This is a genomic window from Salinicoccus hispanicus, from assembly GCF_009831115.1.
In the GTDB taxonomy this organism is placed as follows: domain Bacteria; phylum Bacillota; class Bacilli; order Staphylococcales; family Salinicoccaceae; genus Salinicoccus; species Salinicoccus hispanicus.
In genome coordinates this window covers 227232-284902 of record NZ_WUUK01000004.1, presented here as the reverse complement: position 1 = coordinate 284902, position 57671 = coordinate 227232, and the positions used below count along the sequence as shown (strand labels likewise).

The following is a 57671-nucleotide window of genomic DNA, read 5'->3' as shown; positions in this document are numbered from 1 at the left end:
ACCCTGGTCCCAGCCAAACGGATTACGGTGGGTCAGTCCACGAGAGCCCGGCACGCCAAATTCAGCTACAAGAATGGGCAGACGGTGCTCCTTGACCATTTCATTGAGATAGCCCGCATAATTGTTCTTTTCTCCTCTGTGATCCGTATAGTCCAAATACTTCTCATCATTATTCAGGAAGTCCGGATAGTATGGATAGATGTGATATGAAGCATACTGGCCGATCGCTTCCATCTCACCTTTTGTATAGATGACATTCGGATCGACGCTCACAAGGTCTTCCATATCCGAGGAGTCGGATGGATGGTCCAGAATATCCGTTGTCACCCAGTTTGTAAAGCTCATCGGACGCAGTGAACCATATGTTTCATTTTCATAATTTGAGATGTAATCCATCTTCTGTGCCAGCCAATGTTCAAATGGAGAAGCACTTTCAGTACGATAGAAGCTACCATCATACTGGCCGATATCTTCATGTTTCTCATTGGTTCCGACGACAAATGGTGGGTACCACTCGACACCCATGACCCAGCCGATAACGTAGCCTGATACATCTTTTGTATAATTGCCGGAAGCCTTGCCAGGCTCAGCTTCAACAGTACCGCCTCCATGAATTGCGTCCATTACATTCAGCATATCCTGGTCGAACTCTTCATTCAGAGCCTCATCAAATGCATCGAGTCCATCGTGCATCTTGCCTTCATCAGCCCATAGACCATGCATAAGATAGATATTTTCTTCATTTCTATTGTTATAACGGGCAAGTGCTTTATAGAAACCTGGCGGGTGCAGAGTATATACACGCACCGTATTTGCGTTCATCTCACCAATCTGTTCAAACCAGCGATAGTACTCATCTTCTGTAATCGCTGCTTCGCCCGGGAAAGTGCCAGGTTTGGCCATCCCCATATTGACGCCTTTGATGGTCATCTGTTCCCAGCCATCCGGTGTCTTCACTTCAAACTGGTCTCCAGCGATCCGGGCAGGCTGTATTTCATGCGCCTCTCTTTCCTGGCTGTTGCCGAAGACGAAGTATATTCCAACTCCGATTGCGACGATCAAAATACCGATAATGATGTACTTCTTCATTTTTATGTTTTCCCTCTTCCCAGTCCTTGACGTTCCATCTTGCCCCAGTCATGTCTTTTGCGCATGAAATTATATATTCCCTCTATTCTCCAAAACAGTGTCAGCGGACGATACCAGAATGTTTCTGAAAGTGCCAGAAGCACCATTACCAGAATAGTGCGGGGGCGCGTGTAGTTTTTCGTTGTCCATGACTCGAGCAGTAGTGAAAAGGACGAAAAGATGGATCCGTAGAGGATCAGAGCAAGCATCAGCATGAGCGCCATCTCTACATAGAGGTTTCCGAGGAAGAAGGCAGCAATAATATAGATATATCCGCCAAGCTCTATCATTGCACCGAGTGCCTCGAACAGCCAGAAGTAAGGGAAGGCAAAAAGGCCGATTCTGCCGTACTTCGGATTCAGTGTCATATGCTTGTGCCGCCACAGGCTCTCTATAAGCCCCTGACTCCACCTTCTTCGTTGGCGTCTCAGCACCCTGAGGGAAGTCGGCGCTTCAGTCCAGCATACAGGCTCCGGTACGAACTCGATACGCTCATCCGATTTTATTCTGCGCAGATATTCATGGACTTTGACGACCAGCTCCATATCTTCACCGATGACACCTGGGGTATAGCCGCCTGCCGCAATGACAGTACGCTTTGAAAATACACTGAAAGCACCCGATATGATCAGTACCATGTTGAAGCGGCTCAGGAAGATGCGTCCGAGCATGAATGCCCTCAAGTATTCGATGATCTGCATCATGACGACCGGTCGGCGTGTCAGCTGCCGTTCGACGAGTGATCCGAAATGTATATCATTGCCGTTCGCAATCCGGACATTGCCGCCTGCGGCGACAACTTTACCGTCGGATGCAATGATGGGACGCATGACTTTAAGCAGTGAATTCTCATCCAGTATGGAGTCTCCGTCAATTGAACAGAAATAAGGGTACCTGGCAAGATTGATACCGGTATTCAGTGCATCCGCCTTACCACCATTCTCTTTCATGATCATGAAGACTTTCGGATGAAGCTTCGACTGGTACACCTTATTTACCTTTTTTGTCTCAATATGCTGGACGATTTCAGGGTAGACCCGCTTCATGCTGAAAGCTTCGATGACCGTCTCGGCAGTACTATCTTTCGAGCCATCATCGATGACGATGATTTCCGATTCCGGATACCTCAGATTGATAAGGGAGTGCAGGCTCTCTACAATGCCTGCCTCTTCGTTATAGGCAGGTACGAGAATTGAGACCGGCTTGGTGAAGAGGTTGGTTCTAAGGTCGTCATCAAGCATCTCATCATCAAGCAGTTTTCTTTTTGACAGGGCCTGGTAGGCAAAAGCCATCATCAGAATATAGAAGACCGTGATACTCAGCACGTATATGAGAATGATCCATCCAAGTACAAGTCCGATACTTTGCCAATCCATCACTTCTCACCTTCCTTCTGTACTGTCAGCGTCTCCCGCTGCACTGGAACGGCCCATTCAGCCATCGGTTTCTTGAATCTCGACAAGGAACGAGCCGCTTCCCTTCTCACCATTTCATGATGATCATCCAGCCTGTCCTTCAGTTGAGGAATGGATTTTTCACCGATCAGTGGCGCGAGGCGGGTGACGAGCATCCTTTCCTCCCATACATCGGAATTGTAGAACCTGTCATAGCGGCAGGATTCCTGTACCAGGCCGATTGTCTGGATGGCTTTCAGTGCACGTATCCGTACTTCCGGAGTACGATTGCCAAGCAGCGATTCCAACCACTCGATGGAAGTTCCGGATGGCATGAGTGCTATTCTGCCAATCAGAGCATATTTCCCGGGCAATGTTATCTCTTCGAAGCGATTCATCAGCTTTTCAGCTTTTTTGTCACTCAGCCGGTTGAAAATTTTCTTATTCTCATATTCTGATAAATCCCTCCGCATAAAATAAATATATGAGAAGCGTTCCATATCAAATATGGACAGGTAGGTGAGGAAGAGAAAGTATTCATACTTGCTCAGTCGCAGTATCTCCTCATTAGCGAATATTTTTTCAAAACCAGGCAGCTTGAATTCTATCAGTTTACTCAGTGTATTGACCCTATAAGCCCATCTGCCACTCTTGAGCTGCTTTTTATAGTAGCTTCCAAAATGCTCTGTCCCAAACTGGATGATTCGTCTGTCGATATCCTTTGAAGATCCACTCTGCGTAAAAGCAAAGAAAATCTTTTCAATCGCTTCTATATCCGACCTCTTTGATTTCGGAAGTACGTCACCTCCCAGACCTTTGGTCAAATATTCATACCAGCCATCAAAATGGTTTTCAATATAGTGAGCCACTGCTTCCCTTCTTCTGATCCTGCGCTGTGATTGAGCGATGAAAACCAGAACAAGTACTACAAGGATGACAAGCAAAGCAAGAATACACCAGAGAACAAATCCAAGGCTTATATTTATACCCATAGATTTTCTCCCCGATTGATCAGCCGATTGATTCTGGCCTGGAAAACTCTCAGGTTGAATGGCTTTATGAAGTAGCTGTCCACACCCATATTCAATGCATACACCATTTCTTCTTCAGTATTTGAACGTGTCATAAAATAGATGACACCCTCGATATCCAATCTACGTATATGCTGCACAAGTTCAATGCCATTCTTTTTGGGGAGGATGTCATTGATTATATAAACACACCTCGATTCCCCATAGCTATAGCGTTCCATGAAGTCATAACCGTCCGAATATCCATGGACACCCAGCTTCTCAGCGTCATTTCCATCTTCTAATGTCCGGATCAGAATACGACGAAATACTGCATCTGGCTCTACTACATGAACTTCCACACGCTCGCTCATTTCCACACTTCCTCACTTTATGTTTCTTTTATTATACTTACAATCAATGTAATAAACATTTTTTAATTCAATATTAAATAATATATTCCAATCAGACATTAGTAGGAATTTTCTTCATTGCTTCGAATTAAAGATAATAGCGTACAGTATTATGTTATAGTAGAAACTGGTAATCAAGTTACATTATCTCACAAAAGACATAGATAAGTATACTCCTTTCCCTGGATCTTCAAGCAATATGGTGCTATTATACTAACAATTACTGGAGGAAAATTATGTTTCTGGATATGATCGTACTGCTCTCTATGCTGGTAGCATTCCTGTATCTGTATTTTCAGATCAAATGGAAGATGGAACCGCTGCTTCAGAGCGGACTTTATGAAATGGTGTTCGCGGGGATGATGGGCGGTTTCATCTCCATCCTACTCAACTACTATGCTGTAAGTACCCCGCACGATGGCTATTTCAGTCTCAGCATGGTCGCACTGGTACTGGTGCTCATGTTCAGCAGCGCAAGAGCATTTCTACTGAGCTCAACCATGTTCTTCGCATGGGTCATATTTTCGCCATGGGCCATTTCAACCGTATCGCCGTCAGTTCTGCTGACTGTCATGGCCAGTGTTTTCATCACCTACAGGATCTTGAAGAGATTGTCCGACCATGTGCTGGGGATTACCCTGATACTTGTTGTCGTTATATTGTATTACTTGTCGCTTCTCGCAAATACAGGAAGTATCCTTATAGCCGCGGAAATTGCATTCTACTATTTCCTCCTGGCCTCCATGAGTCTGGTACTGAGCATATCACTGATAGACTACATGACCCGCTCCCATCGCCTTTTCAGACAGTATGAAGAGGAAGCATCTGTGGACGGTCTGACCGGACTATACAACAGAAGAACCTTTGATAATAAGGTCGATGCGCTGAATCCTGGAAAAAGTGCTTCCCTGATGATTCTGGATATTGATTTCTTCAAGTCCTTCAATGATCGTTTCGGGCACCCTGAAGGTGATAGAATGCTCAAGGCCGTCAGCCGAAAAATGCAGTCGGTCGTCGGTAAAGCAGGCATCCTCTCCCGTAACGGCGGAGAAGAATTCGCCATCATCCTGGAAGGCAAGACACGAGACGAAGCTTTCGAAATCGCCGAACACCTCCGCACAACTATCGAACACAGCCGCTATATCATGCATACGGGAGAGTTTATCGGCATCACCATCTCCATCGGACTTGCATCCTATCCAGAACAGGTGGACAGGATCGGAAAACTGTATAAGACAGCCGATGAACATCTTTATATCGCAAAGAAGCTTGGGCGCAACCAGGTATGCTGCGAAAAACAGAAGGATCTCGTGATTACAGGTACTCTCAAAACATAAAAAACACCCGGAAAGTTAGAGTTTAAACTCCAACTTTCCGGGTGCAGTACAAATGAGCCGCTTTATTCTGTAATGACCTGTTTGATCAGTTCTATCCTATTTTGGGTCTCACCGATCTTGTAGTTGCCGACGATCTTCTGTTCCACATCTCTGACGTCTTCTTTGTTGCTGTGGATGACAGCAATGGTGTCGCCTTCTTCTACCCGGTCACCAACCTTTTTCTGCAGAACAAGACCGACTGCGAGGTCGATTTCATCTTCCTTCGTCTGACGTCCTGCGCCGAGCATGGCAGATGCAATGCCGATTTCTTCGGCAGCAATTTCTTCTACGTAGCCGCTTTTATCTGCTTTCACTTCAAACTGATATTCTGCCTGTGGCAGCCTGGATACATCATCGACGACGGATGAATCACCGCCTTGGTTTTTAAGGAAACTCTTGAACTTCTCAAGTGCCCGGCCATCATCAATGACTGCCTGAAGCTTCTCCTTAGCATCATCCAATGTTTCTGCCGCACCACCGAGCACTGCCATCTGGGCACCGAGCTCCAGGCACAGTGCTGTCAAATCTTCCGGCCCTTCGCCTTTCAGCGTATCGATTGCCTCTTTGACTTCGAGTGCATTCCCAATCGCACGGCCAAGTGGTTCTGCCATACTGGAGATGATGGCCATCGTATTACGGCCAACGTTATTGCCGATGGCAACCATCGCTTTTGCGAGCGCAATGGCATCTTCTTCATTTTTCATGAATGCACCGTCACCAGTTTTGACATCGAGTACGATGGCGTCTGCACCTGCTGCGATCTTCTTGCTCATGATCGAACTCGCAATAAGCGGAATGGAGTTGACTGTCGCCGTAACATCACGCAAAGCATAGAGCTTCTTGTCTGCCGGAGTCAGATTGCCGGACTGGCCGATGACCGCAACTTTATTCTGATTCACCAGATCTGTAAATTCCTGTTCGCTGATCTCAACATGAAAGCCTTCGACCGCTTCCAGTTTATCGATTGTGCCGCCTGTATGACCAAGGCCCCGACCACTCATCTTGGCGACCGGTACATCAAGCGCTGCAACCAGTGGTGCCAGTACAAGTGTTGTTGTATCGCCGACGCCGCCGGTGGAATGCTTATCGACCTTTACACCTTCAATTGCCGAGAGATCGATTTCGTCCCCTGACTTGACCATGGCCATTGTCAGGTTCGCGCGCTCCTCCTCGGTCATGTCGTTGAAAAAGATTGCCATAAGCAGACTGGAAACCTGATAGTCAGGAATGTCTCCTTCCGTATACCCTGTGATGAAATAATCGATTTCTTCCTTGGATAATTCCCCACCATCACGCTTTTTAGCAATGATATCTACCATACGCATGAATATCTTCCTTTCCGTTACATATTTCTGTTGCCGACAGAGTGCCTGTTTCTTGCTTCCATATAGAAATCGACCAGTCTCTGGGAAGTTGCATCCCAGGAATAGCCCATCGCCGTCTCGCGGGCGTTCTGCCGGATCGCTTCAAGCTTTTCCTCATCCTCAAGCACGGATACTGCTTCGAGCATGCTTTCCAAGTTTTCGTTTTCATAAAGCATACCGTTTACACCATGTTCCACCTGCTCGTTTGTCGGCCCACTTTTTGCGCCGATCAGTGGTAGACCGGATGCCATCGATTCAAGGATGACGAGGCCGAGCGTCTCGGATACTGATGGAAAGATGAATGCATCTCCTGAAGCGAATGCTTTGGATAGCTCCTCTCCATGAAGAAAGCCGGTGAATATTGTATTGGTGCCTTTGAAACGCTTTTCAATATCTGCGCGCGCCGGCCCATCACCGATGATTGCCAGACTGATATCCGGACGCTGCTCGAGCAATGGCAGAAGTTTTGGTATCTCTTTCTCCACTGCAATACGACCGATGAACACAAGCAGCTTGTTGGAAGGTTTTCCTCCTGTCAGACGTTCCCGCATTTCTTCATCCCTATAATCCGGATGACGATGGACGACATCCACACCTCGTGGAATGACATCGAGTCTTTTGATGCCCTCGGCGTCCAGTTCGTCACGGATTGTATTTGATGTGACCAGGTTGAGATCCGCGTTTTTATGATTGCGTTTAATGTACCACCATAGCAATGGTTTTGCCGGCTTGTAGACCTTATAGTAGTCCAGATACTTCGGCAGATGCGTATGATAGGAAGATACAAGTGGAATGTCCAGCTTCTGTGCCGCTTTTACTGCACTTGTTGCCAGAAGGATCGGGTTGACTGCATGGACAACATCCGGCTGAAATTTTTTCAGTTCATGATACACTTTGCGGGACGGGAACCCCCACTTTCTATACCTGTAAAAAGGGAAAGTGATCGGCTTTATGCCGACCACCTTCGCTCCTTTATAGTCATATACACCAAGATCTGGGGCAATGACCAGGACTTCATGGCCTTCCCGTATAAAATAGTCTATTGCATTTGTCAATCTGGTCACGATGCCATCTGTAGATGGCAGGAATGTCTCTGTGACAATCGCTATCTTCATACGGATTACCTCTCTTTATTTCCAAGTCACTTTTGGAAGGACGTTTTCTACAATGATGCGGTCTTTATGTTCCAGAGCTTCGTTAAGCATTTCCTTGAGTACATCCTGAGTCAGCAGATGCGGCTCAAGACCAAGGTCGATCAGGTTTGTATTGACTGCATTATAATAGTGGTCTTCATTTTCAATACGTGGATTTTCAATGCTCGTGATATTCGCTTCAATATCAAGTTCTGCAGCAGCCTGCTTCGTCTTTTCAGCAAGATCCTGTACTGAGAAAGATTCGGTGAACTGGTTGAATACTCTGAATTCTCCCTGATCCGCTGGATTTTCAGCAGCAATTTCCACACAGCGTACTGTGTCTTTGATGTTCAGGAACGCACGTGTCTGTCCGCCTGAACCATATACTGTCATATCATGACCGATTGCCGACTGGATGACGAAGCGGTTGAGCGCCGTACCGAATACACCGTCATAGTCCAGACGGTTTGCCAGCACAGGATCTTTCTTCGTTTCTTCAGTATTCAGACCATAGACGACACCCTGATTGAGGTCTGTTGCACGGATGCCCCAGATTTTGCAGGCAAACATGATGTTATGTGTATCATGCACTTTTGTAAGATGATAGAAGGATCCAGGCTGCTTCGGGAAGGGCAGTGTGTCCTTTCTTCCTTTATGTTCGATTTCGATATAGCCTTCTTCAATGTCAATATTCGGCTGACCATATTCACCCATTGTACCCAGTTTGATCAGATGGCAATCCGGTTCGAACTCCTTGATTGCATAAAGTACATTCAGGTTGCCAAGTACGTTGTTCTGCTGTGTATATACCGCATGTTCACGGTCGATCATGGAGTATGGTGCTGAACGCTGTTCGGCAAAATGCACGAATGCTTCAGGACGCTCGTTCTTGAAGACAAGGCTCAGGAAATCGTAGTGGTTCAGATCCCCTTCATAGACTTTGATTTCTTTGCCAGTGAGTTCTCTCCATTTGTCTACACGTTCCTGTAGAGAGGCGATTGGTGTAACTGAATTGGAATGCAATTCGTCATCAATCTTACGTCTTACCAAGTTATCAACAATAGTCACTTCGTGACCTTTCTCGGAAAGATATAGGGCTGTCGGCCATCCACAGAAGCCGTCCCCTCCTGCTACAATAATTCTCATATGAAAATCCTCCGCTTCAAGTGTTATTTGCAATATTCACAGTATACGGCTAGTATACAATAACCATTATAGAGATAAATATATGCAGGAACAAACTTTTATCGGCATATTGTTGAAATTACACAAATTAAAAAGCAGCCGGACAGTTTTAATGTCCGGCTGCCTGCTCTCATGCAGTTTCAGGCATACGTTTCTCTTTTCTTCTTTTGTAGAGCTGGAACAGCACTATAAGGATGAACAGTCCAACGGCAATACCATCAGTCAGAAAATCACTCTGGATGAATAGAAGTGCTGTCGCCGCTGCTGCCACCCTTTCCATGACGTTGTAGTTGGTGAACATGTAGTTCTGGATGAACGAAGCGAATGTTGCCATGCCGATGGCAGCAGTAATGACCGCCCATGTCATTTCAAATGCCGTCGCATCTGTAATCAGTAATATGGTCGGGTTGATCGCAAACATGAATGGCAGAAGCAGTGCTGCAGAATCATACTTGAAACCTTGCACACCAGTCCGGATCGGTCCGGCATTCGCAATACCGGCTGTGGCATAGGCCGGCAGATTGATCGGTGGTGTATCATCAGCCAGCACACCGTAGTAGAGCACGAAGAGATGGGCGACAATAACCGGCAGCCCGAGATCCGTCAGCACCGGTGCAATGACTGCGGCAAGCACTACATAAGTTGCTGTCGTCGGTAACCCGAGTCCAAGCAGTAGACATGCAAATACCGTCAGCACCAATGCGATATAAATTTGTGTATTATCTGTAATCATGAAGTTTGGAAGCCATCCCTCTATCGTATCCGAAAAGTCGATGACGATCCTTGTGAACTTTGTGGAAAGGCCACTCGTCGTAATGACGCCGATCAGTATCCCGGCCGTGGCACAGGCGACAATGATACTCAGGGCATTTCTCGAAGCTGTATCAAATCCTTCAAACAGCTCTTTGAATCCATATTCCGATGTTACCTTTTCCTGCTTCATCGAACGTTGGAAAAGTCCGAAGAGCAAGGCCACAACCACACCACCAAGTACCATTGTGAAAATCGAGTCCCTCCATCTGATGGTTTCGGTATTGAACACTCTTGTACCGAAGATTGCATTCAATCCTTCGAGCCCCTGGTTGACGTAGCCGATCAAGTACTGCATTGAAAACGTAATGGCGAGCAGTATTGCTGCATAGAGAATCGTTCTTCCAAGACGTTCCTTGAAGCGGTATGTGAACAAGGCAATAACGATCATTGCGATGATCGTATAGAATGCAGATGCATTGACTGATGCGCGTTCTATTACGAGATAGTAGAGCAGAATGAGTATCGGAACCAGCATATACCCTTGCCTCAGCAACAGTTTACGTGCCGATGACATCTCCGAACGCTCCATACCAGAAATATTACGTTTACTTGCTTCGAAGTGGACCATGAATAGAATGCCTACGTAGGCAAGCAATGCAGGAATAAAGGCACTTTTAATAATTTCATAATACGGAATACCTGTAAACTCCACCATGATGAATGCAGCTGCACCCATGACCGGCGGCAGGAATTGTCCACTTGAGGAGGCTGCTACTTCGACGCCGCCCGCAACGTGTGGCGGAAAACCGACTTTCTTCATCAGAGGAATCGTAAATGTTCCTGTCGTTACTGCATTCGCAGTCGAACTCCCGGAGATACTCCCCATCATACCACTGGCAACAACACTCGCTTTGGCCGGGCCGCCCTTGAACTTTCCGAACCCCCGTATCGCCAGATCGATGAACATCTTACCGGCCCCTGTTGATTCCAGTATTGCCCCAAACAGTATGAATATGAAGACAAATTGCGCTGAAGCATAAATCGGTGTACCAAAAATACCATTGCTCCGATAAACAATTTCATAGATGAAACGTGAGAAGTCTCCGCGATTATGATAAAACTGTCCCGGCATGAATTCCCCTAGGAAAAAATAGGTCACAAAAACGCCTGCTATAATAACCAGCGGCCATCCTACTACACGCCGTGTCGCTTCAATGACAATCACTATGAACAGGGCGCCGATGATCAGATCGATCTCAGTCGGCCTTGCAGATAAAATTGCCTCGGCCGTCTGTCGTCTGATCAGATAGACACCCATTCCAAATGAAATGACTGCAAGCAGCAGATCGTACCATGGGATTGTCTTCTGGTTCATTCCTTTCTTAATCGGAAAAACAAGAAATACCAATACAATACCAAGTATCAAATGGAGGATCAGAAATGTTCGGGAACCGATACCCGGCAGCCCAAAGCCTGCTACATACAAGTGGAACATGGCGAGCGCAATGGCCACAATGCTAACCATCAATGCCATCTTTCTGCCCAGAATCCGATCACTACCCTCCAGTTCCTGTATCATCCTCTTTCGATCTTTATCTTCCATCATATTCACCTCCCAAAGTAATTTCGGATTACTTTGATTTCCAAATTTCTGCCCTTATATGGTGCTTCCGAAATGGTGATCCTATCATCACCCAACTCGATGTGATGCGGAAATACCGAAGAAGGTCTGATCCTGAGCACACCGCCATGCACACGCCGGTTGATATTTCTAATGATGAACTTTCCGTCCTCCATTTCGACTTCATCCCCTTCGTATGGCATGCCTGCTCCAAACGATTCCGTATGACTTTCCATCGTGTAGACATCTGTCCCTCTTACTTCAAAAACTTCCTTTACAGGAGAACGTTCCACTGAATGTATATATGTCACTGCAAACCGTTCTCCTTCTTCCACAGCAGCAGAGTACAGCACTGCATCTGTCTCCATGTCCGAAACTACTATATACTCAGGTCTTAATATGTAAAGCAGTATGACAGCAGCAATAATAACTCCCATAAGGGCCAAAAAGACATTGCGTCGTTGCAATGTCTTTTTGATATCCCTATCCTCCATTGAATTACTGTTCTTCATAATACTGCTGTACGCCTGGGTGAAGATCGATGGACATGCCATCTTCTGCTGTATCTACAGTCAATTCTTCTCCACGTACGTGAGCATTCGCCAGATCATCAAGGTTCTCAAAGATGGCCCGGGTGATTTCATACATCTGGTCTTCTGGAATATCATTCGAAGCGATGAGCATCGCCTGAACGGCTACAGTTGTCGCTGTGCTGTCGAAGTTCTCATATGCATCAGCTGGAATTTCCTGCTGAGTGTAGTACGTATATTCTTCCATCAGACCATCGATTGCCTCCTGGTCAAAACTTACAAGACTGACATCTGCACTTGCACTGAGTTCCTGGATAGCACCTGTAGGTGTTCCTGCCGTAACAAATGCAGCGTCCACGTTACCATCCTGCAGGTTTGTTGAAGCATCTGCGAAATCGAGGAATTGTGCATCGAGATCTTCCACACTTATGCCATGCGCTTCAAGAATCTGTGTCGCATTGGCCTCGGTACCTGAACCGACATCGCCTACAGCAACACGTCGGCCTTCAAGGTCGGATACGGATTCTATACCCGAGTCTGCCAATGTTACAAGCTGGATCGTCTCAGGATAGATTGTAAATACGCCACTGTAGTTATCAAGCGGCTCATCAAACATGTTTGTGCCTTCTGCACCATAATAAGCAATGTCGTTTTGAACAAGTGCAAGCTGCGCTTCCCCATTGTTCAACTGCTCAGCGTTTGAAACCGAAGCACCGGATGATACACCTGTTGCGGAAACATCTTCCAACTCGGAATCGATGATATCCGCCATTGCTACGCCAAGTGGGAAGTATACCCCTGCTTCTCCACCAGTCAATACAGTAATGTTTTCAACCCAATCTTCTCCGGAAGCACTATCTCCGGACGTTTCACCTTCTTCAGTCGACTCTTCTCCAGTCGTTGCTTCTTCGGTTGTTTCCTCGTCACTACCGCCTCCGCCGCATGCTGCAAGTACAAATGACAACGTAAGCATCAAAACAAATAACCATGAGAATTTTTTCATACGTCCTGTCCCCTTTGTAAATATTTTCTTTACTTAGTTTTAATTGTATCATAAAAATAATACATTTAAACAGAATATTCTAAATTAAATAAAGCGTTTAAAAAATACCCCTGATCAGGGGTATTTTAATCATTTGGACGCCGTCGTCCATTCTTTGCTGTTGCGGTATCTCTTTATATGGGCATATATATTATCCCCTGCGTAGTCTTCATTCGTATATACGGTAATATCAAAATACTTGCCACGGGCGGAAAATGCTTCGTCACGGTACACATCCCTCAGATGTTCGAAAAGGTTTTTCATTCCTTCCATCTTAAGGCTCGGATACTCTCTGAGCACCCTTTTCTGAAGCTGTCCATTCTGCTCTGTGACTTCCTGGACGACAATCACGAATGTTTCATCCTCTTTGATCACGTGATCGAAAATGTTCGTCTGACCATAGTCCCGCATGCTGTCACCCCTTTTTTATAGTTCAGATCTCAATTCCCAAAGCTCTTTGAAGAAGTAATCATCGATTACCCGTCTTAAATAGTCCACTCCAGAACTTCCACCGGTACCTTTTTTGAAGCCGATGATGCGTTCAACTGTCTTCATATGTCTGAATCGCCACTGACTGTACAGGTCTTCCACATCCACAAGTTTCTCAAGCATCTCATACAATTCGAAATACTGATCCGTATTCAAGTATATCTGCTTGAATGCTTCCTTGACGGATGCGTTCGGTACATAGGTTTCTGTCACTTCACGCTGCAGCACAGCATCATCGATTTCAAACCCCGCCCTGACGACTGCACGAATGGCTTCATCATAGATGCTTGGTTTCATGAGCTGGGACTTGAGCTGCTCATGCACTACGGTATCCTTCTCATATATTTTAAGTGCATGCGTCGTCTTGTACCCGAGACTGAATTCCATCATGCGGTTCTGGTAGGACTGGAATCCTGAAGCATTACCGAGGCTGTCACGGAACTTCAAGTAGTCGCTCGGTGTCATAGTGGACAGTACATCCCAGGCTGAAATGATCTGCCTCTGGATATTGGTCACCCGCGCCAGTTTCTTGAATGCCATCCGGAAATCATCTATCTTTATATCTTCAATCGCCGAATTGATTTCGTGGATGATCAACTTCATCCACAGCTCGGAAACTTGATGAATGATGATGAACAGTGTTTCGTCATGCTCGTCCGTCAATGTATTCTGGGAAAACAGTATACGGTCGAGACTGAGGTATTCACCATATGTCATGTCTTTCAAAAAATCCGTCTTCACATTCTCCCCATCAAGTGTATGGTCCTGATAATCACTCATTTTCAAATCCTCCTTTGAAGCGTAGTGCAGCACGCACAGGCGAGCCATCCCCACCTCTGATTTTCAGAGGCATGGCAATAAAGTCGTAATAGCCGGGGACGATATCATCCAATACTGTATTTTCTATGATCATGATATCCCGTTCATACAGCAGATGATGGATATCGAGCGTCTTCGAATCAATCGGGTCGACGGATGTTACATCGATACCAAAGAGCTTGATTCCGTGCAGAGCAATATGTTCGACCGCCCTTTTCTCGAGTACAGGAATACGGTCTGGAAAGATGGTGCGCTCAGTCCGGTCTTTTGTTCTTATGAGCAGTATCGTCCCTTTGATATGAAAAGCTTCCAGGGCTTCCAGTGTAATGATTTCTTCAGCCGACACTTCAATTACTGTGGCCTCACCGATATATCGGTTGATATCGAGCGCCTCCACTGTAGCTCCAGAGTCATCAAAATGAAAGGGTGCGTCGATATGCGTACCGATATGCGTACTTGTTTCAATCCTGCCTATATTGACTGATCCGCTCTGCTCTTTTGATACTGTGCGCTCGTATGTGAACGGCGTATCCTCAGGCCAATGGGCAATGGCATCATCGAGTGTCTGCGTAATATCCTTCCACATCAGGCGATCACTCCCCGCTGGTTATCAAACTGCTCATATAGCCGTTCGTCCATGATTTCCTTCAGAATCATCACGGTATGGTATACGTCCTCGAACGAATTATACAATGCAACCGGTGCGATTCTGACGTAGCTTGGTGCACGGAAATCGGGAATGACACCTTTAGATTTCAAGGCCGCATTGATACCGGCGGCTTTCGGATGACCGATCAGTATGTGCCCACCGCGATGTTCATGCGCCCTCGGTGTAACAATCTCCACTTCATGTCCTTCGAGTTCCGCTTCGATCATGTTCATCATGAAATCCGTGAGTTCGAGTGATTTCATACGTATGTTCGTCATGCCGACCTCCTGAAACATTGTCAAAGAACCAAGCAGCGGCGCCATGGAAAAGATGTGTGGGGTGCCCACCTGATACTGGCTGATGTCATGAGCCTGGTCGAATGTGTGCACCATATCGAACTGGGTCTGCTTATTATTGCCGAACCAGCCCTTCAGACTCACTCCAAGATCATGATGCTTTTCATGGACGTAAAGTCCGCCCACGGAGCCCGGTCCGCCGTTCAGATGCTTATATGTACACCACATCGCAAAATCCACATCCCATTCCTTGAGGCTGTGCGGCACTGAACCGATGGAATGGCACAGGTCAAAACCGATCAGAATGCCTTTTTCATGGGCCTTTTCGGTCAACTTCTTCATTTCCATCACCTGTCCACTGCGGTAGAGCACAGAGGGCAGCAGTATCATCGCAACATCCTCCTCCATCCGATCGATGATCGCATCAGTCGAGAGGGTATGTCCCTCAGCCGATGGGACTTTGACCATACCATCCGGATAGCCGTAGTCATCAAGAATCGATTGCACTGCATAGATATCCGACGGAAAATTAAGATCGTCGACCATAATCTTGTACCTCTCATCTGTCGGCTGATAGAGTGTCCGGACGGTCTGATGGATGTTCATGGTCGTCGAGTTCGTTGCAAGCACTTCATGAGCGCCTGCGCCCACGAGATGCGCCATCATCTCTCCGAGTTTCTCACTCATATAGAACCATGGGCGGTCACCACGCGTCCATCCATCTATGCCGTGCTGTCTCCAGTCTTCCATGACATCAAGCAGACTCTGCTCTGCAGGTCTGCTCATAAGTCCGAGTGAATTTCCATCCATATAATGGACGGCTTCTCCCAGGTAGAATTCTTCTTTATACTTGGCGAGCGTATCCTTTTCATCCTTCTCCTGTGCAAGTTCGAACCATTCGTTCATTTTACTGCCTCCTCATCTGTCCTATGTCCTTTTTCTTTCATTATACAATGATTCTAACACAAGAAAAGCCTCATCAGTGCCTGCCGACTGCGTCTTTGCTACAATGAAACTATAAGTCTTGTTAATAAGGAGAGAAAATTCATGCAGAAAATCCAAGGGAAATATGCTGTAATCACTGGAGGTACAAAGGGCATCGGACTCGCTACTGCCCATGCGCTGGCAGAAGAAGGCGTCAACGTTGCAGTCATCGGACGGAACGCCGATACACTGAAGGGTGCGGTAGAAGAACTTCAGAAGCACGATGTAGAAGTCATCGGGCTGAATGGCGACGTGTCGAATAAAGAAGATGTCGATCGCATGCTCAGTGAAGTGAACGATCCATTCGACCGCATCGATATCCTGATCAATAATGCAGGTATCATGAACTCCACTTCTTTTCTGGACAGTTCCGAAGAAGACTTGCGAAAAATGATGGATGTCAACGTATTCGGCATCTATCACATGATGCATGGTGTACTTCCGTTAATGCAGACTCAAGGCCAGGGAGACGTCATCAATATCTCATCCATGTCCGGATTGAAAAGCGGACAGAACAGTTCCCTCTATTCTGCGACGAAGTTTGCAGTCATCGGTATGACGGAGGGTGTCATGCAGGAAATGCGCCGGCACAACATCAGAGTGTCATATCTGACACCATCAGCGGTACTGACGGATCTGATTGGTGAGACTGGTCTTAAAAAGGAGACGATGACGCATGCAGAGGATATTGCGGACATCATCGTCAGCCAGCTTAAACTGAATCCAAGAACATTCATCAAGACAAGCCAGATGTGGGCGACCAACCCGATAAAAGAAGACAAATAAAAGTTATATCATGGGGGCGATACTATGGCAGGACCAGCACTAAGACAACTTCATGCTCACCGCGCGATTCATGACGCAAGCCTGGGAGGTGCAGAGGACCACGTTACGGATATGAAAACTCTATTGAATAAACAGGAACATGAGGCACTTGCTCTCGAGATGCAGTCATTCATCGAATATGTGGAACAGCGCATTCTTGCACATGCCGAAAGTGAAGAAGAGGAGGACGGACTGTATCAGGAAACAGTCAGTAAAAACCCCGCACTCCATGACAAAGTGCAGCAGCTGACGCGCGATCACGACCTGATGCGCATTATGATTGAACGTATGAAGATCGAGCTTTCCAATGAAGCCGTCGATTTCCAGAAGCTCATCGACTACTCGGTCTCCATCATCATAGTGGATGAAATCCACTCCAGGGACGAAGAGCAGTTTCTGCTTGGTGATTAGAAGAATGGCCTGGCCGCAAATGCGGCCAGGCCATTTATATGACTTTGAAGTATTTTATTGCTGTCTGGCCACGTGCCAGATATCCGTTGCATATTCTTCCACTGTACGGTCAGAAGAAAACTTGCCTGCATTGGCCATATTGATGAATCCTTTTCTATAGAAGGCTTTCTGGTCCTTGAAGTCTCCGGCTATCTGATCCTGTACCCGGCGATAACTTTCAAAGTCCTCCAGCACAAAATACTGATCTTCCTGTGTCAGGTTGTTGTATAGATTACGGAACATGCCGGTGTTGTTATCATGGAATGTACCATCAACCAATGATTCGACAACCTGTTCAAGTCCTTCGGTCTGCTTCATCGCATCGACTGGATTGTAGTTTTTCCGTTTTTCTACGACTTCGTCCACTTCCATACCAAAAATATAGTTGTTCTCTCTGCCCGCTTCTTCCACAATCTCCACGTTGGCACCGTCCATCGTACCTACTGTGACAGCACCGTTGAGCATGAACTTCATATTTCCTGTACCCGATGCCTCTTTGCCTGCGGTGGAGATCTGTTCAGACACATCTGCTGCCGGGAACAATCTTTCAGCATATGAAACACCATAGTTTTCAACAAATACCACTTTGATGATGCCATTCACTTCGGGATCGGTGTTCACACGGTTTGCCAGTTCATTGATATACTTGATGATTGCTTTGGCAATGTAATATCCAGGTGCTGCCTTCGCTCCGAAGATGAACGTCCGTTTTGTCCATTCCCCTTCAGGGTCGGCCTTCATACGGTTGTATAGATCACCGATATAGAATGCCATCATCAGCTGGCGCTTATATTCATGCAGTCTCTTGATCTGAATATCGAAAATGGAGTCCGGATCGATATTCACTTCTTCATGGAACTGGATGTATTCTGCCAGTTCCTTTTTCTTTTCGTGTTTGATATCGATGAAGCGATCAAGCACCTGATCATCATCCTGATTTGCTTCCAGTGCTTTCAGCTGGCTGAGCTCTGTAACCCATTCCTTCGACCCGAGCAGCTCTGTGATCATTTCACTCAGCTGGGGATTGGATTGGAGCAGCCACCTTCTCTGTGTGATGCCATTCGTCTTATTGACGATCCGGTCCGGGAACAGTTTGTGCCATGAACTGATGACATCGGTTTTGAGCAGATCCGTATGAATCGCAGCCACGCCATTTACTGCACGCGTTGCATAGATGGACATGAATGCCATATGAATGCCATTATTCTGGATGATCAGGAAATTATTCCATTCATCCTTGTCAATTTGCCATTCTTTCAGTTCTGAGATAAGACGGGAATTGATTTCTTCAACATACGGATACAGGTTAGGCAGCACTGACTTGAAGAGCCCCTTATCCCAGACTTCCAGCGCTTCTGCGAGCAGTGTATGGTTTGTATAGGCCATGGATTTCTGTGTAATATCAAAAGCCTTCTCGAACTCCACACCCTCTTTTTCAAGCAGTCGGATAAGTTCAGGAATGGCCAGGGCCGGATGAGTGTCATTCAGCTGGATGGAATGGAGCTTCGAAAAGTCATCAAAATTCTTATGCCCTTCCGCCTTGTACTTGATCATCAGATCCTGAAGGGACGCTGAAGTGAAGAAATACTGCTGCTTGAGTCTGAGTTTTTTGCCTTCTGTTGTCGAATCATTCGGATAGAGTATTCGCGAAATTGTCTCTGCTTCGTCCTGGGCTTTTACCGAATCGATATATTTACCCTCATCAAATGCCCTGAAATCGAATTTGTCGATTGCTTCGGCTTTCCATAGACGAAGCGTATTGATGGTGTCGCCACCGTAACCTACGATCGGCATATCATACGGTACAGCTTCCACCTTGTCAGCATCACTGAACTCGACGATTCTGGTATCATTATTATTCTTGATCAACCAGGGGTTGCCATGCTCAAGCCAAGGGTCGGCGGATTCGACCTGGAAGCCGTTGACGAAATTCTGCTTGAAAATGCCATATTGATAAAGTATGCCATATCCGGATAGTGGGTAGTCGAGTGTTGCGCCGGAATCAAGGAAGCATGCGGCAAGGCGACCGAGCCCGCCATTACCAAGACCAGCATCATCCTCTGCATCTTCGAGTGCGTTATAATCCACACCCATCTCTTCAAGCGTTCTTTTGACTTCATCATCTATGCCGAGATTGACCAGATTATTACTGAGTGCACGACCCATCAGAAATTCAGCTGATAGGTAGTATGCCTGCTTCTTCTTGTTGAACTTCCTTTTGGATTCGATCCATTTCGGTACAACATACTCCATTACAGCATTGCCGACTACTTTGAATTGTTCCTTTTCGTTCAATGCGTAAAAGGACTGGCCGTGGCTTTCGTAAGCTTTCCCTTCAATTCTTTCTTTGAGTTGTAACGATGTCATAATGACCTCCCGTAGCGTTTGTTCAGATTTTTAAGATATGATTTATGCTCTTTTCTGAGTGATTCTTCTGTCATGCGCCATTCCCAGTTTCCTCCGATGGTCGATGGCCAGTTGAAGCGGGCCGAGTCATCGAGGCCCAGAAGATCCTGGATAGGAATGATTGCCAGGTTGGAAGATGACGCGAATACCCCTCTGATGCAGCCATTGACATAGCCTTCATCTTCAGTAAGGTTCAAGTAGTCTTTTGCTGTCTCTACAACTGCGGGATCCGCAGTATCAAGCCATCCCTGCATCGTCTGTGTATCATGGTTGCCAGTATACGCAATGGAGTGTCTTGTATAGTTGTGCGGCATATATTCGGAATCCTCGTCACCGAAACCGAACTGCATCACTTTCATGCCGGGATAGCCTGTGGCTTCAATCAGGTCGTAGACCTCCTCCGTCAGGAAGCCAAGGTCTTCCGCCAGAATCTCCTTATCTCCGAGCTTTTCCTTTATTGCCTTGAATAATGGAAGACCCGGCCCCTTGATCCATTTTCCATTTTCTGCTGTTTCATCTTCTGCTGGTATTTCCCAGTAGGCTTCAAAACCTCTGAAATGATCGATACGGACTGCGTCGAACAGTTCAAAACTTTCTTCAACACGTCTGATCCACCAATGATAGCCTTCCTGCTTCATGTTTTCCCAGTTATAGATCGGGTTCCCCCAAAGCTGGCCACTGTCGCTCATCATGTCGGGCGGTACGCCGGCAACAACTTCGGGATTCAGATTTTTATCCAGTTTGTACAGATCCGGACGTGACCAGACGTCCGCACTGTCTGCCGCAACATAAATTGGAATATCACCAATGATTCGAATGCCCTTTTTGTTAGCATACACTTTGAGATCATGCCAATGTTCGAAAAACAAGTATTGGGTAAAGACCCAGAAGTGTATATTCTTTTTATGATCTCGGCGGAATTCCTGCAATACTTCCGCGTCCCGGAGCCGATAGGTTTCAGGCCATGCAGTCCAGGCAATATTACCATATGCATTCTTGATGGCCATGAAACACGCAAAATCAGGCAGCCAGTCTTCATGGGATGCCATGAAACGCTCGAGTTCATCCTCAAGCTCCGGATAGGCACGCTGGAACGCTTTATGCAGCAAGGACATCTTCCCTTCATAGAGTTTCGCATAATCTACACTTTCATCATCTTCACCAAGATCCGTCTGAACAATTTCCGACTTTTTCAGCCATCCCTTCTCCAGCAGTCGATCGAAGTCGATGAAATAGGGGTTGCCAGCAAAAGCAGAGAAACTCTGATAGGGAGAATCCCCGAAACTCGTAATGCCGAGCGGAAGTATCTGCCAGTATTTTGTGCCTGTAGCAGAGAGGAAGTCTACAAATTGGTACGCATGCTCCCCAAAATCTCCAATGCCGTATTTTCCAGGCAATGATGAGACGTGCATCAATAGACCGCTGGCGCGCTTTTTCATGATACCCCTCCTTATGAAAATGTTCGCATTTATTCAACTCGATTATATCATAGATGACGACGGCCACCTTTCAACTGAAGGTAAGGCTGGGCCATCATCTCTCGAAGCCATGATTCGATTGCCATTCGCCCATATTTTTCGTTTCCAAAACGAAATTCAAGCTGTTCAACTGTCTAATATGAATATAGGTCAGGAAAATCATCAATTCTTGATAAATGACCCGGGGCGTTCTAACAGTGATTTGGATTCATGCCGGTATCTTCTATTGAAGAAAGCCGATCCCCTTCTCTTTTTCCCCTCAATATGAAATTAAACAATTAAATACGAAATTCAACATTATCAGTTGCAGGATAATATAGCGTCTTATTTTTAGGTTTGACTAAATATTTTTATTAGGGTAACCTAAATAAAAAGGAGAGGAGGTGTAGCATGAAGAAAACACTTATTTTATTTTTGATGGCTGCAGTTCTGCTGCTCTCTTATGGTTGCAGCGATCAGAACAAGGAGGACGGACAGCCGGATGTCGTAGTTACAACGACATTCATCTATGACATGGTTCGGGTTCTGAGTGAGGGTGTCGATGCATTTGACACTTCACTGATCATTCCTGCAGGTGAAGATCCCCACATCTACCAGCCAAAAGCCAGCGACCTGGCATTGATACTGGACGCCGACACACTGATCTATCAGGGGCTGAACTTTGAAGGGCGGATGGCGGATGTACTGGAGAATGGCACATCCGTTACTGAAAGCTTTGAGGAAACCTCCCTGTTGCAGGAAGGCGAAGGCGAGGCAGATCCCCACTTCTGGTTTGATATCGCCCTCTACAAGTCGGCTATGGATACCGTCTGTGAAAAGCTTTCCGAGGATTACCCAGAACACAGGGAAGCCTTCCTTGAAAATAAGGAAGCGTATTTCAGATCCTTGGATGAACTAGATGATTACGTCGAGGAACGTATTGAAGAGATCCCTGAATCTTCCAGGCTCGTCATTACCCCTCATGATGCCTTCGGCTACCTGGCTGCAAATTATGATCTTGAAGTCCATGCGCCCCAAGGTATCTCTACAGATGCTGAAGTATCCAATAATACAATCGAAGCCACAGCGGATCTGATCATGGAAAACGGCATCAAGGCGGTATTCGTCGAGACCACTACAAATCCGGACCGGATGCAGCGCCTGAAGGAAATCATCCAGTCGAGAGGTGGATCAGTCGAAGTCGTCGGCACCCGGGATGACGCACTGCTGTCCGACTCGCTGGCTGAAGCAGGCAGTGAGGGAGACACATACATCAGCATGTTCAAGCATAATATCGATACCATTACAGATCATCTGAAATAAGGAGGCCAATGTATGGAAACACTCATCACAATAAAGGATCTGAACGTCGCCTATCAGGAAAAACCCGCATTATGGCATGTCAATATGTCCATTCCTGTCAATAGCCGCACCGCCATTGTCGGCCCGAATGGTGCTGGCAAATCGACACTGATCAAATCCATCATGACACTGATCAAGCCCATATCCGGTAAGATAGATATCGACGGAAAGGATGCCAGACATGCATTGAAAAGAATCGCCTATGTGCCTCAGAAAGGTGAAGTCAACTGGGATTTTCCTGCGACCGTACTGGATGTAGTACTGATGGGCCGATACGTACACAAAGGATGGTTCAAACGTACGAACAGGCAGGATGCAGATATTGCCCTTTCCGCCCTCAAGACCATGAAAATGGAGACTTTCAGAAATCGGCAGATATCCGAGCTATCCGGTGGTCAGCGTCAAAGAGTCTTTCTGGCTCGTGCCATCGCTCAGGATGCAGATATATACATCATGGATGAGCCGCTTCAAGGCATCGACATCACTACTGAAAAACTGATCATTGATGTAATGAAATCGTTGCAGCAGGAAGGAAAGACATTCATCGTCGTCCATCACCAGCTGGACACGGTGGAAGAATATTTTGATTACGCTGTAATTCTCAATAAGACCGTCATCGCCGAAGGGTCTGTTGAAGCCATTTGGAATGAATCGAATATCAAACAAGCCTACTATGAGACGAGTGGTGCTCATGAGTGACATACTGACAAGCTACACTTTCATGATTGTGGCTCTCGGGACAGTCATTCTTGCCATTGCCTCAGGAATCATCGGTACAGTCAGTGTCATCAAAGGCCAGAGTCTGATCGGAGATGCCGTAGGCCACGCCACTTTCCCAGGTGTTGTGCTTGCTTTCATGCTTGCCGGCACCCGGGATGCGCTCACTTTGGCGCTTGGTGCTCTATTACTCGGCATCATCGCATTCTTCATCATCCAGATCATCACCGAACACTCGACTATTACACTCGACAGCGCCCTTGCCCTTGTTCTTTCTTCATTTTTCGGACTCGGCATGGCACTGATGAGTTTTGTACAGGGAAACCCGGACTTTGAAGGTACACAGGGGCTCTCCGACTATATATTCGGACAGGCTGCCTATATGCTTCGCAGTGATGTATATCTCATACTGGTTGCCTCCGGCTTGAGTCTGCTGGTTTTTACACTATTCTATCAGCAGCTCAAAATATATATATTCGATCCTGTATACAGCCGGAGTATCGGCATCAGCAATATGATGATGAACTTCATGATACTGGCCATCACAATTACACTGATTGCAGTCGGCTTGAAAGCCGTTGGTGCCATCCTTATCGTCAATCTGCTGATCGCCCCTGCTGTAATCGGGCAGCTCTGGTCCGATCGATTTATCCACGTACTTGTCATTGCAGGTATAGCAGGTGCTGTTTCAGCTTTTACAGGCACCTATATCAGTACTGCGGCCAATGATATTGCCACAGGACCTGCAATCATACTCGTACTGTCGGCCATCGTGCTCCTGTCCCTACTGTTTGCAAGAAAAGGACTGCTCAGGCGCAGTATGCTCAAAAGAAAAGTGGGTGAACGCTCATGATGATAGAAGTCCTATTCGTACTGATTGTCACCGCTTTGGCTGCAAGCCTGCTTGGGGTCTTTCTTGTATTGCGTGGCATGGCAATGGTTACCGATGCAATCAGCCATACGATTCTGCTCGGCATCGTCATCGCTTTCTTCATCACAAATGATATTCGTTCACCGTGGCTCATCATTGGAGCAAGCCTTGTCGGCCTGGCAACCGTCTATATCATTGAACTTGTTTCAAAAACAGAACTGATCCGCCAGGATGCGGCCATCGGGTTTGTCTTTACAGCCCTGTTCGCCATCGCCATCATGCTCGTCTCGAAATACGCAGGCAATGTGCACCTGGATATGGACGTTGTACTTATGGGGGAAGTCATTTTTGCCCCATTCAACCGTATTGATATATTAGGTTTCAGCATTCCGAATGCGCTCTGGCAGCTGTCCATCATCCTGCTGATCAACATCATCTTTGTCACCTTGTTCTATAAGGAACTTAAAGTGACAAGCTTCGATCCAAAATTTGCATATATCGCCGGATTTTCCGTCGCTTTCATACATTACGCACTGATGACACTGGTTTCAGTCACAGCAGTTGCAGCCTTCGATGCCGTCGGTTCCATACTTGTCATCAACTTCTTCGTCGCCCCTGCCCTGACTGCATATCTGATGGTCAAAAGACTCGGTGCAATGATTGGTCTCACCCTCGTGTTTGCAGTACTGAACAGTGTCGCAGGCTATTGCATCAGCTTCTATTTCGACCTGTCGGTTGCCGGAACCACCGCTTTCGTAGCACTGATTACATTCATGATCGTATTTCTGTTCAACAGTAAAGGATTCATCAGCAGCCGTATTCAGAAAATGCAGCAGAAGAAAGCATTCAGCCGTGCCATGATATTGATGCTGATGAGCGAGCAGTCCCATCAATCATTGACCCGCGAGGAGATCATGTCGCATTTCAATTTGTCGACCAGACAGTTCAACCGTCATATCGACCACCTGTTGATAAACGAGTATATGGAGAAGGACGAGGAAAGATATATGCTCACCAGACGCGGTGAAGAGTTTACACACTATACACGACTCAAATACGAGTTGCCCGCCTAGAGCGTATGCTTCATAATGATTAGAAGAATTATCGGACCACGAACGGAGGATTATTTTGAGCCCGACTAAAGAAGACTATTTGAAAATCCTGTTCGAACTTGGCGGCAGGACAGAACAGGTTCCGAATAAGGAAATTGCCAATCGACTGAACATCTCGCCACCAACAGTAACGGAGATGATGAACAGCCTGGTCAAGTCCGGCTGGGTTGTGTACACTCCCTATAAAGGTAGCAAGCTGACCCAGGAAGGTACTGAATATGCAAAGAAAATGATCAGAAAACACAGGCTGTGGGAAGTGTTTCTTGTGAAACACCTCGGCTTTTCAATCAATGATGTGCATTCGGAAGCAGAACTGCTGGAGCATACAACAAGTACTGTTCTCGCTGATAAATTGGAACAGTACCTGGATTATCCGGAGCATTGCCCCCATGGTGGTGCCATTTCTGTAGATCGCATGGAAGAACAGGAAGTGCGGACCATCCACCTGACCGAGGCTGAGACCGGCATTACAGTGCGCATATCCCGCATTGTGGATGATGAAAAACTGCTTCACTACTTTGAGAATCATAACTTGGGAATCGGTGATCGGATTACTGTGAAAGATCGGGACAGTGCACTGGATCTGATTACACTGCATCATAGTACTTCAGATAAGGAGATACAGATCAGCCAGACCGTTGCCCAATATCTTTTTGTGGAACATATATAGGCACAAGAAAAGCATTCCTTCATAAAGAAGGAATGCTTTTCTTTAACTGTCGATTCTATTTGTCCTGATTCGGTAATGTGTTGTGCATATATTTCGGAGCTGGATTGAGTACTGGGATTTCTCCGTATGCCTTCGGTGTACTCTCATATTGGAATTCTGCTGCACCATCCGGTGTCACGCCGTCCATCCATTCAAGCTGCGAACTGCCTTCCCCTTCAGAGAAGTTGTACAACTTGTATGAGAACTCTGTTGCTTCCATATCCTTCGTGACGGTGGACGGTGTTACGACGCCCTCCTTGGCTTCCAGATCTTTGATTGCTGCAATCCACTGGTTCTGGTGCATCGTATCTCTGGCCAGTAGGAAGGAAAGCATCTTCTTGACGCCAGGGTCATCCGTCATCTCATAAAGCCTTGCCACTTGGAGGCGACCTTGGGATTCTGCATTCAGGTTCGCTCTCATATCAGCTAGGATATTGCCGCTGGCTACGATATATCCACCGCTCCAAGGTACACCGGCACTATTTTCCGGACCGGCACCAAGCCCGGTTACAATTGCATGGTGGGGATTCATACCGCTCATGATGGCTCCGATTGCCGGATCCTTCATTGCTTTCTCCTGTTCGTCGATCGGTGCACCGTCAAGAAGTCTGGCCACCATCGTTGCGAGCATTTCTATATGACCAAGTTCCTCGGTACCTGTATCCATCAGAAGATCTTTATACCTTTCATTCCCTCTCGTGTTCCATCCTTGGAATAAGTATTGCATCGCTACTGACATCTCACCATACTGGCCGCCAATGACTTCCTGTAACATCTTTGCAAATACCGGATTCGGTTTTTCCGGCATGGCTTCGAACTGCAATTCTTTTCTGTGGTAGAACATGATATCCCATCCTTTTCGATATATGATTTACACATGTAAGTTACCCTGTAATCTTTTAAGCAAACATAATAGGAAAAGAGGAGCAGCTGAACGTCACCGTTCAGCTGCTCCTCTTTTCTTATTGCCCTTGTCCTTCTTTTAGCCATTTCGCTATATCGATTGTTCTTCTCGCCTGGCTCTTCACAGCATCCTCTATATCTCCAACAATGCCATTTTCGTCCACCGTTGCAGACACCCCGTACGGGTTGCCGCCTGACGCAAATTGTACAGGATCTGCATAACCTGTAGGTACAATGATTGCACCCCAGTGCGCCAGAGTCTTATGAATTGAAAGAACTGTAGCTTCCTGGCCGCCGTGCGGGTTCTGGGCGGAAGTCATTGCACCAGCCACTTTATTTACAAGCTTACCTTGCGCCCAGAGACCTCCTGTCGTATCAACGAAAGCACGGAACTGGGACGCTTCTACACCAAAGCGTGTCGGCACACTGAATATGATTGCATCTGCCCAGTCGAGATCCTCGGTAGTCGCTTCCTCGATATTCTGCGTTTTCTCATAATGTTCTTTCCATGCAGGATTCTGTTCTATTGCTTCCATCGGTGCCGTTTCGGGCACTCTACGTAATCTCACATTCGCGCCAACACTCTTACCTGCTTCTTCAGCCCATTGGGCCATCTGATGGTTGGTACCAGTCGAACTGTAGTAGACTACAGCCAAATTCAGTTCTGCCATGATATCTCTCCTTCGTAAGAATGATGTCACAGATAAGATACGTTACAGCGAAACGTTTTTCCCCAATTTTTTAAGCAACTCGATCAGCTCGTCCTTTTCTTCAGGATCGAGACCATCTGCAACCTGCTCAAGACGTTCTGCATGATCGGGAAAAATCTTATCCATCAACGATTTTCCTCTACCCGTCAAAGAAACATACGAAACACGACGGTCCGCTTCATACTGCTCTTTCTTCACATAGTCCTCTTTTTCGAGGTTGGTGACCACATAGGTGATTGAACTTGAGGAGATCAGTACCTTTTCCCCGATATGCTGGACCTGCTGTGGACCTTTATTATATAGCAGTTCCAATACAGCAAAAGCAGTAGGATTGAGGCCGTGCTTTCTCATATCCTTGAACGCTTCGCTCTGAAGCGCATGAAAGGCATGGTGCAGCACCACATAAAGTTTCAATGACAGCTCCCGATTATTTGACTCTTCCATCTTCTCACCTCTTCATCTATAATTCCATACCTGTTCCATGGTGGTATCATTAATTCAATTGTACTACACCCTTCTTATTATCCTAAATATAAAATTCCATGTTTTATCATTAAGTAATTGTTATATATATGTAGTATGCGTGTAAGACTGCAAAAATATAATATAAAAGGAGAATACTTATGTCGAACAAGCCAAAAAGGAGTGGTCTGCAGGCGATTGATTGGAAAATTTTTCTGCCTTCTTTACTCCTGATACTCATCGTCAGCGTTCCATTGGCATTGTATGAGACTGAATCACTGGAGCTGCTCAACGGCATCTTCGATCAGATCGTTGCCAATTTCGGGTGGGGATATATCTGGTACGCCACGCTTCTGCTTGTGGCCGGTCTTTATCTATCATTTTCAAAATACGGAAAGGTTGTACTTGGTGCACCGGATGAAAAACCACGTTTTTCACTGATGTCGTACGCTTCCATACTTATTGCCATGGGGCTCGGTTCCACCATCATGAGAACCGGTATGGTCCAATGGGCAGAGGTTGCCAACAATCCACCTTTTGGAATAGCAGCTGGATCAACAGACGCCATGCTTTGGGGTAACGCCTACGCCATGTATATGTGGAGCTTCCAGATATTTTCCATATTTGTCATGACGGCGCCAGCAATTGCATATGTCATCCACGTAAAAAAACGCCCGATGATGCGTGTCTCGGAAGCAACCCGCGTCATATTCGGCGACCGCTTCACCGATGGTATCGGTGGCATATTGATTGATATTCTGTTCCTGGTCAGCATACTGTCCGGTGCCGCAGTAACCTTGGGACTCGGTACACCAATCATTACATCCAACCTTGCTGCCCTGATGAATATCGAAGTTACATTTACAATGACGATGATCGTCACATTAATCTGGGTCGCACTGTTCTCACTCAGTGCCTATCTGGGTATCGAAAAAGGAATCAAACGTCTTAGTGTACTGAACATATACCTGGCTGCCATCCTGGCACTGTTCATTCTGGTGATTGGTCCGGGAATCTTCATTCTTGACTACTTCACGGATTCCATCGGACACCTGCTGAACAACTATATGACCTATTCCTTCTTTACCGACTCCATGGCTGTCGAACAGACGGCCCATATGAGAAGCCATATGATCTTCTGGATTGCCTATAGTGCAACATGGGCCATGCTGCACAGCGTATTTGCAGCAAAAATCTCCAAAGGCCGCACAATAAAAGAAATGATACTGACCTATCTTCTCGCACCGACAGCACTATCTTGGATTGCAACCGGCATACTTGGTGGTCTCGGAGTGCACAGACAGCTGAATGGTCAGCTTGATATCCTGGCACTGGCGGAGAATCAGGAAGCAGTACAGATGATTCCTGATATCCTCCAGACTCTTCCGTGGTCGGGACTGGTCATGGTTCTCTACATCATCATCGCGATGATCTTCCTGACAACAACACTGGATTCAACTACATTTACAATTGCAGCCTATACCAGCAGAAACGACATGAGCGAAAATGATCCATCGAAATTCCTCAGAATTTTCGTTGCTCTGATCATCACCGGCCTGGCTCTGGTTCTGATGCAGATTGGCGGACTTGCACCACTCGAAGTCATTTCGGGGATGATGGGACTACCAATCATTGTATTGCAGTTCCTGACGATCTACGCTGTCAAAAAGATGATTGATGAAGATGAGGCATGGAAGTACAATATTAGAAAGCCAGATGATACAGCGACAGATGATGAATATGGATATTCCAAACAGTAGATATTACAGATACTAAAAGATCCAGCTCCCCTTTGGGAGCTGGATCTTTTCCATGCGTCTACTGGCTGACTTCTTTTCCAAGGAAAGATTTGAGCATCCAGTTATTTTTTTCAATATCAGTCACCATACCGATGAAAATGTCGGCCGTACGGTCATCTCCGGCAGATTCTGCCGACTTGATGCCTGCATCGAGTTCTTCAATGATGGCATCATAATCCGTTACCAGCTGCTTTACCATGGCGTTGGCATCCACTTCATATTCCGCTTCTTTGATACTCGATTTTTCAATCGCTTCTGACTGCTTGCCGATTGGTTCTCCGCCGATTGCCAGCAGCCTTTCAGCCAGCTCATCCACATAGGTGGAAGCTGTGTCGTAGAGTTCCTCGAACTTGGCATGAAGGGAGAAGAAGTTCGCTCCTTTTACATACCAGTGGTAGTTGTGAAGCTTCGTCCAGAGTACTGTAAAGTTGGCGACCTGTAGATTGAGTGCGTCTCTTACTTCCTGCTTGTTGTCTGTACTAGCCATTCATTATCACCCTTCTTTAAATATGATCATGTTAATTATACCCTGATCATCCATATTCAAACGCTCGTGCTCCGTTCTTCACATAGTGTCCACAATATAAAATCACAGTTCAATTTTTTCTTCTTCTATATTTCAGAACGGTGCGGCGGTGCATAGTGCTCCAGATAGTTGCTGTCCAGATCATCGATATGACGCTTCAGTATGTCATCTATTTCCTGCAGCTCCGATTGATCCAGAATCCAGTTGCTGGCACCTTCGACATCCTTCAGCTGTTCCGGTTTCCGTGCACCCCACAGAGCAATGCCTACCCCCGGCTGCGACAGAACCCAGCGCATGGCAAGTTGCGGCATGGTCTTATTACGCTCCAGAGCAAAAGCCTTCAGCTCTTCCATAGCATCCATATGACTGGCAAACTGTTCTTCCGAATACATCGGGTGACTGTGTCTAATATCCTCTCCTTCAAAAGTCGTTGATTGGTCCATCTTCCCAGTGAGCATGCCATGCGCCATCGGTGCCCATGCAAGTCCTGTCATCTGATGTTGCGCGCCATAGGTAAAGCAGTCCCTCTGACCGCGCTGGAACATGTTGAACTGGTTCTGCGTGACATGCAACGGTGACTCCTCCTGGAATTCATCCATTTCCCGAGGCGTAAAGTTGGTGACTCCGATGGCGCGTATTTTCCCCTTATCATACAGCCGCTTCATCATGCCAGCCATTTCAGCCATCGGCACTTCCTTATCCCGCCAGTGGACCTGGTATAAATCTATATAATCCGTCTTCAGGCGTTTCAGCGTATTATCCACTTCCTCTTCCACACGCTCCGGACGCATATCACGATAGACATCGCCTTCCCTGGTCCAGTCGATGCCCGGTTTGCCTGCAATGACAATATCTTCCCTTTTCACGTCTGATTCCTGCAATGCCTTGCCAATGAATGCTTCGGATCTGCCCAATCCATAGTCCGGAGCGGTGTCGATCATATTGATTCCCTGATTGAATGCCTCATGGACTGTGCGTATCGCTTCTTTTTCATCCGGTTCATTCTGCCACATCACGCCACCCATCGCCCAAGTGCCAAGCGCAATACGTGTTGCTTCTATATTCGTCTCACCAATTTTCACTCTTTCCATGCTCTCATCCTCTCGGTTCAATTGATTATTCTTTTTCTGCTTCAGATACCCAGTATGAACATGTCAAAAACCTTACCGGCCAGCAGCTGTCCACTACCAGCGACAGTGAAGTGCCACGCAAGATCAGATTAATGCACGGATACGAAAGAATTTCCAACCAATCACAAAAAAACCTTCAAAGCATGTACTATAATGTACAGACTCTGAAGGTTTTTATTATTTACTACCGGATAAGTCCCGCCTGCTTCAAACCATGCAGGATGCCGTCTTCATCAACGTGCCTGGTTACATGCTTTGCGTAGGATTTAACCAGGTCGGTCGCATTACCCATCGCATAGCTATTGTGTACTGTAGTCAGCATCTCTATATCGTTTGGTCCATCACCGAAGGCATATTGCCTGTCGGCAGAAAAGCCGAGATGATCGATGACCTTCTCGATGCCATTCGCCTTCGAACCGCCTTTAGGAACGACATCAAGTGATACTGGATGCCAACGGATGAAATTAAAGGCATCATACGCTTCTTCGTACTGCTGCTCCTCTCCTTCCGGACAGAAGAGCAGTGTCTGGTACAGTTCCTTTTCCTCATGATAGGATGAATCATGGGTAGGCATGATACCGAGCTTCAAAGCGGAGAGGCCTTCTGTAATGTACTCATGTTCAGGTACATTGGAACGCATCTCATCTTCGCTCAGATAGACAACCGGATGATCGTTATCAAGTGCCTTCCTGGTCAAATCAGCCAGTGCCTTGGCATCAAGCGGATTCCTGTAGATGACTTCACCTTCAAGCACTACATACTGTCCGTTGCAGCTGACATATGTATCTATACCGAGTGATTCCCTGAGCTCCTTGTACATGAATGGCGCTCGTCCGGTCGCAATTGCGACAATGTGTCCTGCTTTTTTCAACTCATCTACTGCCTGCCGTGTTGTCTCGGGCAGTTTTTTTTCACTGTTCAGCAATGTGCCGTCTATATCAAAGAAAATAATACTTTTATCTTTCATCCTTCGCACCTCATCCTGAATTTTAAATTTAATCTATTTCATCATACATTATGAAACGCCTTTCATGCCAAAAGAAGGCCTATTCGATACTCTCCTGCAGAGTTTCATACCACTCCCTGGTCACTGTTTCATCCTTATCATTGATATAGGTATGGACATCCCCTCTTACAATAACAATCATTTCATTCCCAAGATCTTCTATATTCAGCGAATAAAAAGTTTGACCTTCGGAAAATGAACCATGCCTCTGACTCAAGGTTCCGAGCACATTATGATTGAAAGGAATATCCGGTGTCGCTGTCACCATTTCGACGCTCTCTATTTCCTCATATGCGTAGCCGATGTCGGCAGGCAGCATCCTCGCATGTGTATCTTCGAATATCATATCGACATCTTCGGTACCGCGTGCGAAGAGGAAAATGAATATGCCTAGAATGACTGCCAGCCAGATGACGGCCATCACCAGATGACTCCTGTCATGAGCGACAGTGTAGAGCTTGAGGTCGACAATCAGACTGAGCAGCATCATGACCGCGACAAAGATTCCAAGGAACCATATCGAGAGTACAGGGTCGATGAATAGATGCACGCCCAATGCCAGAAGAAGCAACCCAAGCATGGTAAAAAGAAATATGCCTTCCAGCCGTCCAATATTCAGATCCTGTACTTTCAGGTAGTCATCGTCCGTAAACCGCCGGTCATCAAAGCTGAAATACTTTCTTTTATCAGATATGTAATGGGTATGGAAAGATTTGAGCAGCAACCCGGCAAATAATATATACATCAATGTGAAGATCAACAGAACACCTCCTTGGAAAAATTATGACACAACATGATTGGAAAAACAAAAAGACGCAATCCTTCAGATTGCGCCGCTATTCAATCCGCTGCTTCAGCTCTTCATACCATCTTGAAGTAAGTGCAGTATCACCTGAATTGAAATACCTGTAGTGGTTATTGGTCACTAGTCGTATCATTTCACTCGATCGGTCTTCTATATGCAAGGTATAAAGCTTGTCATCTATCGTGTAATCACCATGGAGGTGGGCACCGATGCCTGACACACGATTATCGACTGGAATTGACGGTTCATCCGAGACCATTTCCAGTTCATCAATTTCGCTAAACTGTATTTCCCAACGTTCGTCACTGATCGTAATAGCGTGTTCTTCAAAGTGAATATCAACTGCCTTCACACCGAGTGTCAGCATAAGATAGATGATTACAGGTACCCCAAGCATTGGCCAGACTGAGTGCCATAAATACTTATTCAGAGTTGTAATCCGGTATACCTTATAGTTGATTACAGCAAGCAGCGCAAGCATGATGACATAGATTGAAACGATAAACCATATTGCATTTACCGGATCGACATAAAGGTGATAGACGACGGCAACCAGGAATATGCCGAACATCAGAAAAATAGAGAACCTTTCCAGAATTTCAATCCATGAATCCTCAAGTTCTACAAGCTCCTGTTCAGTAAAGACAGCATCGTCGAAACTGAAGTAGCTTCTCTTATTCGAAATAAAATGTGTATAGAATGCCTGAATGATGAAAACAAAAGTCGTTGCAAAGAATATTATGGTTTCCATACCGAATCTTCCTTATTAATCTGATTGATCAGATCTTCACCGCTCGACCAGCGTCTGCTCATGAAGGCTTCCGATTCTCCCGTATTGGCATTGATGTAGTAGACTTCCCTGCCTTTCTCCCCTGTCATCACGACCTTCCATAGGGGAAGATGGACGAGCCTCGGTTCGGATGGCTCATGCTGCGGTTTTTTGAGTACATATGATCGGTCGATCTGCCTTGCTTGTACATCCTTCATATATCGTCCGACATCCGATTCATTGATGACGGGATGGATGATGCTGTTTTTCTCCACAACAACTTCAGATATGGCAGGAACTGTAGAAAGCAGCCCCCGGTAGCCTGATACTGCATCTATGAATATCATATTTGGTATGCGCTTCGGTTTGAATGGGCGACGTGTCGCAACGACCGTGTTCTTTATGATCCACATCGGATGATGGATGAGATGCCTGCTTTCGATACTCTGCCTGATTGCCTCTTCATTCCTGACTGTGCTGAACTTCTGCATCACACCAGCTGCTTTTCTGATAAAACCCGGAAGCTCATCCGCTGTCACAGTCGATGCACCGAGCTGTTCAATGTATTTTTCCTGTTTGCCAATCAGCATGACTCTAGACCTCTTCAGAACGGGCAGCCGCTTTGCCTTCCGCTTCGATATGCGTATGGTAGCGGTCGACCTGGGCCTGGACTTCTCTTGATGGTGCTGGTGTCATCAGGCTGACACCGACAGTGAGAATCAATGATATCGGCGCTGCAATGATCGGTTCGGCATTGGTAGGGAGAATCTGGAGCGAGACCAGCACCAGAAAGACGACAGCACCTCCGAGCATGCCGGCAAAAGCACCTTGCCTATTGGCGCGCTTCCACCAGATGCCGAGGACAAAAGGAATACCGAATGAAGATAATAGAAACCCACCGACCCAGCCGACCATGATGGCGATAAGCTGTGGTGGATTGATGGCGATAAGGATGCCGATGACACTGGCGACCATCATGACAATCAGACTGAGCAGGGTGATCAACTGCTCACTCGCGTTCTTATTGATATTTTTCTTGTAGATATCGTATGCGACACCCGCGGATACAGCGAGCAGCATCGCATCCGCTGATGACATGATCGACGCCAGAAGGCCTGCAAGCATGATGCCTCCGATGATCGGTGGCAGATAATGCTCAATGACCGATACGAAAATCATATCTGCATTATCCAACTGTCCAGCGATACCGAGACTTGCACCAGCCATCGCAACAACCATACCGCTCAGGAAAAGCAGCAGATAGATGAGCGTGCCCCACATCGAGGAGCGTCGTGCAGTTTTGGCATCTCTGGATGCGAAATTACGCATGACTACGGATGGAGAGATGATGCCGAACCATAGGAAGGCAATGAAAAGACCGAAGTAGGCCATCCACGGCTGAGTGACATCGCCGAAGTTCGGGTCTGTTGAAAGTGCATCACTCAGCAGCGTGCCGATTCCGCTGTGATCGAACAGGATGAATGCTGCCAGCACCATGACACCGAGCAGCATGATTGCCCCCTGGAAAAGATCGGTGTAGGTAATTGCCCACATGCCGCCAAGAGCCGCATATATGGTGAACCCGAGACCAAGGATGATGACTGCCCAGATGTAGTCTATGCCGAGGACATATGATCCGATGAGACCTGAGGCAGTGAGTTGCGGGACCATGTAGAATGTCATCGCCAGTACAACAATAATGGCTGCAAGGATCTGGACAGAGCGTCCGAACCTCTGGTCGAAGAAGTCCGGCATTGTTTTTACCCCCGCTCTTCTTACCTGCCCTGAAATCAGAAACATCGCAAAAGGAAGGATACCGATCGCCCCGAAAGCATAGGCAAAGAAATACGGCAGACCGAGTGTAACTCCCGACCCGACTGCACCCATCAGTGAACTCGAACTGGCAACAGCTGCAGCGATTGCAAATGCCCCCACGAACGTATTGATGTTGGAACCGGCAGTATAGTAGTCGGAAGAAGATGACCGTGCTCTTTTATAAAAATAGAGACCAATTCCGATCATGAACAGCAAATACAAAAAGACAATGATGGCTTCAGTAATCCTCATGTGCATCCCGCCTCTCTGTCTGTTTCTTTACTGACTTCTCAACACGCTCTATCCATAGCACGTAGACGATTGCGAGCCCAAACCACAAAATGATACCTGCAAGCATAAGCCAGGCTGTCAATGCCACTCCTGCAACATACATTTCATGAGGCCACCAGATCCAAACAAAAGCGGAGTATACGAGTACCACAATCGCAAGTATGAAGCCCGGGTCTTTGAACTTTGACCGCTTTGTCATTTCCATCCCCCCAAATATCAGATTTCCACTGATGTTCCTTTGTTTCCTTTCTTCGCTTCTTTATATACACCAATGGCAGCTGCAGAGTCGAAATAGGCGGCGCCCACCGACTTGAAGAAAGTAATCTCCGTGTCACTCTGGCGACCTTTGATGTCACTGTTGACGATGTCCATCAGTTCCCCATGAAGATCACTGTATGACCATCCATCCTGATCATTTGCATGGATGAGTTCTCCTGCTTCATGTGTGGCACCATCAAAGTCGTCGACAACAATCTTATCCGTGCGTTGGATGAAGTCGAAATCCACCTCCCTCATATCAGGCAGATATGAGCCGACACCGTTGACATGTGTTCCAGGGCGGATATCTTCCCCTCTGAAGACAGGCAGCCTGGACCTTGTACTGCAACAGATGATATCTGCTTGGGGAACTGCTTCATCCACATCTGTATGGACTTCCACCTCAATCTCGGGATTGATACTGAAATCCCGCAACTTCTGCATGAATCCATATGCCTTTTCGACAGTCGGGTTAAAAAGCATGATCCTGCTTATTGCCCTCACTTCAAGAACGCCGAGCACCTGCTCGAATGCCATTCCACCTGTGCCGATGACAAGCAGTGTGCCCGCATCTTTCCGGGCCAGATGATCGGTAGCCAGCGCACTGATTGTGCCTGTCCTCAGACGTGTCAGGTAGGATGCATTCAGCATGGCCAGATGGGAGCCATCCTCTGCATCGGATAGCAGGAGCACTCCTTGCGTCGTCGATTTGCCTACTGATGGATTATCCGGAAAAATGGTGACTGCCTTCATGCTCATGATCTTTTCATAAGTATCCAGGTTCGGCATATATAGAGCCGATCCATTGGTCTCCTTGGACTCGATGACAGTGCGGTGTGGGCTGATGATATCACCCCGAGCCTTATGTTGCAGCATGCTTCGGATATCTTCCATGCACTGGGACATATTATAGAATGACATTATGTCCTTCTCATTAAGAATGAGCATCATGCACCTCCTGAATTATTTAAATTTTCAAAAATATAACCTTCCTTTAAAATTATCATATCTGCATTTCCAGTGCAAGATGCATAAAAATAGGCACTTCCATATGGAAGTGCCTATTTTACAATCACTACAGGGATTCTGGCATGCTTAGCCACCTTATGACTGACGCTGCCAAGAACCATTTCCTGAAATATATTCAAACCTCTGCTGCCGATGACCAGAACATCATAGCTTCCCGTATTCGCTTCTTCGATGATTTTTCTTGCAGGGAGTCCACGTCGTATTACATATTCATGGTCGACTGCCTGTTCATCAAAAAAACGGATGATTGACGACAGCGTATCTTTTTTCTGCTTATTCAGATGACGTTCCGTAGTCGATCGGACGACATCCTTTTGTGTATCATCCGGATCCATGACGTGCAGGATTGTTACATTGACAACGTCGTCCAATGCCAGCTTTGCAGCCTCATGACTCGCTCTTTGACTGTTTTCGGAACCATCTATGGCGAGAAGTATGTTTTTGTACATCCAATCATCTCCCATCAATCTTCACGGACCGCCTGTTTTTCAATAGTGCACTTTCACCATTTCAATTATCATTCGTATCTGAATCGTCCATGGTCCTTCCAGATTCTCTTTTCATAAAGAAAGCATGCATCAGCTTCAGTATCGGACGACCGAGAAGCTGAAGACTTCCGAGCACAAAAAATATCGTCCCGAATGTCTGAGTGGCAGTCCAGAAAAATAATATACTTCCCACAGTAAACCAAAGACCGAGTGATAGATCATTCAGAATGGACAATAGATTGTAGCGTTTTCTGAAGAAAATTTCGAAGTGGCCTACATCCATCTCATAAGCACTCGCTTCATTCTTGAATTTCGGCATTTCATTCATCTCCATTCACCTGCCGGGAAAAGTGCTGGTCTTCAGCTATACCCTTTCATCCTGGGGAGCAACCTCCAGTAGCTGACATCGATCAAAGAAACGATGGCAGATGCAGTATGTAGCCACCGGCTATACCAATGATCACAACCATCCAGGCGGGAATCTTCCACACGGAAAGAAGGAAGAACAGTACCAGGGCCAGCACAAAGTCGACGGGTTCGAAGATGGAACTTGTGAAGACCGGATCATAGAAAGCAGCCAGTAATATGCCCACCACCACTGCGTTCACTCCCATCAGAATCCCTTGAAATGCATCATATTTTCTTAATGCATCAAGAAATGGCAGCGCACCGATGACGAGCAGAAAGGACGGCAGGAAAATGGCCATCGTTGCAACAATGCCCCCCGGTATACCAGACATGACCGTACCCAGGTAGCTCGCAAAAGTGAAGAGCGGTCCAGGAACGGCCTGTGCCATACCGTAGCCGGCCAGAAATTCATTTGCCTCCATCAGACCTGTAGGAACAACTTCACGCTCGATCATTGGGAGCACGACATGTCCGCCCCCAAATACGAGTGCCCCGACTCTGAAGAAGATATCGAAAATATTGAGCAATGCATGATCGACCATCCGGTTCATCATTGGCAAAAGAATGAGTAGGATGGCCAGTATACTCAAAGCACCGATCCCTGTCTTTTTGGAAATGCCGATTCTGAACGCTGTAATGTTCGACTCGGCGCGTTGCCTGAACATCAGATAGCCGACAGTGCCACCGGCAATGATGATGATGATCTGCACCCAGGCGGAAGGATAGAGCAGCATTACAGCAGCAGCGATGATGGCCATCGTAATTCTTGGACGATCGGGTGTCAGCTTTCTGCCCATACCGATTAGTGCATGCAGAACGACTGCGACCGCAACCACTTTGAGACTTTGTATGAACTGTGCACCTTCAAGATTGAATGTCTGATATAGTAGTGCAAATAATATCAGTACAAGCACCGAGGGCAGAGTAAACCCGAGCCAGGAGAGCAGGCCGCCAAGCAGGCCGCCCCTCAACATGCCTATGGAAATGCCGACCTGGCTGCTGGCAGGGCCCGGCAGAAACTGGCATAGCGCGATGATCTCTGCATATGTCCTGTCATCAAGCCACTTTCTTCTATCCACATATTCGTCCTTGAAATATGCAAGATGGGCCACTGGCCCGCCAAACGACGTCAAACCCAGTTTTGTTGATGTTGCAAGTATTTCAAGCAACCGGCTTTTCTTATCTTCAGCCATCCATCTACCTCTTCCTGATAATATAGTCTTCTTAAATCTATCAGGTATGCGCCGGCAAGGCCATAAAATTAATAGATTTTATTCCGGTAGATTTTTTTACTGAAAAAGAATGAAATCAATCGGCATCGCCCTGTTCTCTTTTGAAATACACTATTTATCGATTGTTAAAGCAATCTTACCCATCATGTCTGCACTTTCCAGATAGTCGAACGCCGCCTTGAAATCGGCAAGCGTATGGCTCCGGTCTATCAGAGGTCTGATATTATGTTTCTCGGAGAATTTGAGCATGTCGTGCAGCTCGTCGGTACTCGCCATCGTGGAACCAAGGAAATTGAACTGGCCATAGAAGAATTTTCTGAGATTGAAATTCACAGTATCTCCTGTAGATGCGCCGAATGCTACAATGGTCCCGCCTTTTCTAAGCTGGTCAAGTGCCTTATTGAAAGTGGAGGCACCGACACTCTCGATGACCACGTCCACCTTCTCGCCGTTCATCGCATCGTCCCAATCCGCTTCACTATCGATTGCAAAATCAGCCCCGAGCTCGAGCGCCTTCTCCCTTTTCTCCTGTGAACGTGACGTAACGTAGACGGTTGCTCCGGCTGCTTTGGCAAATTGTATGAGATATATGCCTGCACCACCTGTACCCCCTGGAATCAGGACGCGCGTCCCTTCTTTCACACCTCCGCGGGTGAAGAGCGCACGATATGCAGTCATTGCTGCAAGGGCGTATGCGCCTGCTTCCTGCCAACTCAGATATTCAGGTTTCAGCACCGCATTCTCTTCTGGCACCACAATATATTCTGCAAAAGTACCATGGTCCGGGAGACCGACAATCTCAAAACCTGCAGGAGGCGCGTCGCTGTTTTCATTCCAGCCCAGAGCCGGATTGACGATGACTGCATCGCCTTGTCCCAATTTTTTTACACCTTGGCCTACCGCATCCACAATACCCGCACCATCAGAACCCAGGACGAGAGCCGGATCCCCGGGCTGATGACGGTCCGGTACCATAAGATCTCTATGATTCAGCCCAGCCGTTTTCAATCTGATTCTTACTTCGCCCTGACGAGGTTCCGGAACTGCCATATCACCGTACTTGACCCCCGCCATGCCCTTCTCTTTTTCATGGAATACTGCTTTCATTCATCTTCCTCCTCCTTCAGTCTTTCATTCATCATAAATGTACAGTATTCATTACAGCAAATGAAGCGTTCCTATTTTTATAAAATTGTGAGTTTTAATTACATATGTATAATAAAGAATGAAAAGGAGGCCGAATGATGGCAGTTACATTGGAGTCAATTAAAGAAGCGCAATTGAAGATTGCGCCATATATCGTCGAAACCCCATTATTGAGAGCAGATGCCCTGGATGAATTTCTGGGGTGCGAGGTCTATCTTAAACTTGAAAACATGCAGGTGACACAATCATTCAAGTATCGTGGGGCAATCAGCAAGATGCTTACACTATCCATGGAAGAGAAGCAGAACGGCATCATCACCGCTTCTTCCGGCAATCATGGCAAAGCTGTTGCACACGCAGCAAGGACACTTGGCATTACGGCAACAGTGGTAGTGCCGGATACCGCTTCACCGTTCAAAGTTGGAGCCATTAAACAGCTCGGTGCGACAGTGATCGAATGTGATGTAACAGAACGGTTCGCTATGAGCGCCCGATTGGCAGAGGCACATGGATACACACTTTTCCATCCATACGATGATGCGGAGATCATCATGGGACAGGGGACTGCCGGTCTTGAAATCATGTCACAGCACCCTGCCCTCGATACAGTCATCGTGCCGACAAGCGGCGGCGGACTGCTTGGCGGTATACTCACCGCCATCAAGCAGTCCAAGGCGGATATCAGCATTCTTGGTGCAGAACCCCATAATATGCCACGCTACAGCGAAAGTCTCGCTCAAAAGAAAAGAGTGAAGGTCGAAAGCACAAGCACCATAGCGGATGCTCTGGTGACTGACCAGCCTGGTGAACGTAATTTCCCGATTGTACAAATGTATGCAGATGGCATGCTGAAAGCATCCGAGACATCCATATCAAAGGCCACGAAACTGCTATTGATGGAAGGAAAGATTCTGGCAGAGCCTTCCGGTGCCATCAGTCTGGCAGCGATTCTTGATGGAAGTTATCTGCCTGCTGCAGATGAAAAGGTGTGCTTTGTCATTTCGGGCGGCAACGTCGGGTTCGAACAGCTTGCACAGCTTGAAACTGTTCAATATGAATAGAAAATAGCCATCCGTGGGACGGATGGCTATTCGTTCAGAGCCTGTGCAACATACTGGTAGGACTTCTGCTTATCTTCCGGGGAAAAAGTGATGGTGATGATCATGAATTCATCAGCCCCCGTCCTGTTCTGCATTGCCCGAAGTGCATCTGCCACTTCCAGAGGATTGCCGATGATCATCTTCTTTCTCATGTTGGCGATCTTCTGTTCATCATCAGGGGTCAATTGATACGCCTTAGCCGCTTCGATGGATGGGATTGCGCCATTATTTCCGTGAGACTGCTGTACTTGCCAGATGAGCCAGCTTAACGCGATGTCATGCGCAGCTTCGGTCGTCTCGGCACACACGACCGATACGCCCATGATGCTGTATGGATGGGAATCGCCATGGCGCGGAATGTAATGCTCGCGGTAGGCATTCAGTATCTCCACGCCATCCTCATCGCTCATGAACTGGCCGAAGCAGTACAGTAGACCTTTTTCGGCTGCGAATGCCGCACTCTTCCTACTCGTTCCAAGCATCCATAGTTCAGGCCTGTACGGAGGAACCGGATGAGCCGACACATGGACATCCGTATCTTCCACGTAGCCGATCAGTTCATCAACCAGATCCGGCATCTTGAAGACCTGCTGCAGGAAACCATCGGACAGTGCTTCAGATGCTTCCGCCGAGCCCCCAGGTGCTCTGCCGATGCCGATGTCCACACGGTCTCCGAACAGCGTTGCCAATAGATTGAAATTCTCAGCCACCTTGTATGGCTTGTAGTAGGGCAGAAGTACAGCACCGGAACCGATTCTTATCCGATTGGTCCGAGCACCGATGTAGCCGAGGAACACTTCCGGCGAACTGGAAGCCAGGTTCGACCATGCATGATGCTCGGCTACCCAGAAACGTGTATAGCCATGTGCGTCGCCTGTCTGGGCAAGCTTCATGGAAGCCTCGAGTGCTTCTTTCGGAGTCTGTCCTTCTGCAACCGGTGCCTGATCCAAGATACTCAATTTCATATATCCGTCTCCTTATGCTTCAACTTCCTGAAGTGTCACCCTGAATTCTCCTGTCTGGTTCTCTTCGTAGAGATTATCCAGTGAAGTGGAATAGTTGGTGATCGTCCCTCTGAACTTCAGATCTTCTTCCGGTATATTGACATCGAATGTTTCTCTATAGAGCAGCACTGCAATATCATGGTATTCTTCGCTTGTCACATCGAAAGTGAAGGAGACCTCATGCAGTCCATCCGTCTCTTTTGATTCGTATTGTTTCAGTTTGATTTCTGTATCATCCAATATGATTATATCAGCCATCGACTCATCCTTTTTCCTCAAGAATAACATACTGAACTTTCGCCCTTATATGTAACTGCTCATGCGTACAAGACGTAAAACCAGAGTAGATCATTTCAAGAACAAGTGATGTTTATTTTTACGTATACATGAACAGGGGTATGGAAACATGAAATGAAAATGGAAGGAGAGGGTAAGATGCACGAGAAGAAAACACCAGACATCCGAAGCAACATCATATCCGGTATATTTTTTGGAATTGGTCTGATGGCTTTGATCGACGAAATCATCTTCCACCAGATTTTGCAGTGGCACCACTTCTACGACCACTCCACACCGTTCATCGGCATCCTATCCGACGGTCTGCTGAATGCATTCGCCCTCTTTGCCGTCGTGCTGGGATTGTTCATGTTCGCAGATCTGAATCGCAGGGAACGCAGACATGCATCCACGTGGGTTGCATCATTCTTCATCGGCCTCGGAGGTTTCCAGTTGTTCGATGGTATCGTAAACCATAAACTGTTGCAGATCCACCAGGTGCGCTACGGTGTGGAGATCCTCCCATACGACCTTGCCTGGAACATCACCGGGGCTTTGCTGCTCTCCATCGGCATCGTTCTGATGATCCGGGCGAGAAAGCAACGTCAGGCGGGATGAGATGATGCATTCACACATGAACCATGCAAATTTTGCTGCACTCGAGATTGCGGTCGGCATCATTGCGGCAGTAGCCCTCTGCCTGTATCTTTCAGCAATGCTCATCTCGAATAGAAAGTATTCAAAATGGAAAGCTTCCCGGTATTTCTGGTGGGTTCTCGGCATCATTTTCGCTGCATCGGCACTCAGTGGTCCTCTGGCTGAACTGTCCCATGATAACTTCATTGCGCATATGGTAGGACATCTCCTGCTCGGCATGCTTGCACCGCTGCTTATAGTATTCAGTCGGCCCATGATGCTTCTCATGCGGACACTCCCTGTACAGACGGCAAAACGTGTGAGCCATCTGCTCAACAGCAGATACGTAAAATTCATCACCAACCCGACAGCTGCAGCGATATTGAATATTGGCGGCCTATACCTGCTTTACATGACAGACCTGTTTACGCTGATGCACACATCGCTTTGGTTGTACGCTCTTGTGCACCTGCATGTTTTCCTGGCAGGCTACCTTTTCACCATATCCATTATATATACCGATATAACGACACACCGTTACAGCTTCATCTATCGGGGGATTGTACTGGTTCTGGCACTCGGGTTCCACAAAGTGCTCTCCAAGCTGATCTATGCCCATCCACCGGGAAGCATCCTGAAAACCGAAGCGGAAACCGGTGCAATGCTCATGTACTATGGAGGGGATATCATCGACTTGATGCTGATCATCATCCTATGCTATCAATGGTACAGATCCACTGCTCCAAAACCGGGAAAAGCGAGACCCATATGACATCGGGCCTCGCTTTTATCAACTATTTCCTAGTCCATTTGATTTTAAGATTCATTTGGATTGGATACATATTTCGCATATCTTGAGTCCAGCATATTTGCGAGGAGTCTTGTTTCAAACCCGAAAGCTTTCATGACAATCAGATGGATCTTGGCCTGTGTCAATGTGTATACAAACCATGGCAGCGTCGGTTCATACTCGTGGATAGCAATAAGCACTTCATCAGTGTCCAGTACTCTTCGGAATTCAAGACGTGCACGCCCTTCCTCTCTTTCATGAGAAAACTTTCCCCCTTTGATGTAGTAGAGGATACGATTCTCATATGAACGCGCTTCTGACCTGTCCAGAATAAGAATTGGTGTTTTGAAGAATGGTAATGCAATCGATGTCTGGTCTTCTTCCACTTTTGTACTGATGAACTTGCCACCAACCCGTGAAAGCCAGTTGACATAATAGTCAGCCGTATCATCTATCGACCATTGCTTAGGTATGCGGATGCGCTGTACGGACTTTACATCGTTCTTTTCCACATCTTCCTTCTGTACAATCTCAATACCGGACTTCGAACTGCTGTCCATTTCACTATCCAGCGCAATGCGTACACTTTCCTTGAAAGTGGTCGGTGCATTGGATATCCCCTCTTCATAATTTTCCTTACGCATTACCATACTGTGTGTGAGGCTTTCCAGCAGAGGATAGACCATCTCTTTCGGTTTTTGTGCAATGAGACGCACCCAGAGCTTCGACAGGAAAATCGGGATGATCGGCACATCAACCATCGGGAGCTTTTTATCCATGACTTCTGCTGTCTCCACAAACAGTTCCTTGTATGTCTTCTCATCCGGTCCGCCGATATCAATCGCTTCATTATTGTCCGGTTCTCTTCTGACCACTCTCGTGAGTCCGGTGATGACATCCTTGAGTGCCACAGGATGCGTGCGATTATAAGCCCATGATGGCAGCAGCATGCCCGGCAGGCGCTTTACCAGGTTATGCAGAATCGGGAAGGAAGATCCTTTCGGACCGACGATCAGACCCGCCCGTAACGTTGTTACAGGTATGCCGTAGGAGCCGAGTATTTTCTCACATTCAAGCCGACTGCTCAGATGCGATGACAGTTTGTCGTCATCCGGAATGATCCCGCTCAAGTAGATGATCCGCTTCACACCCTTCTGTTTGGCCGCCCATGCGAAGTTATCGGCAAGTATCGCATCCATATCTTCGAACTTCGCCTGGGAAAGTTTCGATGAGGGCTGCATGGAGTGTACGAGGTAGATGGCAATATCAATGTCATCCATTACATTTTCAATGTCAATCTGGGAATAGAGATCGGCTTCCTTCCAGGTCACATTTTTTTCATCTTCCTTATTATCCGTGTTTCTTGAAACAGCAACGATTTCATAGTCTTCCTTAAGACTTTCCAGTAGATTACCGCCAATATATCCGGAGGCACCGGTAAGCAATATTTTCATTTTCGAACCTCTTCTCATATATGATATGTCTCTATACCCCAAGTATGAGAATTTAGTCGATGCAAGCTGAAGCCTTTCTAAAAGTTTACTACACAATTCCATGCATGTTACAAAGGTGTTACTAATTTGACATTTCAGTATTATACACTGATAATGCATATCAGGTAAGCGCTTTCAAAAAGGAGGAATGGGAGGGTATATTTTATAGAGGAAATCGGAAATAAGAGTTTCATATTACACATATACGGTGTTGTAATCCTATTGTAATATGCAGTATAATACGAATAGTAAAAAAGGAGTGAATTGTATGAAAAATTTCAAAGCTTTACTGCTTTTCCTGACTCTGACACTCGTTCTTGCAGCCTGTAACTTCGGTGGAGACAGCGGCGGAGATACTAGCGAAGAGAGTACATCAAGCGAGGGAGAATCCGGTGGCAATAAATCCATCAACCTCTCAATCGCTTCAGATCCCCCATCTTTCCACCCAGCGCTCGCTACTGATACAACATCAGGTGCGATCATGGCCAGCGTCTTCGAAGGTCTGACACGTCTCGACCCTGAAGGCAATCCGGAACCGGCGATGGCAGAAAACATCGACGTGAGCGAAGATGGTCTCACTTATACCTACACCCTGAGAGATGCACAATGGTCAAACGGTGACCCTGTCACTGCACAAGACTTCGAATATGCCTGGAAATGGGCACTTGATCCTGAAAATGCTTCAGACTACGCTTACCAACTCTACTACATAGAAGGTGCTGAAGCCTATAACTCAGGCGAAGGTTCTGTAGATGATGTAGCAGTTACAGCAATTGATGATCAGACGCTTGAAGTCAACCTTGTAAACCCGACACCTTACTTTGACGAACTGACAGCATTCTACACATACTACCCGATCAATTCCACTGTAGCTGACGAAAATCCTGACTGGCACACAGATCCGAATGGTGAAGACTATATCGGTAACGGTCCTTTCACAATGGAAAACTTCACAAGCTCAGATGAAATTGTACTGACTAAGAACGACAACTACTGGGATGCTGAAAACGTTGCACTTGATACAGTCAACATCGATATGGTTGAAAGTGCGGCAACAGCACTCAACATGTACGAAGCAGGAGAGCTCGACTACCTCGGTTCACCATTCAACACAATCGACCTGAACGCTCTTGATAGATTCAGGGAAGATGGCACACTGAATGTCAGTGACCAGGCTGGTACCTACATGTATGTTTTCAACACTCAAGACGAAGTAATGCAAAATGAAAATATACGTAAAGCCCTGACACTCGCAATCGACCGCGAAGGCCTTATCGAGAACGTTACCAAAGGTGAACAGAAGCCAGCTACTGGGCTTGTTCCACTGACTATGGAAGGCTTTGAAGAGCCAGGCGACTACTTCGAATCCAACAACATCGAAGAAGCGAAAGCGGCACTCGAAACTGGACTTGAAGAGCTTGGCATGAGCGACCCATCAGAACTCACCGTCGCATTGTCCTACAACACTGATGAAGCACACGCAGCAGTTGCACAGTTCATCCAGCAAGGCTGGGCTGAGAACCTAGGAATCGATATTACACTGGATAACGCAGAATGGCAGGTATACCTCGAAACACTTGACTCAGGCGAATACCAGGTAGGACGCTACGGCTGGCTCGGAGACTTCAACGATCCAATCAACTTCCTTGAAATCTTCAAAACTGATGGCGGTAACAATGACACTGGCTGGACGAACGAAGAATATACTCAGCTGCTGAATGACGCAGCTCAGGAAACAGATGAAGCAGCCCGTACAGAGATGATGAAAGAAGCTGAAGAGATCCTGATGAGTGAATATCCATTTGCGCCGATCTACTTCTACACGAATCTCTCAGTGCATGAAGACACAGTACAAAATATGCAAGCTGATCCACTAGGTAACGTTCAATTGAAATATGTAGACATTCAAGAATAAGAAATATTATGTCAGGTGAGTATTTTATATACTCACCTGTCATTTTTGGGAAAGGAGCGTTATGGATGATCAAATATATAGGTCAGCGCCTGATATATATCATCATCGCTTTGTTTATTATCATTACAGCAACATTTTTCCTGATGCGTCTGGCCCCAGGTAACCCTTTCGCCTCTGAAAGAGCAGTGCCGCCAGCCATACAGGAAAGTCTCAATGCAAAATATGGATTGGATAACCCTTGGTACGTGCAGTACGGTGAATACCTCCTGAACACAGTACAGGGGGATTTCGGAACATCCATGAAATATAAATATCGTGAAACAAACGACATGATCGCAGAAGGCTTCCCGATCTCCATGACTCTCGGTCTTGAAGCGATGTTCATCGCAGTCGGAATGGGTGTACTGATCGGTACGATTGCTGCCCTCTTCCACAATAAATGGCCGGATTATGTGATGAGTATTGTCGCCGTCATTGGTATCTCCGTGCCTTCATTTGTCATGGCATCGGTACTCCAATATTATTTGGCACTTCAGGCCGGATGGTTCCCTATTGCCGGATGGAATGGCTTTATCTACAGTATACTGCCGGCAGTGGCACTCGCTTCCACACCAATGGCATTCATCGCGAAACTGACACGCTCAAGCATGCTTGAGGAGACAAACAGCGAGTACGTAAAGATGGCCAAAGCCAAAGGGATATCAAAATGGGTTGTTACTTTCAAGCATGCTTTGAGAAATGCACTGCTGCCTGTTGTCACATACTTGGCACCACTCACGGCAGGAATCATCACCGGTAGTTTCGTCATAGAAGAAATATTTGCAATCCCGGGAATAGGTAAGTATTTCGTAACCAGTATCACCAACCGGGACTACACAGTCATCATGGGAACTACCGTATTCTACTCGATCATACTGCTGCTTGCTGTACTGATTGTAGATATTCTTTATAGCTTCATTGACCCACGCATCAAGTTGAGAGGAGGAAAATCAAGTGGCAAATAAAGATATTCCAAAACTCAATTCTTCCGATTTCGAAATTGTTGGATCAAGGACTGAGGAAGCGGAAACGCTTGCCAAGAAATCCATTTCCTTCTGGGGTGAAGTGGCTCGAAGATTCATCAGAAACAAACTTGCTCTTGTTGGATTCATTACACTGTTCATCATCATTCTAGGTGCAATTTTTGGCCCGATGATTTCTGAATTCACATATAGACAGCAGAACGGCGATTACAATACAAGTCCTAATGGCACATACTGGTTCGGTACCGATGATCTCGGACGCGATATCTTTACACGGGTTTGGGTCGGAGCAAGAATATCAATCTTCATCGGTTTTGCAGCCGCCATCATCGATCTCATCGTAGGTGTTGCATGGGGGTCCATCGCAGGACTCAAAGGTGGACGTACCGATGAAATCATGATGCGTATCGCAGATATTCTTACTGCAATCCCCTACCTGCTTGTCGTCATCATCCTACTTGTTGTCATGCAGCCGGGTCTGATCCCTATGATCATCGCCCTTTCATTGACAGGGTGGGTAAACATGGCACGTATTACACGTTCTGAAATACTCAAGCTTAAAAACCAGGAATATGTACTTGCTGCCAGAACGCTTGGTGCCAAGAACATGCACCTGATCAGGAAACACCTGCTGCCGAATGCACTTGGTGCCATCCTCGTCACAATGACACTGACAATACCAAATGCAATTTTCACGGAAGCATTCCTCAGCTATCTGGGACTTGGTGTACCTGCGCCATTGGCAAGTTGGGGTACCATGGCCAATGACGGCTATCCCGCATTGACGAACGCGCCTTGGAGACTATTTTTCCCGGCGCTGCTCATCAGTTTGACAATCTTTGCATTCAACGCAATTGGTGACGGATTAAGAGATGCTCTCGATCCTAAGTTAAGGAAGTGATATAGATGAATGAACCCGTTCTCCAAATAAAAGATCTTAAAGTAGATTTCTCTACGTACGCAGGGACTGTAAATGCTGTCCGGGGTGTCAGCTATGATGTCTATAAAGGCGAAACCTTAGCCATTGTCGGTGAATCCGGATCAGGTAAAAGTGTCACCAACCAGGCAATCATGAAACTGCTCCCGCAGCCGCCTGCCATCTATTCCGGCGGGGAAATACTCTTCGATGGTAAAAACCTGTTAGATCAATCTGAAAAACAGATGGAAAAAATACGCGGTAATGATATCAGTATGATTTTTCAAGATCCAATGACTTCATTGAATCCGACAATGAAAATCGGCAGACAAATTACAGAAGTAATGCTGAAGCACCAGAAAATATCAAAAAGCGATGCCAAAAAACGTGCGCTTGAACTCATGCAGATGGTTGGCATACCGATGCCTGAACAACGTCTCAACCAGTATCCTCATGAATTTTCAGGTGGTATGCGACAGCGCGTGGTCATTGCAATCGCACTGGCTGCCGATCCAAAGCTACTTATTGCAGATGAACCGACGACAGCCCTGGACGTAACCATCCAGGCGCAGATACTGGATGTGATGAAAGAGATCCAAAAGAACTCTCAAACATCCATCATTTTCATTACACACGATCTCGGAGTTGTTGCTAACGTCGCGGACCGTGTGGCAGTGATGTACGCAGGAGAGATTGTAGAAATCGGTACAGTGGATGATATATTCTATAATCCACAGCATCCATATACTTGGGGGCTGCTCGGCTCAATGCCTGACCTGAATGAAGAGAAAGGCCAGAAGTTGCGTACAATCGAAGGATCACCACCAGATTTGACGAATCCGCCAAAAGGTGATGCTTTTGCACCACGTAACCCTCACGCAATGAAAATTGATTATGAACAGAATCCTCCAATGTTCAAAGTGAATGACCATCATTTCGCGAAAACTTGGAGACTGCATCCTGATGCACCTGAAACAGAGCTTCCTGATATAATCAAGAACAGATACATGCAATACTCAGGAGGGGTGAAAGAATGACAGAAGCTATCCTGGAAGTAAAAAATCTTGCAAAGCACTTCGGGTCTAAAAATAACCCCCTTAAAGCTGTAAATGATATTTCTTTCCACGTCATGCCCGGCGAGACATTGGGTCTTGTTGGCGAATCCGGTTGTGGTAAATCCACTACCGGACGCACAATCATCAAACTGTATGAAAAAACTGGTGGAGAAGTCATCTTCGATGGCAAGCACACTGATCAGCTGACTCGAAAAGAGCAGAAGACATTCAACCAGAACCTTCAGATGATTTTCCAAGACCCTTATGCATCACTCAACCCGAGGATGACCGTCTTTGAAATCCTGTCTGAAGGATATGATATTCATGGGCTTCATAAAGACAAGAAGGAAAGACGACAGAAGATAAATGAATTGCTCGAGTCCGTCGGACTGAATCGTGAGCATGCCAACCGGTATCCTCATGAATTCTCCGGGGGACAGCGTCAAAGGATTGGTATCGCACGTGCACTCAGTTTCGATCCGAAACTGATCATCGCAGATGAGCCTATTTCTGCCCTGGATGTTTCCATCCAGGCACAGGTTGTCAACATGATGAAAGAGATACAGGAAGAGCGTGGACTCGCCTATCTCTTTATTGCACACGACCTTTCCATGGTCAAATACATCTCTGATCGCATTGCAGTCATGTATATGGGGCAGCTGTTGGAGATTGGCGACGCTGCAGATGTATATGAAAACCCGATTCATCCATACACGAAATCATTGCTTTCCGCAGTGCCACAACCCGATCCTCGTACTGAAAAGAATCGTAGAAGAGTCGATTATGATGCGGCTCAGCATGATTATGCAGAGGGTGAAGAAATAATCTTAAGAGATTTTGGCAATAACCACCAGGCACTGTGTTCCCAAAGGGAATACGACAGCTGGAAACAGTAGAATCACTTGAAATAATGAAAAGCTCCCAGTAATCCAGGCTCAGACCCGGACTGCCGGGAGCTTTTTAATGCGCTCAATTCGGAATATCATACTGCCAGGATTACAGGAGCAGAAGAAGAACAGTATAGCCAAGCATACCGGCGAAAAAGGCTGGAAAACTGCTTTCCCTTTCTTCTGGCAGTTCTTCCTTCATAACATTGAGTATGACACCACCTGCCAGAAATGCAGTCAGAACTGATAGGACAATAATATTCAACTCCGCAAATACGCCGACGAGCCAACCAATGGTGATGGCAATTGTAAGCAGCCACCGCCCGTACTGGTCATAATCATCCTTGTGAGCAGACCTTAGTGCCTTATCATTAGTAATGAAGTGAATACCCATGGCAAAGAAATAAAGTAGCATACCCCATTCAGACTGGTATTCTCCTCTGAGCAGCAGATAACCGATGATGGCGTTATACAGTGCAAAAGAAGAGATATGAAGCCAGAATACACCGGATGATGCCTTGTATGTACCGTTTTCGGCACCGATTTTCTTTGATTTCTTTGCAAGCTGCTCCAAGCCATAGAAGATGACGAGTCCCAGGAGTGCAATGATATATATATGACTTTCAAGGAACTCGAGTCCCTCAACTGCTCCTTCAAATTCCTGCTGGTACTCTCCAAGTTCAGGCAGAAGATGCATGAAGACATATGCTACTGATATTCCCCCTGCAATAGAGAGAAACTTGCTCCGGGGATCCACTTTTAAAAACTTCATTTGCTTCGATGCCAAGTGGATGACGACGAAACCTGCAACAAATATCAGGCTGAACCAGATTTCCATGCCACTGCCTCCTGTAAATTGATTAATACACAGTTATTCCCGTCACTTTTTGGCATAAACAAATGAAAAGGCAGGTACATCGAAGGCGCTTCCTCATCTAATGTACGTTAGCCAATGCTTCATCCAGCTGCATTTTTCTTTTATTGATGAATTGCTCATCAATCTCTTGTATTACATCTTTGTCGAATCGGCCATATATATAGTGGCTGAACGTTCTTATTTCCTGTTTCACATCATCCGTGCTGTTTATGGCAATATTCTCCATGGACTCGAGCAATGTCTCCAGCACTACAACATCCTGCCTGCCATAGAAACTGATCTGTGATAGTACATTATATAGCTTTTCTTCTACACTGCTTCTTCTGGTGATCAGGCGTCCAAAGTGGCGCTCATCATTGTAGATGATATATGTTCCCGTATACTTGAAGCTCTTTATAAGCGCTTCGGTCAAGTAGTGAATGCACTGGACTGCTGTATTAGGATCGTTTATGCCAGGAGAAAGCGCACGGAGAGCCACATCCACTATTTTGTGAAGTCCATAATCCACATCCTGATAGACATTCTGTTCCCTTCCAATTGTGATATTATCAATCAGGCTGTCAGGCACTTCTACATCCTTCCCATGATGAATAGTCAGTACCTCGGTGGATGTCGTTGCGAATTCACCAATCAGTGGAGTGACATGGATGACCGCTTCATTCTTCTTCGCCCATTGGAATAAGTCATCATAGTCGATGAGCTGGATGAAGCCAAAACTCTCGGCACTGATTACCGTAGTATCTTCATATTCCTCTACAATCTCGGGCTTGAGGTTGGTGACCGATACATGCTCCTGATCCAAGCGATCCCCTTCGCGGTCAATTTCATCCTTGACGTCATCCACCAGCGAATCAATCAGATTGCTGACCTGTATGCTTGACGCGACAAAATGAATGAAATAAGCAAAGAAGAAGAGGCAGAGAACAGCAAGCAGGACTGCAACGATCGCTGAAATGACTTCTCCTTCGAAGGTCGCCTGCTGCATGAAAGCCAGTGAAAGAATCGAATACAGGAACCCGCCCATGAATACGCCAAGTACGCGCATCGTCCTACGATCGTTTACAAAATTGGTCAGGACACGAGGAGAAAACTGTGAGGAGTACGTTGTCAGGACGACCATGATGGTGGAAAACGTGATGGTTGTCATGGTGAGCAGTGCCCCTGAAATCGAACCGAGTATTTCCTTGGCCAGATCCAATTCGGTGGCCAGGAAAAATGGCAACTCGAAATCGAGTCTCGGAATCACATTTATATCGGTATAGACCACGATCAGCGCAAGGATGACTGACAGCGAACAGTAGAATACCGGCGTCACCCATATGCTGTCTTTTATTTTCAGTAGATACTTCATTTCAACGCCCCTATTCATTAGATCTTATAATTCATCATACCCCTCGCGAAGTGGATTACTCAAACCAAAAATTAAGAAGAGACCTGTAACCATAACGATTACAGGTCTCCCCATTCATTTAATACTATTCTGTCACTTCACGCTTGCGACCTGGGAATCTGAAGTGGCGGCCTGCTTTACTTTTGCTTTGCAGGAAGCGGTCCAGTCCGAAACTGCCTGCTTTATGTCCAGACAGGAGGATGACCATGCCGATGATGATATAGAGCGGGTTCACGGAGACCGTACCGGCAAACAGGAATGCAAAGTTCATCATCAACCCGAAGAATGCAGCGTATGCGGTAAATCCACCGAGAATCAATCCAAGACCAACTAACAACTCACCATACGGTATCATGACATTGATAACCGGGCTCATCTGCAGAAAGACATTTTCAACCAGGAATGTGTACCACGGATAGACTGGATTGCCATCTGGTCCAAGAACCGGATTCTGTACAGCGTTCTGCAGGAATCCTGATGCATCAAATCCGCCTGTCACTTTTCCAAGACCACTCGTAAACCAGCCAAATCCCAAATAGAATCTCAATACCAGCAATACAATCTCACTCGCTTTGTGTTCCCTCAACCAACTCATCATAACTTTTTCTCCTCTCTTATGTACCGTTCTTTTCTATATGTTCATTATATGTGAAAAGTATCACAATAGCAATAGATTTTTGTTATTTTTTTCACATAAATTTATAAAGAGAAAAATATAAGAAGAAGCTGGCTTCAGTCAACTACCAGCATATTGGACACATCAAATTCCCACTCTGATCCATATGCTACTTCCCAGTAATATCCGTCGATATCAGTAAAGTATCCACCATATCCGCCCCACGATAGGGGCTGCGGATGCTTTACCACTGTCGCTCCATGCTGCTTCACTTTACTCATCACATCATCCACTTCCGCTTCGGACTTGCCGTTATATGCTAAAGTGATGCCGTTGAATCCACCTCTTGAGATCTCTGGTGGATTGCCTGCGTTGATGTCATTGGCCAGCTCCTCTATCGGGAAGAGTGCCAGCTTTGACCCTTCATTATTGAAAAATACAACCATCGGATGTGCTTCTTCTCCAACAATGTGGGCTTTGAATCCGATATTTCGGTAAAATTCGAGGGAAGCTGAAATGTCTTTTACACCGAGCGTTATAAGATTGATGCGGTTCATCCAATCAACTCCTGATTATTATTTTATCCAATGTAATTATACACTATGGAGAATGACAATAAAAACCCCTCCTCACTTGAGAAGGGGCTGCATCAAATTATCTGCACAAGCTGTTCTATGATTCAAGGAACTGCAGAATCTGTTCGTTCACATATTCCGGCTGTTCCTGGTGAACCCAATGTGTTGCCTCATCCACCCAGGTTACACTGCTGTTGCTTGCGTAGTTCAGGGTTTCTTCTGCAAGCTTTTTCGACAGAAACTGATCGCCTGCGCCCCAGATAATTTTTACAGGCACCTCGACCTTGTCATTTGGAATGTATTTCTTGCTATACGGAATGGCACGATACCAGTTCAGCATGCTTGTTAACGCCTGAGGTCTTGCCCAAGCAATCCTATAGGCATCCAGTTCATCATCTGTGAACGTCCCCTTCCGGCTCGTCTGAACAAGCGCCTGCGCCATATACGCATGATCTTTGCTGCTCAGAATTTTCTCCGGCAGTGCGGGGATCTGGAAGAAGAGCATATATGAACTTTTCAAACCTTGTGATGGTTTTTTCCGCAGGACTTTCGGTAGCACAGCAGGGTATGGCATATTGATCACAATCAGACGGTTCACCTTATCAGGATGCGTACTGGCGAGCTGCCAAGCTACACCCCCACCCCAGTCATGTCCGACGACTGCCGCACTCTCATAACCGTAATGGTCGATCAGTCCGACAATATCCTGTTCGAGTTTATCGATACGATAGGCCTTTCTACCATCAGGCTTCTCACTCTTATTGTATCCCCGCTGATCCGGTGCGACGACTCTATACCCGGATGCAGCAAGTACACGAATCTGCTTCCTCCAGCTGAACCAGAACTCGGGGAAACCGTGGAGCAGAACCACCAGTTCCCCGTCCTCTGGACCTGAGACAGCGACGTGAAGCTGGATTCCGTTCGTCTGGATGTACTCGAATTCAATATCTGTTACAGCCACAATGAACCCTCCTGTCATATATTAGATATTCATCTTATTCCCTCTATTCTCAACTGTACCCGGTTTCCAGCCGCGAACCACATAAATCCCCTCTGCCAATCGTAGCAGGGGGGATGATAGATTCTTATTCTTCTTACATCATCTCTAGTTTGCTTCTGAATAGAGACGAAAATGCGGCCCTATCTTCGTTGCTGAAAGGCTTCGGGCCTTTAGTCCTGCCGCCACCCTTGCGGATCATGCTCCCCATGTGACGTGTGGCAAGCAGATTATCGATATTCATGTCATTGTATTCAAACCCTTTATGATGCAGCACGATGCATCCCTTAGGCAGAAGCAGGGAGGCCAGTCCGTAGTCCTGTGTGATGACAATATCTTCTTTCTTGGCCAGCTGGACAATCTTGAAATCCGCCGCATCCGGCCCCGCTTCGACATAGACAGCTTTCACATGCGTCGGCAGATCCTTCCCGGAGTAATGCGATAGACTCGACACCAGAGTAACCGAGGTGGATACTCGAGCCGCTTCCTCCATGACGATATCCTTCACCGGACACGCATCAGCATCTACGATTATTTTCATCTTCTCGCCCCCTTTTCAATGTATCCAGTATATCAGAGACGGAATATACACGACCTAATAATTTATTTAAAGTGTAATATGTAATGATGGAAAAACATATAAAGAGACGGAGTGGTGGCCAATGAAGGTCAGTATGCAAATATCGAAAGGAAGTATGCAGTATAATTATGGCAGCTCTATCAGGCTGTGGAGAACGGTGAAAGGGGAGATGGTTTCTATACTGTCATCAGTCAAGCGGACGCAGCTTATGAGGCACTTGATGATCGCTTCGACACACTCTTGGAAGACTATTTTGTTGATGTGCGTACAGAATTGATTGAGGTTGAAGAGTGAATCACGGTTACTAAATGCATTTTTGTTGGAGATTTATAATTTAAATAGTGTAACATGTAAATTAAATGGTATGAATAGGATGTACATATCATTACTTTTACTCTTCCAAAGAGAAAGAAGGTAGATTCATATGCTTATCTTAAATTCTCTATTAAGGGGCGGCATCGCATTTATTATTATGGGCGGCATCGCATTGCTTCTTTATTTTCAAGGGGATTATTCAAATGCAAGGAGCACGTTTCTAGTTGCGATCATCGTTTTTTTAGTAGCTGCAGCATCAGTTATATATGATCTGGACCATTGGACCCTATTTAAAAGAAGTATCATTCATTCTCTGGTCATGGTCATAACCATCTATCCCATTCTATTATTAAGT

At 46.4% G+C, this 57671-nt stretch carries 60 protein-coding genes (2 of these 60 cut by a window edge); 19 read left to right on the top strand and 41 right to left on the bottom strand.

What is annotated here, in order from left to right; all coding sequences use genetic code 11:
* The 4 genes in view from GQ671_RS11365 to GQ671_RS11350 are tightly spaced (at most 2 nt apart) and all read right to left on the bottom strand, a layout consistent with a single transcriptional unit that may run on beyond the window.
* Window positions 1–1089, bottom strand: partial view of a hypothetical protein gene (locus GQ671_RS11365; protein WP_160657200.1) — the 5' portion only. It extends 1038 nt beyond the left edge of the window; only the first 1089 of its 2127 coding nucleotides appear in the window; the start codon lies at window positions 1087–1089; the stop codon falls past the left edge of the window.
* A 2-nt stretch (window positions 1090–1091) separates the two neighbouring features.
* A complete protein-coding gene (locus GQ671_RS11360) occupies window positions 1092–2504 on the bottom strand; it encodes a glycosyltransferase family 2 protein (protein ID WP_160657196.1) in 1413 nt (470 codons plus the stop codon).
* On the bottom strand, window positions 2504–3514 hold the full coding sequence (locus tag GQ671_RS11355; RefSeq protein ID WP_160657193.1) for a HEAT repeat domain-containing protein: 1011 nt from the start codon (window positions 3512–3514) through the stop codon (window positions 2504–2506). Before GQ671_RS11355 ends, GQ671_RS11360 begins: the two co-directional genes overlap by 1 nt.
* Window positions 3505–3906: a response regulator transcription factor gene (locus GQ671_RS11350; protein WP_160657190.1), complete on the bottom strand. Its 402-nt coding sequence runs from the start codon at window positions 3904–3906 to the stop codon at window positions 3505–3507. Before GQ671_RS11350 ends, GQ671_RS11355 begins: the two co-directional genes overlap by 10 nt.
* A gap of 275 nt (window positions 3907–4181) precedes the next feature.
* Here GQ671_RS11350 and GQ671_RS11345 point away from each other — a divergent pair, with 275 nt between their 5' ends.
* The gene (locus GQ671_RS11345) at window positions 4182–5282 is read left to right on the top strand and encodes a GGDEF domain-containing protein (RefSeq protein ID WP_160657187.1); all 1101 of its coding nucleotides are present in this window, start codon (window positions 4182–4184) and stop codon (window positions 5280–5282) included.
* Window positions 5283–5344: 62 nt separating this feature from the next.
* Here GQ671_RS11345 and GQ671_RS11340 read toward each other — a convergent pair whose 3' ends face one another.
* The 10 genes from GQ671_RS11340 to kynU form a co-directional block, all read right to left on the bottom strand.
* Window positions 5345–6646, bottom strand: a complete 1302-nt coding sequence (locus GQ671_RS11340) for a pyrimidine-nucleoside phosphorylase (protein ID WP_160657184.1) — start codon at window positions 6644–6646, stop codon at window positions 5345–5347.
* A gap of 17 nt (window positions 6647–6663) precedes the next feature.
* Window positions 6664–7800, bottom strand: coding sequence for a glycosyltransferase family 4 protein (locus GQ671_RS11335; RefSeq protein ID WP_160657180.1), 1137 nt, complete (start codon window positions 7798–7800; stop codon window positions 6664–6666).
* Window positions 7801–7815: 15 nt separating this feature from the next.
* Window positions 7816–8964: an NAD-dependent epimerase/dehydratase family protein gene (locus tag GQ671_RS11330; RefSeq protein ID WP_160657177.1), complete on the bottom strand. Its 1149-nt coding sequence runs from the start codon at window positions 8962–8964 to the stop codon at window positions 7816–7818.
* A 169-nt stretch (window positions 8965–9133) separates the two neighbouring features.
* The gene (locus tag GQ671_RS11325; protein WP_160657174.1) at window positions 9134–11359 is read right to left on the bottom strand and encodes a TRAP transporter permease; all 2226 of its coding nucleotides are present in this window, start codon (window positions 11357–11359) and stop codon (window positions 9134–9136) included.
* Between the two features lie 5 nt (window positions 11360–11364).
* A complete protein-coding gene (locus GQ671_RS11320) occupies window positions 11365–11745 on the bottom strand; it encodes a DUF1850 domain-containing protein (protein ID WP_246153247.1) in 381 nt (126 codons plus the stop codon).
* Between the two features lie 130 nt (window positions 11746–11875).
* Window positions 11876–12880 (bottom strand): TAXI family TRAP transporter solute-binding subunit, encoded by a 1005-nt coding sequence (locus GQ671_RS11315; protein WP_322789479.1) that lies wholly within the window; start codon window positions 12878–12880, stop codon window positions 11876–11878.
* Window positions 12881–13039: 159 nt separating this feature from the next.
* Window positions 13040–13360, bottom strand: coding sequence for a hypothetical protein (locus GQ671_RS11310; protein ID WP_160657165.1), 321 nt, complete (start codon window positions 13358–13360; stop codon window positions 13040–13042).
* Between the two features lie 15 nt (window positions 13361–13375).
* Complete coding sequence (locus tag GQ671_RS11305; protein WP_160657163.1) at window positions 13376–14218, bottom strand: tryptophan 2,3-dioxygenase; 843 nt, start codon at window positions 14216–14218, stop codon at window positions 13376–13378.
* A complete protein-coding gene (gene kynB, locus GQ671_RS11300; protein ID WP_160657160.1) occupies window positions 14211–14843 on the bottom strand; it encodes an arylformamidase in 633 nt (210 codons plus the stop codon). Before kynB ends, GQ671_RS11305 begins: the two co-directional genes overlap by 8 nt.
* The gene (kynU, locus tag GQ671_RS11295; protein ID WP_160657157.1) at window positions 14843–16108 is read right to left on the bottom strand and encodes a kynureninase; all 1266 of its coding nucleotides are present in this window, start codon (window positions 16106–16108) and stop codon (window positions 14843–14845) included. Before kynU ends, kynB begins: the two co-directional genes overlap by 1 nt.
* Before the next feature lie 141 nt (window positions 16109–16249).
* On the opposite strand from kynU, the gene GQ671_RS11290 reads away from it, so the two are divergent.
* Together GQ671_RS11290 and GQ671_RS11285 are read left to right on the top strand one after the other, a co-directional pair.
* Window positions 16250–16972, top strand: coding sequence for an SDR family NAD(P)-dependent oxidoreductase (locus GQ671_RS11290; protein ID WP_160657154.1), 723 nt, complete (start codon window positions 16250–16252; stop codon window positions 16970–16972).
* A 24-nt stretch (window positions 16973–16996) separates the two neighbouring features.
* Window positions 16997–17422 carry a hypothetical protein gene (locus tag GQ671_RS11285; RefSeq protein WP_160657151.1) on the top strand — a complete coding sequence of 142 codons (426 nt, stop codon included), beginning with the start codon at window positions 16997–16999 and terminating at the stop codon, window positions 17420–17422.
* Between the two features lie 54 nt (window positions 17423–17476).
* Here GQ671_RS11285 and GQ671_RS11280 read toward each other — a convergent pair whose 3' ends face one another.
* Window positions 17477–19828 (bottom strand): glycogen/starch/alpha-glucan phosphorylase, encoded by a 2352-nt coding sequence (locus GQ671_RS11280; protein ID WP_160657148.1) that lies wholly within the window; start codon window positions 19826–19828, stop codon window positions 17477–17479.
* Window positions 19825–21306: a 4-alpha-glucanotransferase gene (gene malQ, locus GQ671_RS11275; RefSeq protein WP_160657145.1), complete on the bottom strand. Its 1482-nt coding sequence runs from the start codon at window positions 21304–21306 to the stop codon at window positions 19825–19827. Before malQ ends, GQ671_RS11280 begins: the two co-directional genes overlap by 4 nt.
* Window positions 21307–21735: 429 nt before the next feature.
* Between malQ and GQ671_RS11270 the strand changes: the two genes are divergently transcribed.
* From GQ671_RS11270 to GQ671_RS11250, 5 genes are read left to right on the top strand one after another with little or no spacing between them, the layout of a single operon-like run.
* Entirely contained in the window at window positions 21736–22647 is a 912-nt protein-coding gene (locus GQ671_RS11270; RefSeq protein ID WP_160657143.1) for a metal ABC transporter solute-binding protein, Zn/Mn family, read from the top strand.
* A 12-nt stretch (window positions 22648–22659) separates the two neighbouring features.
* Complete coding sequence (locus GQ671_RS11265) at window positions 22660–23385, top strand: metal ABC transporter ATP-binding protein (protein ID WP_160657140.1); 726 nt, start codon at window positions 22660–22662, stop codon at window positions 23383–23385.
* A complete protein-coding gene (locus GQ671_RS11260) occupies window positions 23378–24256 on the top strand; it encodes a metal ABC transporter permease (protein WP_160657137.1) in 879 nt (292 codons plus the stop codon). The genes GQ671_RS11265 and GQ671_RS11260 overlap by 8 nt, the downstream gene beginning before the upstream one ends.
* A complete protein-coding gene (locus GQ671_RS11255) occupies window positions 24253–25347 on the top strand; it encodes a metal ABC transporter permease (RefSeq protein WP_246153246.1) in 1095 nt (364 codons plus the stop codon). The genes GQ671_RS11260 and GQ671_RS11255 overlap by 4 nt, the downstream gene beginning before the upstream one ends.
* Before the next feature lie 55 nt (window positions 25348–25402).
* On the top strand, window positions 25403–26056 hold the full coding sequence (locus tag GQ671_RS11250) for a metal-dependent transcriptional regulator (protein WP_160657134.1): 654 nt from the start codon (window positions 25403–25405) through the stop codon (window positions 26054–26056).
* Window positions 26057–26111: 55 nt separating this feature from the next.
* On the opposite strand, the gene GQ671_RS11245 is transcribed toward GQ671_RS11250, so the two are convergent.
* The 3 genes from GQ671_RS11245 to GQ671_RS11235 all read right to left on the bottom strand — a co-directional run bounded on the left by GQ671_RS11245 (window position 26112) and on the right by GQ671_RS11235 (window position 28152).
* Window positions 26112–26939: a manganese catalase family protein gene (locus tag GQ671_RS11245; RefSeq protein WP_160657131.1), complete on the bottom strand. Its 828-nt coding sequence runs from the start codon at window positions 26937–26939 to the stop codon at window positions 26112–26114.
* 118 nt (window positions 26940–27057) lie between these two features.
* Complete coding sequence (gene wrbA, locus GQ671_RS11240) at window positions 27058–27669, bottom strand: NAD(P)H:quinone oxidoreductase (protein WP_160657128.1); 612 nt, start codon at window positions 27667–27669, stop codon at window positions 27058–27060.
* Between the two features lie 42 nt (window positions 27670–27711).
* Complete coding sequence (locus tag GQ671_RS11235; RefSeq protein ID WP_160657125.1) at window positions 27712–28152, bottom strand: MarR family winged helix-turn-helix transcriptional regulator; 441 nt, start codon at window positions 28150–28152, stop codon at window positions 27712–27714.
* A 179-nt stretch (window positions 28153–28331) separates the two neighbouring features.
* Between GQ671_RS11235 and GQ671_RS11230 the strand changes: the two genes are divergently transcribed.
* On the top strand, window positions 28332–29930 hold the full coding sequence (locus GQ671_RS11230; protein ID WP_160657122.1) for a BCCT family transporter: 1599 nt from the start codon (window positions 28332–28334) through the stop codon (window positions 29928–29930).
* A 58-nt stretch (window positions 29931–29988) separates the two neighbouring features.
* Here GQ671_RS11230 and GQ671_RS11225 read toward each other — a convergent pair whose 3' ends face one another.
* From GQ671_RS11225 to GQ671_RS11165, 13 genes are all read right to left on the bottom strand, one after another.
* Window positions 29989–30456 carry a Dps family protein gene (locus GQ671_RS11225; RefSeq protein WP_160657119.1) on the bottom strand — a complete coding sequence of 156 codons (468 nt, stop codon included), beginning with the start codon at window positions 30454–30456 and terminating at the stop codon, window positions 29989–29991.
* Between the two features lie 125 nt (window positions 30457–30581).
* Complete coding sequence (locus GQ671_RS11220) at window positions 30582–31586, bottom strand: aldo/keto reductase (RefSeq protein WP_160657116.1); 1005 nt, start codon at window positions 31584–31586, stop codon at window positions 30582–30584.
* 223 nt (window positions 31587–31809) lie between these two features.
* Window positions 31810–32592 (bottom strand): Cof-type HAD-IIB family hydrolase, encoded by a 783-nt coding sequence (locus GQ671_RS11215; RefSeq protein WP_160657113.1) that lies wholly within the window; start codon window positions 32590–32592, stop codon window positions 31810–31812.
* A 79-nt stretch (window positions 32593–32671) separates the two neighbouring features.
* The gene (locus GQ671_RS11210) at window positions 32672–33376 is read right to left on the bottom strand and encodes a hypothetical protein (protein ID WP_246153245.1); all 705 of its coding nucleotides are present in this window, start codon (window positions 33374–33376) and stop codon (window positions 32672–32674) included.
* Window positions 33377–33467: 91 nt separating this feature from the next.
* The gene (locus GQ671_RS11205) at window positions 33468–34187 is read right to left on the bottom strand and encodes a hypothetical protein (protein ID WP_160657107.1); all 720 of its coding nucleotides are present in this window, start codon (window positions 34185–34187) and stop codon (window positions 33468–33470) included.
* Entirely contained in the window at window positions 34175–34795 is a 621-nt protein-coding gene (locus GQ671_RS11200) for a hypothetical protein (RefSeq protein ID WP_160657104.1), read from the bottom strand. Before GQ671_RS11200 ends, GQ671_RS11205 begins: the two co-directional genes overlap by 13 nt.
* Window positions 34796–34799: 4 nt before the next feature.
* The gene (locus tag GQ671_RS11195) at window positions 34800–36272 is read right to left on the bottom strand and encodes a sodium:solute symporter family protein (RefSeq protein WP_160657101.1); all 1473 of its coding nucleotides are present in this window, start codon (window positions 36270–36272) and stop codon (window positions 34800–34802) included.
* Window positions 36259–36510: a hypothetical protein gene (locus GQ671_RS11190; RefSeq protein WP_160657098.1), complete on the bottom strand. Its 252-nt coding sequence runs from the start codon at window positions 36508–36510 to the stop codon at window positions 36259–36261. Before GQ671_RS11190 ends, GQ671_RS11195 begins: the two co-directional genes overlap by 14 nt.
* A 17-nt stretch (window positions 36511–36527) precedes the next feature.
* Entirely contained in the window at window positions 36528–37517 is a 990-nt protein-coding gene (locus GQ671_RS11185) for an ornithine cyclodeaminase family protein (RefSeq protein WP_160657095.1), read from the bottom strand.
* A 113-nt stretch (window positions 37518–37630) separates the two neighbouring features.
* Window positions 37631–38047, bottom strand: coding sequence for a universal stress protein (locus GQ671_RS11180; RefSeq protein ID WP_160657092.1), 417 nt, complete (start codon window positions 38045–38047; stop codon window positions 37631–37633).
* A 61-nt stretch (window positions 38048–38108) separates the two neighbouring features.
* The gene (locus GQ671_RS11175) at window positions 38109–38420 is read right to left on the bottom strand and encodes a YrhK family protein (RefSeq protein WP_211364917.1); all 312 of its coding nucleotides are present in this window, start codon (window positions 38418–38420) and stop codon (window positions 38109–38111) included.
* A gap of 76 nt (window positions 38421–38496) precedes the next feature.
* Complete coding sequence (chrA, locus tag GQ671_RS11170; protein WP_160657089.1) at window positions 38497–39687, bottom strand: chromate efflux transporter; 1191 nt, start codon at window positions 39685–39687, stop codon at window positions 38497–38499.
* A 150-nt stretch (window positions 39688–39837) separates the two neighbouring features.
* Window positions 39838–40833, bottom strand: a complete 996-nt coding sequence (locus GQ671_RS11165; protein WP_160657086.1) for a zinc-binding dehydrogenase — start codon at window positions 40831–40833, stop codon at window positions 39838–39840.
* 137 nt (window positions 40834–40970) lie between these two features.
* Between GQ671_RS11165 and GQ671_RS11160 the strand changes: the two genes are divergently transcribed.
* Window positions 40971–41933 (top strand): threonine ammonia-lyase, encoded by a 963-nt coding sequence (locus GQ671_RS11160; protein WP_160657083.1) that lies wholly within the window; start codon window positions 40971–40973, stop codon window positions 41931–41933.
* Between the two features lie 26 nt (window positions 41934–41959).
* Here GQ671_RS11160 and GQ671_RS11155 read toward each other — a convergent pair whose 3' ends face one another.
* On the bottom strand, window positions 41960–42937 hold the full coding sequence (locus tag GQ671_RS11155) for an LLM class flavin-dependent oxidoreductase (protein ID WP_160657080.1): 978 nt from the start codon (window positions 42935–42937) through the stop codon (window positions 41960–41962).
* Between the two features lie 12 nt (window positions 42938–42949).
* Complete coding sequence (locus GQ671_RS11150) at window positions 42950–43234, bottom strand: DUF3219 family protein (protein WP_160657077.1); 285 nt, start codon at window positions 43232–43234, stop codon at window positions 42950–42952.
* A 177-nt stretch (window positions 43235–43411) separates the two neighbouring features.
* On the opposite strand from GQ671_RS11150, the gene GQ671_RS11145 reads away from it, so the two are divergent.
* Both GQ671_RS11145 and GQ671_RS11140 read left to right on the top strand, forming a co-directional pair.
* Window positions 43412–43870: a DUF2243 domain-containing protein gene (locus GQ671_RS11145; protein WP_160657075.1), complete on the top strand. Its 459-nt coding sequence runs from the start codon at window positions 43412–43414 to the stop codon at window positions 43868–43870.
* Between the two features lie 16 nt (window positions 43871–43886).
* The gene (locus tag GQ671_RS11140; protein WP_246153244.1) at window positions 43887–44660 is read left to right on the top strand and encodes a cytochrome c oxidase assembly protein; all 774 of its coding nucleotides are present in this window, start codon (window positions 43887–43889) and stop codon (window positions 44658–44660) included.
* A gap of 44 nt (window positions 44661–44704) precedes the next feature.
* Here the strand turns inward: GQ671_RS11140 and GQ671_RS11135 are convergent, their stop codons facing one another.
* Window positions 44705–46132 (bottom strand): NAD-dependent epimerase/dehydratase family protein, encoded by a 1428-nt coding sequence (locus GQ671_RS11135; RefSeq protein WP_160657069.1) that lies wholly within the window; start codon window positions 46130–46132, stop codon window positions 44705–44707.
* 307 nt (window positions 46133–46439) lie between these two features.
* Here GQ671_RS11135 and GQ671_RS11130 point away from each other — a divergent pair, with 307 nt between their 5' ends.
* The 5 genes from GQ671_RS11130 to GQ671_RS11110 all read left to right on the top strand — a co-directional run bounded on the left by GQ671_RS11130 (window position 46440) and on the right by GQ671_RS11110 (window position 51975).
* Window positions 46440–48086: a peptide ABC transporter substrate-binding protein gene (locus GQ671_RS11130; RefSeq protein WP_160657066.1), complete on the top strand. Its 1647-nt coding sequence runs from the start codon at window positions 46440–46442 to the stop codon at window positions 48084–48086.
* 65 nt (window positions 48087–48151) lie between these two features.
* Window positions 48152–49090 (top strand): ABC transporter permease, encoded by a 939-nt coding sequence (locus GQ671_RS11125; protein WP_160657063.1) that lies wholly within the window; start codon window positions 48152–48154, stop codon window positions 49088–49090.
* Entirely contained in the window at window positions 49080–50009 is a 930-nt protein-coding gene (locus GQ671_RS11120; RefSeq protein WP_160657060.1) for an ABC transporter permease, read from the top strand. Before GQ671_RS11125 ends, GQ671_RS11120 begins: the two co-directional genes overlap by 11 nt.
* A gap of 5 nt (window positions 50010–50014) precedes the next feature.
* Window positions 50015–51061 carry an ABC transporter ATP-binding protein gene (locus tag GQ671_RS11115; RefSeq protein ID WP_160657058.1) on the top strand — a complete coding sequence of 349 codons (1047 nt, stop codon included), beginning with the start codon at window positions 50015–50017 and terminating at the stop codon, window positions 51059–51061.
* Window positions 51058–51975: an ABC transporter ATP-binding protein gene (locus GQ671_RS11110; RefSeq protein WP_160657055.1), complete on the top strand. Its 918-nt coding sequence runs from the start codon at window positions 51058–51060 to the stop codon at window positions 51973–51975. Before GQ671_RS11115 ends, GQ671_RS11110 begins: the two co-directional genes overlap by 4 nt.
* A gap of 100 nt (window positions 51976–52075) precedes the next feature.
* Here the strand turns inward: GQ671_RS11110 and GQ671_RS11105 are convergent, their stop codons facing one another.
* From GQ671_RS11105 to GQ671_RS11080, 6 genes are all read right to left on the bottom strand, one after another.
* Window positions 52076–52804 carry a hypothetical protein gene (locus GQ671_RS11105; RefSeq protein ID WP_160657053.1) on the bottom strand — a complete coding sequence of 243 codons (729 nt, stop codon included), beginning with the start codon at window positions 52802–52804 and terminating at the stop codon, window positions 52076–52078.
* A gap of 97 nt (window positions 52805–52901) precedes the next feature.
* Window positions 52902–54194: a DUF2254 domain-containing protein gene (locus GQ671_RS11100; RefSeq protein WP_160657050.1), complete on the bottom strand. Its 1293-nt coding sequence runs from the start codon at window positions 54192–54194 to the stop codon at window positions 52902–52904.
* A gap of 124 nt (window positions 54195–54318) precedes the next feature.
* On the bottom strand, window positions 54319–54831 hold the full coding sequence (locus GQ671_RS11095) for a DoxX family membrane protein (RefSeq protein ID WP_160657047.1): 513 nt from the start codon (window positions 54829–54831) through the stop codon (window positions 54319–54321).
* A 134-nt stretch (window positions 54832–54965) separates the two neighbouring features.
* Window positions 54966–55406, bottom strand: coding sequence for a VOC family protein (locus GQ671_RS11090; RefSeq protein ID WP_160657042.1), 441 nt, complete (start codon window positions 55404–55406; stop codon window positions 54966–54968).
* A gap of 115 nt (window positions 55407–55521) precedes the next feature.
* Window positions 55522–56385 (bottom strand): alpha/beta fold hydrolase, encoded by an 864-nt coding sequence (locus GQ671_RS11085; RefSeq protein WP_322789478.1) that lies wholly within the window; start codon window positions 56383–56385, stop codon window positions 55522–55524.
* Between the two features lie 133 nt (window positions 56386–56518).
* Window positions 56519–56962, bottom strand: a complete 444-nt coding sequence (locus tag GQ671_RS11080) for a YaiI/YqxD family protein (protein ID WP_160657037.1) — start codon at window positions 56960–56962, stop codon at window positions 56519–56521.
* Between the two features lie 186 nt (window positions 56963–57148).
* Between GQ671_RS11080 and GQ671_RS11075 the strand changes: the two genes are divergently transcribed.
* Complete coding sequence (locus GQ671_RS11075; protein WP_160657034.1) at window positions 57149–57295, top strand: hypothetical protein; 147 nt, start codon at window positions 57149–57151, stop codon at window positions 57293–57295.
* A 130-nt stretch (window positions 57296–57425) separates the two neighbouring features.
* Window positions 57426–57671, top strand: the 5' portion of a protein-coding gene (locus GQ671_RS11070; RefSeq protein ID WP_160657032.1) for a DUF3021 family protein. It continues 117 nt past the right edge of the window; only the first 246 of its 363 coding nucleotides appear in the window; its start codon is at window positions 57426–57428; its stop codon lies off the right edge, out of view.

What these genes read in the sequence shown, in the direction of transcription:
- GQ671_RS11165 (WP_160657086.1), bottom strand. Translation starts at nt 40,833, where the DNA reads ATGAAAGCAGTATTCCATGAAAAAGAGAAGGGCATGGCGGGGGTCAAG.
- GQ671_RS11330 (WP_160657177.1), bottom strand. Translation starts at nt 8,964, where the DNA reads ATGAGAATTATTGTAGCAGGAGGGGACGGCTTCTGTGGATGGCCGACA.
- GQ671_RS11205 (WP_160657107.1), bottom strand. Translation starts at nt 34,187, where the DNA reads ATGGAAACCATAATATTCTTTGCAACGACTTTTGTTTTCATCATTCAG.
- GQ671_RS11125 (WP_160657063.1), top strand. Translation starts at nt 48,152, where the DNA reads ATGATCAAATATATAGGTCAGCGCCTGATATATATCATCATCGCTTTG.
- malQ (WP_160657145.1), bottom strand. Translation starts at nt 21,306, where the DNA reads ATGAAAAAGCGCGCCAGCGGTCTATTGATGCACGTCTCATCATTGCCT.
- GQ671_RS11350 (WP_160657190.1), bottom strand. Translation starts at nt 3,906, where the DNA reads ATGAGCGAGCGTGTGGAAGTTCATGTAGTAGAGCCAGATGCAGTATTT.
- GQ671_RS11315 (WP_322789479.1), bottom strand. Translation starts at nt 12,880, where the DNA reads ATGCTTACGTTGTCATTTGTACTTGCAGCATGCGGCGGAGGCGGTAGT.
- GQ671_RS11095 (WP_160657047.1), bottom strand. Translation starts at nt 54,831, where the DNA reads ATGATGAGTTGGTTGAGGGAACACAAAGCGAGTGAGATTGTATTGCTG.
- GQ671_RS11195 (WP_160657101.1), bottom strand. Translation starts at nt 36,272, where the DNA reads ATGAGGATTACTGAAGCCATCATTGTCTTTTTGTATTTGCTGTTCATG.
- GQ671_RS11260 (WP_160657137.1), top strand. Translation starts at nt 23,378, where the DNA reads ATGAGTGACATACTGACAAGCTACACTTTCATGATTGTGGCTCTCGGG.
- GQ671_RS11140 (WP_246153244.1), top strand. Translation starts at nt 43,887, where the DNA reads ATGAACCATGCAAATTTTGCTGCACTCGAGATTGCGGTCGGCATCATT.
- GQ671_RS11310 (WP_160657165.1), bottom strand. Translation starts at nt 13,360, where the DNA reads ATGCGGGACTATGGTCAGACGAACATTTTCGATCACGTGATCAAAGAG.
- GQ671_RS11215 (WP_160657113.1), bottom strand. Translation starts at nt 32,592, where the DNA reads ATGAAAGATAAAAGTATTATTTTCTTTGATATAGACGGCACATTGCTG.
- GQ671_RS11145 (WP_160657075.1), top strand. Translation starts at nt 43,412, where the DNA reads ATGCACGAGAAGAAAACACCAGACATCCGAAGCAACATCATATCCGGT.
- GQ671_RS11355 (WP_160657193.1), bottom strand. Translation starts at nt 3,514, where the DNA reads ATGGGTATAAATATAAGCCTTGGATTTGTTCTCTGGTGTATTCTTGCT.
- chrA (WP_160657089.1), bottom strand. Translation starts at nt 39,687, where the DNA reads ATGGCTGAAGATAAGAAAAGCCGGTTGCTTGAAATACTTGCAACATCA.
- GQ671_RS11335 (WP_160657180.1), bottom strand. Translation starts at nt 7,800, where the DNA reads ATGAAGATAGCGATTGTCACAGAGACATTCCTGCCATCTACAGATGGC.
- GQ671_RS11105 (WP_160657053.1), bottom strand. Translation starts at nt 52,804, where the DNA reads ATGGAAATCTGGTTCAGCCTGATATTTGTTGCAGGTTTCGTCGTCATC.
- GQ671_RS11305 (WP_160657163.1), bottom strand. Translation starts at nt 14,218, where the DNA reads ATGAGTGATTATCAGGACCATACACTTGATGGGGAGAATGTGAAGACG.
- GQ671_RS11280 (WP_160657148.1), bottom strand. Translation starts at nt 19,828, where the DNA reads ATGACATCGTTACAACTCAAAGAAAGAATTGAAGGGAAAGCTTACGAA.
- GQ671_RS11340 (WP_160657184.1), bottom strand. Translation starts at nt 6,646, where the DNA reads ATGCGTATGGTAGATATCATTGCTAAAAAGCGTGATGGTGGGGAATTA.
- GQ671_RS11225 (WP_160657119.1), bottom strand. Translation starts at nt 30,456, where the DNA reads ATGGCTAGTACAGACAACAAGCAGGAAGTAAGAGACGCACTCAATCTA.
- GQ671_RS11130 (WP_160657066.1), top strand. Translation starts at nt 46,440, where the DNA reads ATGAAAAATTTCAAAGCTTTACTGCTTTTCCTGACTCTGACACTCGTT.
- GQ671_RS11290 (WP_160657154.1), top strand. Translation starts at nt 16,250, where the DNA reads ATGCAGAAAATCCAAGGGAAATATGCTGTAATCACTGGAGGTACAAAG.
- GQ671_RS11200 (WP_160657104.1), bottom strand. Translation starts at nt 34,795, where the DNA reads ATGCTGATTGGCAAACAGGAAAAATACATTGAACAGCTCGGTGCATCG.
- GQ671_RS11360 (WP_160657196.1), bottom strand. Translation starts at nt 2,504, where the DNA reads ATGGATTGGCAAAGTATCGGACTTGTACTTGGATGGATCATTCTCATA.
- kynB (WP_160657160.1), bottom strand. Translation starts at nt 14,843, where the DNA reads ATGTGGAAGGATATTACGCAGACACTCGATGATGCCATTGCCCATTGG.
- GQ671_RS11320 (WP_246153247.1), bottom strand. Translation starts at nt 11,745, where the DNA reads ATGGAGACAGATGCAGTGCTGTACTCTGCTGCTGTGGAAGAAGGAGAA.
- GQ671_RS11230 (WP_160657122.1), top strand. Translation starts at nt 28,332, where the DNA reads ATGTCGAACAAGCCAAAAAGGAGTGGTCTGCAGGCGATTGATTGGAAA.
- GQ671_RS11115 (WP_160657058.1), top strand. Translation starts at nt 50,015, where the DNA reads ATGAATGAACCCGTTCTCCAAATAAAAGATCTTAAAGTAGATTTCTCT.
- wrbA (WP_160657128.1), bottom strand. Translation starts at nt 27,669, where the DNA reads ATGGCAGAACTGAATTTGGCTGTAGTCTACTACAGTTCGACTGGTACC.
- GQ671_RS11285 (WP_160657151.1), top strand. Translation starts at nt 16,997, where the DNA reads ATGGCAGGACCAGCACTAAGACAACTTCATGCTCACCGCGCGATTCAT.
- GQ671_RS11235 (WP_160657125.1), bottom strand. Translation starts at nt 28,152, where the DNA reads ATGGAAGAGTCAAATAATCGGGAGCTGTCATTGAAACTTTATGTGGTG.
- GQ671_RS11080 (WP_160657037.1), bottom strand. Translation starts at nt 56,962, where the DNA reads ATGAAAATAATCGTAGATGCTGATGCGTGTCCGGTGAAGGATATCGTC.
- kynU (WP_160657157.1), bottom strand. Translation starts at nt 16,108, where the DNA reads ATGAACGAATGGTTCGAACTTGCACAGGAGAAGGATGAAAAGGATACG.
- GQ671_RS11160 (WP_160657083.1), top strand. Translation starts at nt 40,971, where the DNA reads ATGGCAGTTACATTGGAGTCAATTAAAGAAGCGCAATTGAAGATTGCG.
- GQ671_RS11220 (WP_160657116.1), bottom strand. Translation starts at nt 31,586, where the DNA reads ATGGAAAGAGTGAAAATTGGTGAGACGAATATAGAAGCAACACGTATT.
- GQ671_RS11175 (WP_211364917.1), bottom strand. Translation starts at nt 38,420, where the DNA reads ATGGAGATGAATGAAATGCCGAAATTCAAGAATGAAGCGAGTGCTTAT.
- GQ671_RS11210 (WP_246153245.1), bottom strand. Translation starts at nt 33,376, where the DNA reads ATGTATATATTATTTGCCGGGTTGCTGCTCAAATCTTTCCATACCCAT.
- GQ671_RS11270 (WP_160657143.1), top strand. Translation starts at nt 21,736, where the DNA reads ATGAAGAAAACACTTATTTTATTTTTGATGGCTGCAGTTCTGCTGCTC.
- GQ671_RS11090 (WP_160657042.1), bottom strand. Translation starts at nt 55,406, where the DNA reads ATGAACCGCATCAATCTTATAACGCTCGGTGTAAAAGACATTTCAGCT.
- GQ671_RS11135 (WP_160657069.1), bottom strand. Translation starts at nt 46,132, where the DNA reads ATGAAAATATTGCTTACCGGTGCCTCCGGATATATTGGCGGTAATCTA.
- GQ671_RS11325 (WP_160657174.1), bottom strand. Translation starts at nt 11,359, where the DNA reads ATGGAAGATAAAGATCGAAAGAGGATGATACAGGAACTGGAGGGTAGT.
- GQ671_RS11180 (WP_160657092.1), bottom strand. Translation starts at nt 38,047, where the DNA reads ATGTACAAAAACATACTTCTCGCCATAGATGGTTCCGAAAACAGTCAA.
- GQ671_RS11150 (WP_160657077.1), bottom strand. Translation starts at nt 43,234, where the DNA reads ATGGCTGATATAATCATATTGGATGATACAGAAATCAAACTGAAACAA.
- GQ671_RS11100 (WP_160657050.1), bottom strand. Translation starts at nt 54,194, where the DNA reads ATGAAGTATCTACTGAAAATAAAAGACAGCATATGGGTGACGCCGGTA.
- GQ671_RS11190 (WP_160657098.1), bottom strand. Translation starts at nt 36,510, where the DNA reads ATGACAAAGCGGTCAAAGTTCAAAGACCCGGGCTTCATACTTGCGATT.
- GQ671_RS11245 (WP_160657131.1), bottom strand. Translation starts at nt 26,939, where the DNA reads ATGTTCTACCACAGAAAAGAATTGCAGTTCGAAGCCATGCCGGAAAAA.
- GQ671_RS11345 (WP_160657187.1), top strand. Translation starts at nt 4,182, where the DNA reads ATGTTTCTGGATATGATCGTACTGCTCTCTATGCTGGTAGCATTCCTG.
- GQ671_RS11265 (WP_160657140.1), top strand. Translation starts at nt 22,660, where the DNA reads ATGGAAACACTCATCACAATAAAGGATCTGAACGTCGCCTATCAGGAA.
- GQ671_RS11110 (WP_160657055.1), top strand. Translation starts at nt 51,058, where the DNA reads ATGACAGAAGCTATCCTGGAAGTAAAAAATCTTGCAAAGCACTTCGGG.
- GQ671_RS11185 (WP_160657095.1), bottom strand. Translation starts at nt 37,517, where the DNA reads ATGCTCATTCTTAATGAGAAGGACATAATGTCATTCTATAATATGTCC.
- GQ671_RS11155 (WP_160657080.1), bottom strand. Translation starts at nt 42,937, where the DNA reads ATGAAATTGAGTATCTTGGATCAGGCACCGGTTGCAGAAGGACAGACT.
- GQ671_RS11255 (WP_246153246.1), top strand. Translation starts at nt 24,253, where the DNA reads ATGATGATAGAAGTCCTATTCGTACTGATTGTCACCGCTTTGGCTGCA.